Here is a 41293-nt window from a genome sequence, read left to right as displayed (position 1 = left end):
CGCCTCGATCAATAACACCACCTCCGGATTCGTGCCGTGGGCCAGGATGAAGACGGCCGCGTCTTGCAGGCGCATCTTAGCGTCGCTGTAGCGATGCACGGGTTGGGTCAACAGCCGAAGCTCGAAGCGCGAGTTGTCCGGATCCCAGAATTCGTGCGCCGTAAAGCGGCGCGCCTGCTGTTTGGCCTGCCGCAGCCGCGCTATTTCTTCTTTCGCGGGCGCGGGGCCATCGGCGATGAGCGGCGTTTCCAGCGGCGCTGGCGGAGGCGTCCAGCGTCCCGAAGGCCCGGCATTCAGCGATAATCGCTCAGCCGAGCTGAGCGTAACCGAGTGGCGCCAAAGTTCGGGCTGATCGGCGTCCTGCCACAGCTCCAGAAATACGGCGGGACGGCCGGTTCGCCCCCAGGCCCAGAACGAGCCGCGCTGGTGCATTCGCGCCGGATCGCCAAACGACGACAGCGGCCGGTCGATCAAGCCGATCGCATCGCGACGTCGCAGCTCCAGCCCACGCACGTGCTTCTCAGCCGCGCGGAGATGAGTTTTCTCCGCGTCGGTCGGCGGCGTCTCCGCCGGCTCCTCGCCGCGTGACGCCCCTCCGCAGATACCAAGGTAGGCCGACAGCAGCAGCACGCCTCTGACGGAAGTGGCCAAGCGCAGTCGATTCATGGCAACGGTCCCTGATGGTTGTGCAAAGGCGAAGCACAGGCGAAGCACGACACCGATACTCTACCCGCCTTACGCTGCGCGAAGCAACTCCGGGCGAATCACCGCTCGCCCGCCGTTGCTCGTGGGCATCCGCCGCTCGATGTGAAACGTCACGATTGAGCCGATCGTGAAGTTGCGGAGCCAACTCCTCCGACGGCCCGCCGGAACTGGCAATCCAAAATCCAAAATCGAAAATCCAAAATCACCCGACGTTGGCCGCCTCCACCAGTTCAGCGTCGTTTGCTTTCTCGATCACGCGCATGCCGCGCCACGGCCCATAGAGGAACCGCAACAAGAAGACAACGCCAAGCAGAAAGACCCACGCGCTGACCACACTCCAACACCAGTAGAGGCCCAAGTCGAACCACTTCACGCCGATCCAAGTGGCGGCGGCGACCACCAGCGAAATCGAGAGCGTCGTCACCAGCACAAAGCCCGTGTCGCCGGCCCCCTTCAACGCACCGGAGAAAATAATGTTCATGGCGTCGAACAGGCAATAGAACGCGACGAACCGCAGCAACACCTCCGCCAGGCTCTGTAGCTCGGCGAACTCGGCCGGGTCGCTGTTGATGCTGTAGGCGTACAGCAGCCAGTCAGGCGCGAACAGGTACAAGCTGGCGACCACCGCCATCAGGCCGCCTCCCAACGTGAAGGCCGACCAGGTAGAACGCTCGGCCAGCTTGGGGCGGTCTTCGCCCAGGTGCTGGCCGACGAGCGTGCTGGCCGCCAGCCCGATGCCCAGAATCGGCATGAAGGCGAAGGAATTCAGGTTGAACGACAGGTTGGAGGCGGCCAGTTCCCGTTTGCCCATTTGCCCGACCAGCACCAGAAACACACTGAACGCCCCCATCTCGAACAGATATTGCAGGCCGTTGGGGAAGCCGAACCAAATCAAGCGGCCGAACAGTTCGCGGTCGAAGCGCCAGCCCGATAAGGTATGGAATGTCCGTCGCAACGGCGGTCGCCACCACAGGACCAGATACGTGGCCAGCCGCAGCCAGGTGGCCACGGTCGTGGCCCAGGCGGCGCCGGCCGGTCCCAAGGCCGGAAAGCCGGCATGGCCGAAGATCCACAGATAATCGAGCAGGATGTTCAGTGCGGCGGCGCTGGAATCGACGACCATCACCGTGCGCATGCATCCACGGCCGGTGAAGAACGCCGATAGCGCGGCGACGAGCACCAGCGTCGATTCGCCCCAACAAAGGGCCTGGTAGTATTCGACCTCATAGCGGGCCACGTGCGGATCGTGCCCCATCGCCGCGAAAATCTTCGGCGCCAGCGGAATGGTGGCCATCGCCAGGGGCGCGGTGACCAGCCCGATGAACAGGGCCTGCCAGACGGCGGGGCCGATCCGCCGCGGCCGGCCGGCCCCATGGTATTGGGCCACGAAGGTATTCACGTAGGACGCGATGCCCAGTGGAAAACAGATCAGCGTGAAGGCGATGTTGCCGGCGGGCAGGGCCGCGGCCACCGCATCGTGCGAGTGCCAGGCCAGAAACACCCGGTCGGTGAAGATCATGATGGTCCAGGAAACGGTCGAGGCGATCAGCGGCAGCGCGACCGCCAGCGTTTCGCGAAATCCGCCCGGCCGTCGCCACCAATTGTCCACCCGTTTCAGCACCAGGTCACTCGTGAGACTGAGGGTTCATTCGCTTCTGGCGTTCTGGACGTTATCCCGGTTTTATGCCGCAGTCGTAAGGTGGGCCGCCGCTCGCAAGCTGGCTTGCCCCACCTTACGGGCAATCGGCCCGTATGACTAGCACTCTTGCCCCGATCGTTACTTTCGCCAACCTCGGCACGATTGGCCGCTACGCTCGATGTTCCAAGAATGTCGGCGCCGCTGGCCGATCGTTAGCATGCGGTCGCCATCGCACAACCCTTTGTGGAAGGTGAAAAACTTTGCCCACATCGCAACGCGGCAAACGGAGTTGCTTCGGCCAAAACGCGCGGCGGCCCCTGTGCGCGGGCCAACGCTTCGAAGCCCTGGAACCGCGCGAAGTCCTGTCCTCGCAGGCCCCCGTCGTTCTCGACGCCACGCCTTACAACGCCGCATTCGTCAATGCGGCTTATCAGGACGCCCTGGGACGGCCGGCCGACTCCGCGGCGCTGAACGGCGCCGTTCAGCAATTGAATGCCGGGCAGGCCCGCGACTGGCTTCCCGCGGTGGTTGTCGACAGTAACGAATACGCCTCCCATCTGGTGACCGCGGCCTACCAGCAGTATCTGGGCCGGACGGTGGACAGCGCCAGCCTCAATTTCTGGATCGACGAGCTGCACGCGGGGCTGCGTGATGAGGATTTGGCCGCTGCGCTGGTCGGCAGCGACGAGTTCTATGCTCGCGCCGGCGGCAACGACGCGGCCTGGATCGGCGCGGCCTATCAAGCGCTGCTGGGCCGGCCCGTCGATGCCGGCGGCCTGCAATGGGCGACAAACCAGCTCACCTCCGGCGTTTCGCGCAGTGCTCTGGCGCTCGAACTGGCCGACAGCACGGAGCGCGAAGACCAGGTCGTGCGAAACGACTACCTCCATTACTGGGGCGCGACGCCCGACGACGCCAGCGTGAGCTATTGGGCGGCGCAACTTGGCGCCGGACAGACGACCGACGAATCGCTGGTGATGCAATTGATGGACGCGAACCAGTACTACCAACAGAAAACCGGGGTGCCGCCCACGGTCGTGCCCGAACCGGTGCCCACTTCGTTGTGGCAGAGCGAAAACGCCAACATCGACGCCCATGCCGCAAAGGACAATTCGCAGGTCGTGTTCCTCGGCGACTCGATCACCGCCTATTGGCAGAACGCGGGCGCGACCGTCTGGGCGCAGAACTACGCCGGCCTGAACGCGCTTAACGCGGGCGTCGGCGGCGACCGAACGGAGAACGTGCTCTGGCGGATCGAGCACGGCAACTTGGGCGAGAACTCTCCCAAAGTCGTCGTCCTGATGATCGGCATCAACAATCTGGCGTTCGGCGACAGTCCGCAAGACGTGGCCACCGGCGTGGCGTCGATTGTCGCGACGCTGCGCGACATGCTGCCGGACACGATGATCCTGGTGCTGGGCATCTTGCCGGCCCTGGAAACGTCGCCCGACAGCTCGTTCCGCCAGGAAATCACTGCCACCAATCAGTTGATTCAGCAACTGGCCGACGGCCAGAACGTTTTCTATCTCGACATGGGTCCCGCCTTCACCCGCGCCGATGGGACCATCAACGCCGCGCTCTTCCAGCAGTACCTCGTGCATCCGAACGCGGCGGGCTACGAGGTCTGGGCGCAGACGATGAACCCCTATCTACAGGCCATCATGGCGGGTTCCTCCAGCCAGGCGGCAAGCCAAAGGAATCTGCTGTAATCCGTTGGGGCCGTAAGGTGGGGCAAGCGAGCTAGCGAGCGCAGGCCCACCGATTTGAGGCGTCAGGCGTCAGGCAAGGTCAATCCAAGTATTCCTGAACCCTGAACCCTGAACCCTGAACCCTTTGACTTGCAAAACCATCGAAAGCCGGGAAAATAGAGCCGTCGCACTGTCCGGCTCCCACCGGTCAGGCGATCCCACCGTCAGGCCAACCACCCCAACAGGCTCTACCCCGCTCTACGAGTACCCCTATGCGTGTCTTCCGCTTTCACGTGATCCTCTTCTTCTGCGTCTCGACTGCCTTGATTGGCACACTGACGGTCGCTCTTGCCCGCGACTGGCCGTCGTTTCGCGGCCCCGACCGCAGCGCCGTTTCGACCGAAACCGGGCTGTTGCAGAAGTGGCCCGACGGCGGGCCGCCGCTGGTCTGGGACGTGGCGGGAACCGGCCGCGGATACGCCAGTCTGGCCGTCGTGGGCGACCGCATCTACACGCTCGGCGATACGACTTCGATTGCCGCCGACGAGGACGAATACCTGCTGGCCTTCGACCGAGCCACGGGCAAGCCGCTCTGGCAACGGAAGACCGGCGCCCCCTGGGACAAGGGCCAGCCGAACTGGCAAAGCTCCCGATCGACTCCCACTGTCGACGGCAACCGCGTCTTTGCCCTGACCGCGCAAGGCGAATTGGTCTGTTGCGACGCCGCGTCGGGCAGCGAACATTGGCGGAAAAACATGCAGAAGGACTTCGGCGGCAAAAAGGGCGACGGTTGGGGCTACAGCGAGTCGGTGCTCATCGACGGCGACCGGCTGATCTGCACGCCCGGCGGCGAGACGGCGACGATGGTCGCGCTGAACAAGACCAACGGCGAGTTGATCTGGAAGACCTCGCGGCCCGGCGACCGCGGCGCGGGACACGCCTCGATCGTGCCCTCGAAAATCGGTTCCACGCCGGTCTACGTGCAGACGACGGCCAGCGGACCTTTGGGAGTTCGGGCCAACGACGGCAAGCTGCTTTGGACCTACGACATCGAAAAGACGACCGCGGTCATTCCCACGCCGATCGCGCGCGACGACCTGGTGTTCTTTACGGCCGGCTACGGCCGCGGCGGCGCGCTGTTGCGGCAGGTGCCGCAAGCGGATGAAGAGGTCAAAGTCGAAGAGGTCTATCCGCTCAAGAAGGACTTGGGCAGTAAGCACGGCGGCGTGGTGCTCGTGGGCGATTATCTCTACGGCGGCAAGGAAGATTCCAACGCTCTGTTCTGCGCCGAGTTGATGACCGGCGACAACAAGTGGCCGCAGCAGCGCGGATCGGGGCAAGGCTCGGCCGCCATCGCCGCCGCCGACGGTTGCCTCTACATTCACTTCGCCAACGGCCAGATGTCGCTGGTGAAAGCCGATTCGGAGCAGTACGAGGAAGTCGGCTCATTTACCGTGCCCGGCAGCGGCGAACGGCCGAGCTGGGCCCATCCGGTGATCGCCGGCGGCAAGCTCTTCCTACGCGAGCAAGACCACATTCTCTGCTACGACATCGCGGCCGGGCGGCAATAGCGCCATGTCGCAAGAGATTTACGTCAGCACCGATATCGAGGCCGATGGCCCGATTCCGGGCCCGCACTCCATGCTCAGCTTTGCCTCGGCCGCCTTTACCGCCGACAAGACGCTGGTGAGCACCTTCAGCCGCAATCTGGAGACGTTGCCCGACGCGAAGCCCGACCCGCGCACCGCCGCCTGGTGGCAGTCGCAGCCGGAGGCCTGGGCGGCGTGCCGGCGCGACGCCCAACCGCCCGAGCGGGCGATGCACGACTATTTGCAGTGGGTGCGTTCGTTGCCCGGCAAACCGGTATTCGTCGCCTATCCGGCTGCTTACGACTTCATGTTCGTCTATTGGTATTTGATCCGCTTTACCGGCGAGAGCCCCTTCTCGCACTCGGCTCTGGACATCAAAACCTTCGCCATGGCGCTGCTCGGCCGCGGCTATCGCAACTCGACGAAAAGGAACATGCCCAAGCGTTGGTTCGACGAGCTGCCCCACACGCACGTGGCCTTGGACGACGCCATCGGCCAGGGGGCTCTCTTTTGCAATATGCTGCAGGAAGCACGAAGGCTTGCACCGACTCCGCCGGCGCGGCAAACTGAGCGGCATGAATGACCATCATTCCGTGCTGCACGTAGACGCCAATGCGATTCCCTGGGAGGAGCGTTTTAACGAGCACGTGGGCGCCGCCATCTTCCGCAAGGAGCTGTTCAGCGACCCAGAGACGGGCATGCTGGTCCGCCTGGTGCGATATCCGGCCGGCACGATCAATCCCAGCCATACACACCCCTGCGGTCACGGCATGTATGTGCTCGAAGGGACGCTGGTCACGCACCAGGGAAGCTACGGCCCTGGAAGCTTCGTCTGGTTTCCTGAAGGCCAGATCATGGAACATGGGGCCAGTGCCGAGGGCGATGTCACGGTCGTGTTCATCACCAACAAGCCGTTTCGCATCGACTACGTCGAATCATAAACCGTACGCGGTGGTCGTTGAGAAGAATTCACGCAACCCGGTCCGCCCCGCTTCGATAATCAGCTTGCGCGGCCCGTGTTGACCCGCCGCGCCCACGAGGAGACATAATGTCCACCGTTACGTATAGCCAAGCGAACCGGCCCATGTCGGTCACCACCCCCCTGGGCAAAGACAAGCTGCTCTTGGTCGGATTGTCGGGCAGCGAGGCCCTCTCTCGCCTGTTCAGCTTTCACCTCGACCTGCTGGCTGAGAACAAGACCGAAGTCGAATTCGACAAGCTGCTGGGGCAGAAGACCTCGGTGCAGCTCGCGCTGCCCAGCGGCGAGTCGCGTTACTTTTCGGGCATCTGCAGCCGTCTCAGCCAGGCTGGCCGCGATGCCGTGTTCACCGCCTATCGCCTGGAAATGGTGCCGCAGTTCTGGCTGCTGACGCACAAGGCCCAAAGCCGCACTTTCCAGCAGAAATCGGTGCCCGACATCCTCAAGGCCGTGCTCACGGGACTCGACGTGAGCTACGAGCTCCAAGGCACCTTCCAGCCCCGCGACTATTGCGTGCAATACCGCGAGACCGATTTCAACTTCGCCAGCCGTTTGATGGAAGAAGAGGGCATCTACTATTTTTTCAAGCACACGTCCAACGGGCACACGATGGTCGTGGCCAACACGCCGCAAAGCCATCCGGATATGCCCGTCAAGAACAAGGTGATCTTTGACGTCGTCGACGCCGGCCATTTGCGGAAAGAAGACCGCGTTCACGAGTGGGAAAAGTCGCAGCAACTGCGGAGCGGCAAATACACGCTCTGGGACCATTGTTTTGAGTTGCCGCACAAACACGTGGAGGCCGATAAAACGATCCAGGAAAGCGTGGCGGTGGGCAAAACCACCCACAAGCTCAAAGTGGGCGGCAACGACAAGCTGGAGCTTTTTGACTATCCGGGCGAATATGCCCAGCGATTCGACGGCATCGACCCCGGCGGCGGCGACCGGGCCAGCGACGTGCAGAAGATTTTTCAAGACAACAAGCGGACCGTCGAGCTACGCATGCAGGAAGAAGCCTTGCAGAGCCTTTTGATCCACGCCGCCAGCGGTTGCCGGCAGTGGACCAGCGGTTATAAGTTCTCGCTCGAACGGCATTTTTCGGCCGACGGACAATACGTGGTCACCGGCGTGCAGCACTCGGCCCACTTGCCGGCCAACTACCGCAGCGGTTCCGGGGAGGGCTTCCGCTACCACAATTCGTTCACCTGCATCCCGTCGGCGTTGCCGTTTCGCCCGCGGCGCAGGACGCCCAAGCCGGTCATCAACGGCACACAAACCGCGGTCGTGGTCGGCCAGCCGGGCGACGAGATTTTCACCGACAAGTACGGCCGTGTGAAGGTGCAATTCCACTGGGACCGCGAGGGGAAGAACGACGCTCAAAGCTCGTGCTGGGTGCGGGTAGGCTCGATCTGGGCGGGCAAGCAATGGGGCGCGGTGCATATTCCCCGCGTCGGTCAGGAGGTGCTGGTCGCCTTTCAGGAGGGCGACCCCGACCAGCCGATCATTGTCGGCAGCGTCTACAACGCCGACATGATGCCGCCCTACACCTTGCCCGACAACAAGACGCAAAGTGGCATCCTGTCGCGCAGCACTCTCCAGGGCCAGAGCAACAACTTCAACGAGCTGCGATTCGAAGACAAAAAAGGCTCGGAGGAAGTCTACTTCCACGCCGAGAAAGACTTCAACTGCGTGGTCGAGAACAACGACACGCTCAAGGTCGGCACCAGCGATACGCAATACACCCAAGACGGCAGCCGCACGGTCGAAATCTGGAACAACCACTCGCTCAAAGTGGGCGCCGGCGCCGGAAACGCCAAGGACGGCAGCCAGACGATCGACGTCTATCACAACCGCACCGAGACGGTGCAGACCGGCAACGAGTTGGTGACGATCAAACAGGGAAACCGCACGATCAACGTCGATCAAGGAAACGACACCCACAACGTCAAGCAGGGGAACCGCTTAGTCAATGTCGATACCGGCAACGACACCCACAATATCAAGCAGGGGAACCGCGCGGTCGTGATCAGCATGGGCAACGACTCGTTGGCCATCAAGATGGGCAACCAAACGACCAAGCTCGATCTGGGCGCCAGCTCGACCGAGGCCATGCAGTCGATCACGCTCAAAGTGGGCCAGAACAGCATTACGATCGACCAGATGGGGGTGACCATCAAGGGGATGATGGTCAGCGTCGAAGGGCAGATCCAGACGGCGGTGAAAGGAATGATGACGCAGGTGCAGGGCAGCGCGATGACACAGATTCAGGGCGGGATTACGATGATCGGGTGAAAATAAACAGGAGGACGACAAACGAGTGACGACGGCGGCACGTATTCGGTCGATTTACGCCGATGGCACCAAAGTCTTCGAAGGCCAACAACCGCCGAGAATCTCCGGGCCGGATCCGCGCGCGACCGGGCCGCACTCACGATTGCGGATGGATTTGGTGAACCAACGAACCTACCAAGCACGTGAATTTGACGCTACGGGGAATCCGGTGCGCGATATCGACTTCACAAACCCGACTTATCCAACCGGGGTGCCCAGAGCTGGGCACCCCGGACCGCCGCATCAACATCGGTTTTTTGCAAACGATCCTCAGCTTGGGCCCAAATCCGGCCTTAAACGAGGAGGCCCTGAAAATCTTTCCCCGTGACGACATTGCCTGTATCATTCAATCAGAGAGTTTTTATGCGCGGCGTCTCCATTGCTGATTTCGATCAACGTCACGTACTGAGCTTCGACCTCGTCGACATTCTGGCCGCGTTGGGAGGCGCGGCGGATGAGAGCACTTGGAGCCTATCACACGTCGAAGCTTTGGGCGGCGGCGATGCTGAAAGGTTGCAGCAGCTTTCGGCGGAACGACGGACCATCGACGGCAAGATGTTATCAGCGCTCGCGGGAAACGTCTCGCAGGTAATCGAGGGAGAATTTCGAGCGTTTCGTGGGACGGCCAAAACGCCCTGGCTGGTCATCTATGCCGTTGACAGCTCGGGCTTCGATGTGTTGAGCGACGACGAAGACGCGCTGAAGAGAATCCGAGCAAGGTTTCAAATCGTTAACGAAATCCCGGAATCTGCTTATGGCCCCTCCACCGCTCAATAAAGTCGAAGCCAAGACGGCCGCGGAGATCTGCGCCCGGTTTGAACTGGGCGAGCAGGCCAAGCTGCTGCCGCGCGAGGGCATCGCGCCCGCGGCGTTCCTGGAACGGCTCATCGGCGAGCGGCAGTTCCTCGACGCGGTCCGCTTTTTAGCCTACGCGTTGCCCAAGCGCGAAGCGATCTGGTGGGCCGCCCGCTGCGCCCGCTTGGTGGCCGGCGCCGCATCGACGCCGGAGCAGCAATCGGCGCTGGAAGTGACTGAGCGTTGGTGTGCTCAGCCCAGCGAGGAGCTGCGCCGCGCGGCGATGGCCGCGTCGGAGAAGGCCCAGTTGAAAACCCCGGCGGGCTGCGTCGCGCTGGCGGTGTTCTTCAGCGGCGGCAGTTTGGCGCCGCCCGATGTGCCGGTCGTTCCGCCCGCCGACGACCTGACCGCCCGCACCGTGGCGGGCGCCGTGCTCATGGCGGCGGTCGTCAGCCAGCCCGAGAAGGCCGAAGAGAAGTACCCGCGTTTTTTGGAACAAGGCATCGCCGTGGCCAGCGGCCAAGACGTATGGAAATGATTTGAGAAGGCATAGTTCGATTCGCTCACCAGCGGGCGACGCGGCCAGTGCTTTTAAAGATGGATCCGTGATGCGGAAACCTGCGGATGGTAGATCAAAAGATCATTCAAGCGGCGCGGCGTAATGGGTCGCTTTACGGCAATTGCTTCGGCGATCGGCGTCCGAGCGTCGACGGCGTCGTCGACTTGTTGGTGGAGGGGAGCCGTTTTCACCGCCACGTTGCCGTCCGCGTCAACAGCAACAAGCTGCTGGCGATGATGGCCGACGAGGAGTGGGTCGTCCAGGCGGGTTCGCACACGAGTGAAAAAGATCAGACGAACCACTACACGATCAGGATTGGCAACCACGGCTACCATTTGAGGCATGACGCGCGCGGACACTTATTCGAGATCAGCGGCGCGGGACTGCCGGCAGTGGCGCCCTGGGCCGCGCCGGGTACGGACGTTGTGATGCCCGGCAAGAACGCTTGAAAGGAGCGGATTCACGATGGGACAACCTGCCGCACGACTGACGGACATGCACGTTTGCCCGATGGTGACGGGCATTGTGCCGCACGTGGGCGGCCCGATTGCCGCGCCGGGCGCACCGACGGTGTTGATCGGCGGACTACCGGCGGCCCGGGTGGGCGACATGGCCGTTTGCGTCGGTCCGCCCGACGTGATTGCCTTGGGAAGCTTCACCGTGCTGATCGGCGGCCAGCCCGCCGCGCGCTTGGGCGACATGACGGCACACGGGGGAGTGATTGTGCTTGGATGCCCAACGGTTCTGATAGGTTGATTGCACGGAGAAAAGGAATGGGCGTTTTCGATAATGCCGGTGTCTGTCATGAGGATCCGGTCTACGTTCTCGGCGTGACTCTTTACCGCATTCACGCTCATCGTACGTCTACCGATCCCAAGTGGACCGACTTTGTCATCAAGGAACTGAGGCGCGGCGGCGTTTCCGATGATTCGATCCCGGATCTGATAACCGTCGCCTGGGACGCGGGGTATGCACTCCCAATGACGCCCACGCTACAGGCGCTGTTTCACAAGTCCATCGCGGCACGCTACGCGAAGACTTTTGGCTTCGGGCCGCGCCTGCCTCCGCCAGATTCGCGATCGCGCCCGCCTGGTTTTGTGACCGGTTATTGGGGGGAACATTGGGGGGAAGGGCTCCTCCAGCAACAAACGACGGTGGGGCCTCCCTCCGACTCCTCCACGGACGAGTCAACGCTTGAGCGGCTCCGGGGGTTCGCAGAGAGTCTTGACGCAAACAAGGAGCTCGCTGGCACGGAGGTACAAGAGTTTGTGCGCGCCTTGCGAGAGTATTACCGCCGTCCCCGCGGTGAAACGGAACCCATCGAACCCATGATTGATGTGAGAAGTCCTTTAGATGGTCACACGATGCATGTGCCCCGAAGTATGGCTGAGGGCATCCCACCGGGTTTCGATCCTGACGGGAGGGACGGAGCCGGCATTACACCGGGTATTGACATGAACGCCGAGTAAGCGTGGTCATTAGGCGGTGACCCGTCATGTCGAAGCCATCTCTCAGACGGTTTATCGAAACGGCGTTGGCGGGCGTGGCCTTGTCGGGGCTTTCCGCGTTTGGCTTTCTGGCCCGGCCGCCGGCCCGCGCCGCAGGAACGGGCTCGCCGAAATGTTTGTGGCGCGGCGCGAATTTCGGGCAACTTTCTGCTGCCAGGAGTGATAATCACTGCGGCGGGCTGGCCCTAACTGGAGTTCTTGCAAATGGGAAACACATGCACCGATCTACCCGGTTCGGCAGTCGAAACGGTCGCGTTGGCGTTCGATCTGGTTGATTACGAGGCGAAAAACGGGCCGGCGCAAATCGTCAAGGTGCTCCAAAGCGATGACGTTCAAAAGGCGATCAAGGACGCCCTCGACAAGCAGGGTAAGGCGTTTCTGCAGGAGCAGCAGCAGGGGAAATTGCCCAGCGCCAACGATGCCGCCAACCAGTTGGGCTCCGCGCTGGGCAAAGCGGCGACCGATGCGGGAAGCAAGCAACTTGTCTCCCAGGTGAAGAACACCGGGCAGTACCAGCGCGTGCAAAACAGCCTCAATGACCTGAAATGCGCCTACGAAAAATCGGTCGTCGGCGTCTGGATCGACGAACACAAGGCGCTCTTGATCGTCGTCGCCTCCGGGCTGGCCGTGGGAGGCGCCACGGTGATGTATTTGACAAAGACGGGCGACACTCCGGCCGACTGGGCCACCTCGCTGGCCAAGGACGCCCTGCCCACCATCAGCCTCGGTCAGCTTAAGCTCGGCTCCGCCAACCCCGTCTTCAAGCCCTCGACGCGCGATCTGGGCCTGAAGACCTATGTCGATACCGGCAAATGGAAACCGCTCCCGAACACCGACTTTAGCGTCACCGTTCACGTGACCGACGGGAAGCTGACGACGTTGCAAGGCGCGTTGCAGACCAAGATACCAATCGGCCAATGGACGCTGCCCGCCACCGCCCATGCCGACCCGCTGGCCGACAAATATTCGCTCTCGCTGGGAATCCAACGCAATGCCGACGGGCTCAACGTTGGCCTTGTAGCCGATTTCGAAAAAGACCGGCAAAAGGAAACCAAGGGCGTCAGCGGCACGCTTGATTACAAGACCCGCATCGGCTCCGTTCCCCTCGACATCGCCGCGTCGGCGGGCATCAAGCAAACCACACAACCCAATCCCATGTTTTCGGGCCGCACGAATACGCAAACCGATGTCCGCGGTAACATCAGTCTTACGATACCGCTCAGCTTTTTGCCGTAATCGGTACCGCGCTCGGCGTCAAACACCAGCCGGCGCAGGCCACTGTCGATTAAGTTGGCTGTGTTCCTGTACGCGGCTCGGCCCGGATCGTCGCTCCGTCGCCTGCGGCGGAGGCCTGCCGTACAATAAAGCATCGGGCGCAGCGCACTCCCTCAAGCAAACTGGAGGTCCAGTCATGTCGAAGCAATCGCGCAGACGTTTTATCGAAGCGGCGTTGGCGGGCGGAGCTTTGTCGGAGCTTTCAGAATTCGGCTTTCTGGCCCGCCCGCCGGCCCGGGGCGCAGAAAATGTCTCGCCGAACTGTTTGGGGCGCGACGCGAATTTCGAGCAACTTTCTGCTGCCAGGGGTGATAATTACTGCGGTGGGCTGGCCCTAACTGGAGTTCTCTCGGCACGGCAATCCTGCCGTTCTCCTTGGAACTCGGAAATTTTCTGGTGGTGATCTCCACGGCCGGCACCGAGAAGGAAATCGACGAAGGCGCCGAGCATCTGGCGCGGGCCATCGCCATCGTCGGCGTGATCGCATTCTTCGAGCTGCTTCGAAGAGCGAGCCGCGTAAAGTTGAAGGGGAAACCACGGCCGAAAGGTGAAGAAGCGCCTCCACCGGAGCAGTCGGAACCGCCGCCCAAGAAGTCGGAACTACCGCCCAAGAAGAAACCGGCCGCCGACGCGAAGACGCCAAATCCGGCGATAGACCTTTCATTGCCGGAACATCCAGAGTTGCAAGGCACTCTGGAGCGGATCGCCAAGGGCGAAAAGTTCCCGCATCGCAATGACGGGTCGGTGTTCGGCAATCGCGAAGGACTGCTACCAGGCCAACCGCGTGGCTATGACCGAGAATATGTACATCTGACACCTGGCGCGAGCGGGCCCGGAGGTCAAAGGGTAGTCGTTGGGCAGGGTGGGGAAGTATATTGCACGAGTGACCATTACAAGACATTCATGCGGGTCAAATGAAGGAGATTTACAATGGAGTCCGTCCTCTCGGAGTTATCCTTTGACAGTCGCCCTTTACAGTTGAACGTGGGCGATGACCTGATCGCTCACGTCGGCTCAGGCATTCGTACGCGCGCGAAGTTGTTCAGTATCTTGCGCCACGAATTGCGATTGCCCGACTATTTCGGTGAGAACTGGGACGCACTTTTCGACTGCCTTCGAGACCTGTCTTGGATTAAGCAGCGTCGCGTGGTCATTCTGCACTCGGAATTGCCGCAACTCGGCGCAGATGACTTGTGGGTTTACTTGGATCTCCTTTCAGAATGCATCAAAGATTGGAAACCCGCGGACGATCATCCGTTGATCGTCGTATTCCCGGAGGCCGCGCGCCAGGTTGTTTCGGCCATGGTGCAGCAGCAATGATTACCTCGGAGAAGGCGGATGTTCCGGGATACGTTTGATGGCTCTATCGCCCGCGATGGAGGCCGATCGTACAATGAACCGTCGTGGGCAGCGCACTCCCTTAAGCAATCTGGAGGACCAGTCATGTCGAAGCAATCGCGCAGGCGGTTTATCGAAGCGGCGTTGGCGGGCGGGGCTTTGTCGGGGCTTTCCGAGTTCGGCTTTCTCGCCCGGCTGCCGGCGGTCTCGGCGGAAGAAGCCAAGTCCGAGCCGAGCGTGGTGCCGTTGTCGCCCGACATCGGGCCGCTGGTGAGGCTGCTGGAAGAGACGCCCCGCGAGCGGTTGCTCGAAGAGTTGGCCGGCCGCATTCGAGGCGGCACGAGCTACAAAGAGGTGCTCGCCGCGCTGCTGCTGGCCGGCGTGCGGAACGTCGAGCCGAGGCCCAGCGTGGGCTTTAAGTTCCATGCCGTGCTGGTCGTCAACTCGGCGCATCTGGCCAGCCTCTCGTCACCCCCGGAACACCGTTGGCTGCCGATCTTCTGGGCTCTCGATTATTTCAAAAGCGCCCAGGCCCAAGACCGCCGCGAAAACGAACAGCGCGGCAAGAAAGACTGGACCATGGGGCCCGTCGACGAAAGCGCCGTGCCCGATGCCGCGAAGGCCAAGGCGATGTTCATCGAGGCCATGAACGATTGGGACGAAGCCAAGGCCGACGCCGCCGCCGCGGGACTGGCGCGCACCGCCAAGCCGGCTGAGGTTTATGAGTTGTTTTCACGCCTTGGCTGCCGCGATTTCCGGGCCATCGGCCACAAGGCGATTTTCGTCGCCAATAGCTGGCGCACGCTCGATTCGATCGGCTGGCAGTACGCCGAACCCGTGCTGCGGTCGCTGGCTTACGCCCTGTTGCAACACGAAGACGGCAACCCGGCCCAGAACGATCTCGATGCCGACCGGCCGGGCCGCGAAAACCTCGAGCGGTCGCAGAAGCTTCGCGCGGACTGGCAACAAGGCAAACTCGACGGCCAGGCCACCGGCGAGCTTTTGACCACGCTGCACAACGGTTCGCCCGACGAGGCCTGCGAACAGGTGATCGAGATGCTCAACCGCGGCGTGGCGCCACAATCGGTTTGGGACGCCGTGCTGGTCGGATCGGGCGAGTTGTTGCCGCGGCAGCCGGGCATCGTTTCGCTGCACGCGGTCACCTCGGCCAACGCGCTGCACTATGCCTTCCAGGCCAACCCGGATGACGCCACGCGACGCATATTGCTATTGCAAGGCGCGGCGTTCGTGGCGCTGTTTCGTGGCGCGATGCAAGGCCGAGGCAAAGTGGCCGAGGTTGATCTGCGACAAATCGAGCCGCTTGCCGTGTCCGACGCCAACGATCCGCTGGGCGAGATTTTCGCCGATGTCAGCGGCGACCGCATGGCAGCCGCCCGAAAGACCCTGGCCTACTTGAAAGACCACGAAGACGCCAAGGCGTTCATCGACGCCGCGCGGCTGTTGGTGTTCTTCAAGGGCAACGATCCGCACGATTACAAGTTCAGCTCGGCTTTGTTGGAAGACTATGGCCACATCTCGCCGGGCTGGCGCGGACGCTACCTGGCGGCGGGCGCGTTCAGCCTTTGCGGATCGGGCGAGGCCGACAACCGGCTGGTCGAGCGGACGCGCGCCGCGTTCGGATAGCTCGCTTGATCGGCCGTGGCCGCCCCTGTCCGGCCCTACCGTCCGGCCCTACCGCAAATTGAAGGTCTCGATTTCCAGCGTCACGAGCCGGTCGATCACCTCGGTGGGCGTCTGCGGGCGGCGTAACGGCTGCTTCGACAGCATCTGATGCACGAAGCGGGCCACTGTGGCGGGCACGGTCGGCGTCAGCATCCGCAACGGCTCCGGCTCGCCCTGCCGGTGCAGGTCGGCGAGCTGCTCCAAGCTGCGGGCGACGAAGGGCGGCCGTCCGGTGAGCAGCTCGTAGAGCGTCGCTCCCAGGCTGTAAAGGTCGCTGCGAATGTCCGGACGCAAGGCCGAGGTGATCATTTCCGGCGCGATGTAGTGCATCGTGCCCGTTACGCAACGATTGATGATGCTCGTCGTGTCATCGGGCCGGCGAGCGAAGCCGAGATCGAGCAGCGTCACATGGCCGTCGGGCGAAAGGAACAGGTTGCTCGGCTTGACGTCGGCGTGCATCCAGCCGGCCTGGTGCAGAGCGTCGAGCGCTTCGGCCGTCTGCCGGGCAATCCAAAGGGCCATCGGCAAGCTCAGGCGGTCGCCGCCGGCCAGGCGTTGCGAGAGCGCGAGGCCTTCCAAAAGCGGCATCACCAGAAAATACGGCGGCGCGGCCACGTGCGCCGACAGCACCGACACCAGATGGGGATGCGAGAGCGTGCGGCCCACGATCGCTTCGCGCCGCAAGACTTCGATCGCCGCCGAATCTTCCGACCAGCGATCGGAAAGCACCTTGAGGGCATAGACCGCGGCCCGCTCGGCGGCCTGCGAAACCGGCCGGGCCGCATAGACGCGGCAGAGCTGCCCCTCGCCAATCATTCGCACGAGTTGCCACTGGCCAATGCGCGCCGCGGTTTCCGTCGGCGGAGCAATCGCGGAGGCCGGCTTGATCGCGGTCGCTGGCATTCAGGTGCTGCTCGATAGGCAAACTTTTCCCTATCGGTCAGATCGGCTATGAAAGGCCGCGAAGTTGAGTGCGGGATCAAGACCGCCACGAATTGGCCGTAGCGAGCTTGCGAGCGCCGGCCCACCGCGATGGCGCCGTCGATTACGGTGGGCCGGCGCTCGCAAGCTCGCTGGTCCCACCCTACGGGCAACCCACAAGGCTATCCTCCACGGTCTTGCAGGGCGACAAAACCCCGTCCGCCGGCTTCAACCCGGCTTTCGGCACAGGCCGCGTTCTTCATAAAGTCGGGCCGACCCGAAAAAGCTTCGGCGTGGTTGCGAACCGCCACTGGGGCGGTCGATAACTTTTGCGTAGCTACCCCACCTTAAAATATCGTGCTCGGTGGTGCGAAGCGGATTCGGGCAGCGTGAATCCATTTTGTGCGGGCCGACCGGGCACGGCATGCCTTTGATACTGCTGTAATGTTGTTTTCCACGTTCTGGGAACGCTGGTTCAGTCCAGCCTCGCGCGAGAAGCGCAAGGCTGCGCCGCGCCGCGCGCGGCGCAAGAAGAACAACCTCGGCTTCGAGTGGCTCGAAGATCGCCGGATGCTGAAGGCCATCACCGGCATTCAAGAAATCGGGTCTGTCACACAGTGGCAGTCGGGGCAAACCAGCCTGTCCATGACCGTGAGCACCGCGGTGGGGGCGGGCCACAGCGTGTTCATCCTCATGGCCATGTCCGGCGTCAGTGGCACCGTGACCGCCTCCGACAGCGCCGGCAATGCGTACACCAAGGACGTCGACGTCGACAACTCCGGAAATGTCCGGACACTGATCTTTTCGTCGAACGGCGTGGCGGAGATCCCGGTCGGTGGCACGATCACCGTTTCGTTTCCCAGCACCACGACCGCCAAGGCGTTGGTGGCCGGCGAATTTGATGGTTTGCTGGCCCCCACGGCGCTAGACAAGACAAGCACGAATACGGGGAGTAGCTCGAATCCCTCCTCCGGCAGCACGTCCACGACATCACAAGCCAGCGAGTTGCTGCAAGGCGCCGTTGGAAAAACCGGTACGACCAGCGATTCGTTTTCGGCGGGCAGCGGATGGTACGGAGCCGCAGGCGTCAGTACTTCGAACGGTTCGGGCGACGTAACCATCGAGCCGGAATTTGAGATTGTTTCCTCGACTGGTGGCTACAACGCCAACGGCACATTAAACTGGTCAGCTCCATACGCCGCGGGTATCGCCACCTATCGGGCCGACCCGACGACGCATCTCGTGTTCAGTTCCGTGCCAGCCAACGCCGCGGTCGGCACCGCGTTTAATGTTACGGTCACCGCCGAAACGGCCTCGAGCTCGACCGACGCCGGTTATACAGGCACCGTGCATTTCACCAGCTCCGACGGCGCCGCGGTGCTGCCCGGCAACTACACCTTCACGACCGCCGATGCCGGCGTACACACCTTTAGCGTCACGCTGAAAACCGTCGGCAACCAGACCGTGACCGCCAGCGATGTCTATGACAGCACCGTCACCGGCACTTCCAGCTCGATCGCGACAGCCGTCGTGGCCTCGAAGTACGTCGTCAGCGCGCCGGCCAGCGCGACGGCGGGCACGTCGTTCAATGTGACGGTCACGGCCGAAGACGCGTCTGGCGACACGGCGACGGGCTATACCGGCACCGTCCACTTCACAAGTACCGACGGCCAGGCCGTGTTGCCGAGCAATTACACGTATGTGAGCGGCGACAACGGCGTCCATAGTTTCACCGTCACGCTAAAGACCTCCGGCAACCAGACGGTCACCGCCACCGACACGGTCACCGGCAGCATCAGCGGCACGAGTGGCACGATCGTCACCTCGCCGGGGGCCGTGACGAACCTTTCGGTCAGCGCCCCGGCAAACGCCACGGCCGGCACCAGCTTCAACGTTACCGTCGCGGCCAAAGACGCCTACGGCAACACCAACGCCGGCTATACCGGTACGGTCCACTTCACGAGCAGCGACGGCCAGGCCGTGCTGCCAGCCGACTACACGTTCGTGGCCGGCGACAACGGCAGCAAAACCTTCAGCGTGACCCTGAAAACCGCCGGGAACCAGACGGTGACCGCGACCGACACCGTCACCGGCTCGATCAACGGTACCAGCGGCACCGTCGCCGTCGCCGCCGCCTCGGCGACGACATTGACGGTGAGCGCACCGGCCAGCGCGACGGCCGGCACGGCCTTCAACGTCACCGTCACGGCCTATGACGCCTACGGCAACGTCGCGACCGGTTATTCAGGGACCGTGCATTTCACCGGCACCGATGGCCAGGCCGTGTTTCCCGGCGACTACACGTTTGTCAGTGGCGACGCCGGCACCAAGACCGTCAGCGTGACGCTAAAGACGGCCGGCAACCGGACAGTCACGGCGACCGATACCGTGACCGGTTCGATCACCGGCACCAGCGGCGCCGTTTCGGTATCGACGGCGTCGATCTCGAAATTCGCGGTGAGCGCTCCCGCCACCGCGGCGGCCGGCACGGCCTTCAACAATCTCACCGTGACGGCCCAGGACGCCTACGGCAACACGATCGCGGACTATCTCGGCACCGTCACGTTCACCAGCAGCGACGGCGCCGCGGTGCTGCCGGGCAACTACACCTTCAGCGGCGGTAATGCCGGCACGCAAACGTTCAGTGTGACGCTGAAAACGGCCGGCAACCAGACCATCACGGCGACCGACACGGTCACGGGCACGATCACGGGCACCAGCGGCAACGTGACCGTCTCGGCCGCCGCGGCCACGACGTTATCGGTCACGGCCGGCGCCAGCCAGACGGCCGGCACGTCGTTCAATGTCACCGTCACCGCCCGGGACGCTTACGGAAATACGGCTACGGGCTACACCGGAACGGTCCAACTCACCAGCACCGATGGCGCGGCCGTGCTGCCCAGCAATTACACGTATGTCGGTGGAGATGCCGGGGCGCATGTTTTCAGCATGACGTTGAAAACGGCCGGCGACCAGACGGTCACGGCCACCGACACCGTGACCGGCACCATCACCGGAACGACCGGCGCGATTGCCGTTTCGGCCGCCTCGGCGACCACGCTGAGCGTCAGCGCGCCGGCCGCCGCCACCGCCGGCGCGTCGTTCAACGTCACGGTCACCGCCAAAGACGCTTACGGCAACATGGCCACCGCCTATACTGGCACGGTCACCTTCACCAGCACCGACGGCCAGGCCGTGTTGCCCGGCAACTACACCTTCGTCGGTGGCGACGCGGGCGCACACGTCTTCAGCGTGACGCTCAAGACGTCGGGCAATAAAACAGTGACGGCCACCGATACCGTGACGGGCACGATCACCGGAACCAGCGGCTCCGTCGCGGTCGCGGCCGCTTCGGCGACGCACTTGTCGGTCACCGCGCCGGCCAGCGCCACGGCGGGAACGAGCTTCAACGTCACCGTCACCGCGCTCGATGCCTACGGCAACACGGCCACCGCCTACGTCGGCACAGTCCACTTCACCAGCACCGACGGCGCCGCGACCTTGCCGGGCGACTACACCTTCGGCGCGGGTAACGCGGGCGTCGACACGTTCAGTGTGACACTCAAGACTTCCGGCAACCAGACCGTCACCGCCACCGACACGGTGACGGGCACGATCAGCGGCACCAGTGGCGACGTAAACGTATCGGCCGCCTCGGCCACAACCTTGACGGTCATCGCCGGCGCCAGTCAGACGGCCGGCACTTCGTTCAACGTCACGATTACCGCCAAGGACATTTACGGCAACACGGCCACCGGCTACACCGGAACGGTCCAACTCACCAGCACCGATGGCGCGGCCGTGCTGCCCAGCAATTACACGTTTGTCGGTGGAGATGCCGGCGTTCACACCCTCAGTGTTACGCTCAAGACGGCGGGCAACCAGACCGTCACGGCCACCGACACCGTGACCGTCACGATCACCGGAACGACCGGCGCGATTGCCCTTTCGGCTGCCTCGGCGACCACGCTGAGCGTCAGCGTGCCGGCCGCCGCCACGGCCGGCACGTCGTTCGACGTCACGGTCACCGCCAAGGACGCTTACGGCAACCTGGCCACCGGCTATACCGGCACGGTCACCTTCACCAGCACCGACGGCCAGGCGGTGCTGCCCGGCAACTACACCTTCGTGGGCGGCGACGCGAGCGCACACGTCTTCAGCGTGACGCTCAAGACGTCGGGCAATAAAACAGTGACGGCCACCGATACCGTGACGGGCACGATCACCGGAACCAGCGGCTCCGTCGCGGTGGCGGCCGCTTCGGCGACGCACTTGTCGGTCACCGCGCCGGCCAGCGCCACGGCGGGAACGAGCTTCAACGTCACCGTCACGGCGCTCGATGCCTACGGCAACACGGCCACCGCCTACGTCGGCACAGTCCACTTCACCAGCACCGACGGCGCCGCGATCTTGCCGGGCGACTACACCTTCGGCGCGGGTAACGCGGGCGTCGACACGTTCAGCGTGACACTCAAGACTTCCGGCAACCAGACCGTCACCGCCACCGACACGGTGACGGGCACGATCACGGGCACCAGCGGCGCCATAGCCACCGATGCCGCCGCGGCCACGCATTTCACCGTGGTCGCGCCGGCCACGGCCACCGCCGGCACGGCGTTCAACTTCACGGTGACCGCACTCGACCAGTTTGGCAACACGGCGACCGGCTATACCGGCACGGTCGCGTTTGCCAGCACCGACGCCGCGGCCGCCTTGCCCGGCAACTACGTGTTTGTCGCGGGCGATGCCGGAGTCAAGACGTTCAGCGCGACGCTCAAGACGAGCGGCAGCCAGACGATTGCCGCCACCGACACCCTGACCGGCTCGATCACCGGCACGAGTGCGAGCGTCGTCACCGGCAACGCCGCCGCCACGCACCTTGAGGTTGGCACGCCGTCCGGCGCCACCGCCGGCGTACCGTTCAGCGTCACGATCACGGCGCTCGACGCCTACGGCAACACGGCCGTCGATTATGCCGGCACAGTCCACTTCACCAGCAGCGATCCAAGCGCCGTCCTACCCGCCGACAGCACGCTGACCAATGGCGTCGGCACGTTCAGCGTAACGCTCAAGAAGTCGGGCACTCAGACGATCACCGCCACCGACACCGTGACCGGCTCGATCGCCGGCACCAGCGGCGGCATTTTGACCGTTACCAGCGCCACGCACTTGGGAGTCAGCGCGCCGGCCAACGTCACGGCGGGCACACCGTTCACCGTCACCATCACCGCGCTCGACCAGTATGGGAACACGGCCGCCAGCTATACGGGCGAAATCCACTTCACCAGCACCGACGGCTCGGCCGTGCTGCCGGCCGATTACACCTTCAGCGCGGGCAACGCGGGTGTGGCCACGTTCAGCGTCACGCTGAAGACGGCCGGCAACCAGACCATCGCCGCCACCGATACCGTTACCGGCTCGATCACCGGAAACAGCGGCACCATCGCCGCGGCCGCCGCGACGGCCACACACTTTACGGTGAGCGCGCCGGCCACCGCCACCGCCGGTTCGGCGTTCGACGTCACGGTCACCGCCTTCGATGCCTACGGCAACACCGCTGCCGGGTACACCGGCACGGTGCATTTCACCAGCAGCGACGGCCAGGCGGCACTGCCCGCCAACTACACCTTCGTCGCCGGCGACGCGGGAGTCCACCTATTCAGCGTCACGCTGAAGACGGCGGGCAATCAAACGGTCACCGCCACCGATACCGTCACTGCCACGATCGCAGGCACCAGCGGCAGCGTGGCCGTAGCCGCCGCGGCGGCCACGCACATCGCCGTCAGCGGGCCCGCCGCGGCCACCGCTGGAAACGCCTTCAACATCACGGCGACCGCACTTGACGGCTACGGCAACACCGTCACCGCTTACGCCGGCACCGCGCATTTCACCAGCAGCGACGGCAGCGCGGTGTTGCCGGCCAACAGCACACTGACCAGCGGCGTGGGCACGTTCGGCGTCACGCTCAAGACGGCCGGCAATCAGACGGTGACCGCCACCGACACCACTACGGGAACGATCGATGGCACGAGCGGAGCGATCGCCGTGGCGCCCAGCGCGGCGACGCACTTTGCCGTGGGGGCGTCGGCCACCGCAACTGCCGGCAGCGCCTTTAACGTGACGGTGACCGCACTGGACGCTTCCGGCAATGTGGCCACCGGCTACGTTGGCACGGTCCAGTTCACCAGCAGCGACGGCGCCGCCGTTTTGCCCGCAAACTATACGTTCTCAACGGCCAACGCCGGTGTGGCCACCTTCAGCATGATGCTGAAGACGGCGGGCAACCAAACGGTCACGGCCACCGACACGGCGACCGGCTCGATCACCGGCAACAGTGCCGCGATCGTCACGTCGCCCGCCGGAGCTTCGCACTTTACCGTCAGCGCGCCGGCCAATGCCACGGCCGGCACGGCATTCAACGTGACGGTGACCGCGTTCGACCCCTACGGCAACACGGCCACCGGTTATACCGGGACGGTGACCTTGACCAGCGGCGATGCTCAGGCGGTCCTGCCCGCCAACTACACGTTCGTGCCGGGCGATGCGGGCGCACATACCTTCAACGTGACGCTCAAGACCTCGGGCAACCAGACCGTGACGGCCACCGACACCAGCACCGGCTCGATCGCCGGCACCAGCGGCACCATTGCCACGTCGGCGGCATTGGCCGCACACTTTACCGTGAGCGCCCCGACCACTGCCACGGCGGGCACGGCGTTCAACGTGACGGTGACCGCCCTGGACCAGTTCGGCAACACGGCCACCGGCTACGGCGGCACGGTGCATTTCACCAGCAGCGACGCCGCCGCCGCCTTGCCCGCCAACGGCACACTGAGCAGCGGCGTGGGGACCTTCAGCGTCACCTTGAAGACCTCCGGAAGCCAGACCATCACGGCCACCGACACGGTCAGCGGCTCGATCGCCGGCAGCAGCAATACGATTGCCACCGCCGCGGCTGCCGCCACGCACATCTCCGTCAGTGCGCCGGCCAATGCCACGGCCGGCACGGCCTTCAACATTACGGTGACCGCGCTCGACCAATACGGCAATGTCGCCACCGGCTACGCCGGCACGGTCCATTTCACCAGCACCGATGCGGCGGCGACCCTGCCCGCCGACTACAGCTTCGGCTCCGGGAACGCCGGCGTGGAAACGCTGAGCGTGACGTTGAAGACGGCCGGCAACTTTACGGTCTCGGCCACCGATACCGTCACCGGCTCGATTGCCGGTGCCAGTGGCACGATCGCCACCGTGGCCGGCACGGCAACCCATTTTTCGCTGACCGCTCCGGCCAGCACCACGGCGGGCAGCTCATTCGACATTACGGTCACGGCGCTCGACGCCTACGGCAACACGGCCACCGCCTACGCCGGCACCGTGCAGTTTTCCAGCAGCGACGGCGCGGCCACCCTGCCCGCCAACAGCACGTTGACCAATGGCGCCGGCACCTTCAGCGTCACCTTGCTCACCTCCGGCAGCCAGACGGTCACGGCCACCGACACGGTGACGGGTTCGATCACCGGCAGCACCGCCGCCATCACCACGTCGGCGGCGGCCGCCACGCACCTGAGCGTATCGGCTCCCGTGAGCGCCGCGGCCGGGCTGGCCTTCGATGTGACCGTCGCCGCACGCGACGCTTACGGCAACGTGGCCACCGGCTATGCGGGCACGGTCGACTTCACCAGCAACGATGGTCAGGCGGTTTTGCCCGCGGACAGCACCTTGGTGAACGGCGTGCAAACGTTCGTCGTGACTCTGAAGACCCTGGGCAATCGCACGCTGACGGCCACCGACACGGTCACCGGCTCAATCACCGGCACCAGCGGAACGATCGACACCGTGGGCGCTCCGGCCACGCACTTTTCGGTCGTCGCGCCCGTCAGCACGTTCGCGGGCGCAGCGTTCACGGTCACCGTCACCGCGCTCGATCCCTACGGAAACGTCGACAGCCACTACGTCGGCACCGTCCACTTTACGAGCAGCGATGGATCGGCAGTGTTGCCCGGCGATTACACTTTCTTGGCCGCCAATGCGGGCACGCACACCTTCAGCGTCACGCTGACGACGGCCGGCAATCAGACCGTCACGGCCACCGACACCGTGAGCGGCGCCATCACCGGCACCAGCGGCACGATTGCGACGGCACCGGCCAGCAACACGCACTTTGTCTTCAGCGCCCCGGCGAACTCGACCGCCGGCACCGCGTTCAACATCACCGTGACCGTCGAGGACCAATACAACAATACCGTCACCGGATACTCGGGAACGCTGCACTTCACCAGCAGCGACACCGCCGCCGTGCTGCCGGCCGACAGCGGCCTGACCAACGGCGTCGGCACCTTCAGCGTCACCTTGGAGACGGCCGGATCGCAAACCATTACCGCGGTCGACACCAGCGACAACTCCATCAACGGCACCACCAGTACGATTGCGACGGTCGCCGCGCCGGCCAGCCAGTTCGTGTTTACCAGCCCCTCGACGGCGACGGCGGGCACGAGCTTCAATGTCACGCTCACTTCGGAAGACGCCTACGGCAATATCGACACGAACTATCTCGGCACCGTTCACTTTGCCAGCAGCGACGGCGCCGCGGTACTGCCAGGCAATTACACGTTTGCCGGCGCGAACATGGGTGTGGCGACCTTCAGCATGACATTGGAGACCGCGGGCAACCAAACGTTGACGGCCACCGATACCGTCACCAGTTCCATCACCGGCACCAGCGGCACGGTTGCCGATGCGGCAGCGGCCGCGACCCACCTGTCGGTCAGCGCCCCGGTCAACGCCACGGCCGGCACGGCGTTCAGCATCACGGTGACCGCGCTCGACCAATTCGGCAACACGGCCACCGGCTACACCGGCACGGTCCACTTCACCAGCAGCGACGGCCAGGCCGTGTTACCGGCCAATTACACGTTGACCTCCGGCGATGCGGGCACGAAAGCGTTCAGTGCGACGTTGAAAACTTCCGGCAATCAAACGCTGACGGCCACCGACAGCGTGACCGGCTCGATCGACGGAACGAGCGGCGCCGTGAGCACGTCGCCGGCCGCCGCCACGCACTACACTTTCAGCTCGCCGACGAGCGCCACGGCCGGCGCGGCGTTCAACATTACGGTCACGGCCCGCGACGCCTACGGCAACACCGCCACGGGTTACACCGGCACGGTCCACTTCACCAGCAGCGACGCGGCGGGCGCGCTGCCGGCCGACAGCACCTTGACGGCCGGCGTGGGCACGTTCAGCGTCGCGCTCAAGACGGCCGGCGACCAGACGGTCACCGCCACCGATACCGTCACTGGGTCGATCACCGGCACCACCGGCACGATCGCCACCGTGGCCGGCGCCGCCACGCACTACACGGTCACCGCCCCGGCGAACGCCACGGCCGGTGTGGCCTTCAGCGTTACGGTTGCGGCACTCGATCAGTATGGCAACACGGCCACCGGCTACAGCGGCACGGTACACCTTTCCAGCGGCGACGGGGCGGCGGTCTTGCCCGCCAATAGCGCCTTGACCAACGGCGTGGGCACGTTCAGCGTCACGCTCAAGACGGCCGGCGACCAGACGGTCACGGCCACCGACGTCGTGAACAATCTGATCGTCGGTACGAGCGGTCCGATTGCCAATGCGGCCGCGGCGGCCACGCAGCTCTCCGTGAGTGCCCCGGCCAACGCGACCGCTGGCTCGGCCTTCAACATTACGGTCACCGCGGTTGACGCCTACGGCAACACGGCCACCAGCTACTCCGGCACGGTCCACTTTACCAGCAGTGATCCCGGCGCGCCAGGACTGCCGGGCAACAGCACATTAACCAACGGCACGGGCACCTTCAGCGTGACGCTGAAGACGGCCGGCAGCCGCACCGTGGCGGCCACCGACACCGTCAGCGGCTCGATCAGCGGCGTGAGCGGCCCGATCGCCGTGGCGCCCGCGTTGGCGACGCATTTCACCGTCAGCGGCCCGGCCACCGCCGCATCGGGCCTCTCGTTCAATCTTACGGTCACGGCGCTGGACAACTACGGCAACGTTGCCGCAGGCTATACGGGCACCGTGCATTTCACCAGCACCGACGGCGCGGCTGCGCTGCCAGCCGACTATACGTTTTCCGGTGCCAATGCCGGCGTGGGCACTTTCAGCGTCACGTTGAAAACCGCCGGCAATCAGACCGTGACGGCCACCGACACGGTCACCGGCTCGATCGCCGGCACCACCGGCTCGATCGGCACCACCGCGGCGACGGCCACGCACTTCTCCGTCAGCGCGCCGGCCAGCGCCACCGCCGGCTCGGCATTCAACATCACGGTCACCGCGCTCGATCCCTATAACAACACGGCCACCGCCTACGCCGGCTCGATCGAATTCACCAGCAGCGACGGCGCCGCCCTGCTGCCGGCCAACAGCGCGTTGACCTCCGGCACGGGCACGTTTTCGATCACCCTGCGGACCAAAGGCAACCAGACCGTGAGCGTCAGCGACACGGTCAGCGGGTCCATCACGGGAACGAGCGGAACAATCACGACCACCGCCGCGACGGCCACGCACTTCTCCGTCAGCAGCTCGGCCACGGCCACGGCCGGTTCGGCGTTCAACGTGACCATCACCGCGTTGGATGCCTTTGGTAACACCGACGCCAGCTACGCGGGCACGGTCCACTTCACCAGCAGCGACGGCGCGGCGGTGTTGCCCGGCAACACCACCTTGACCAATGGCGCCGGCACGTTCAGCGTCACGCTGAAGACGGCCGGCAACCAGACCATCACGGCCGCCGACACGATAACGGGCTCGATCGCAGGCACCAGCGGAGCGATTGCGGTTTCTGCCGCCGCCGCCACGCACCTCGCGATCGCGGCGCCGGCCAATGTCACCGCCTCGAACACCTTCAGCGTGACCGTCACCGCGCTCGACGCTTACGGCAACACGGCCACCGGCTACACCGGCACCGTCCATTTCACCAGCAGCGACACCGCCGCGCTGTTGCCGAGCGACTACACGTTTGGCAGCGGCAACGCCGGCACCGCCACCTTCAGCGTCACCTTGAAGATGGCGGGCAACCAGACCCTCACCGCCACCGACACCGTTACGGGCTCGATCGCCGGTGGCAGCGGCGCCATCGACGTGGCCGCCGCCGCCGCCACGCACTTCACGATCACCGCTCCGGCCAACGCCACGGCGGGCATGTCGTTCAACATCACCGTCACGGCCATCGACGCCTTCGGCAACGTGGCCACCGGATATGCCGGCACCATTCACTTCACCAGCAGCGACGGCCAGGCCGTGCTGCCGGCCAATAGCACGCTGAGCGGTGGTACGGGTAGCTTTAGCGTCACGCTTAAGACCAGCGGCAATCAGACGATCACGGCCACCGACACCGTGAGCGGCTCGACCAACGGCACCAGCTCGGCCGTTGCCACGACCGCGGCCACGGCCAGCAGCCTCACAGTGACTGCGCCGGCCTCGGCCACGGCGGGCGTGGCCTTCAACATGACCGTCACGGCCCGCGACCAATACGGCAATGTGGCCACCGGCTATGCCGGCACCGTCGCCTTCACCAGCACCGACGCGGACGCGGTGCTGCCCGCCACTTCAACCTTGACCGCCGGCACCGGCGTCTTCAGCGTAACGTTCAAGACCGCGGGCAACCAGACCGTCACGGCTACGGACACCGTCACGCCGTCGATCGCGGGCACGAGCGGCACCGTGGCCACACGTGCCGCCGCCGCCACACATTACACGGTTTCGGCGCCCGCCACCGCCACGGCCGGCTCGCCGATCAGCGTCACCGTGACCGCGCTCGACCAGTATGGCAACATCGCCACGGCCTACTTGGGCACGGTCGAGTTCACCAGCAGCGACGCCGACGCACTCCTTCCCGCCAACAGCAGCTTGAACAGCGGCGTGGGCACGTTCAGCGTCACACTGAACTCCGCCGGCAACCAGACCGTCACGGCCACCGACGCGGTGAGCGGCTCGGTGACCGGCACCAGCGGCGCCGTCGACGTCACGGCGGCGGCGGCCACGCACTTTACGGTCACCGCGCCGGCCAACGCCACCGCGGGTTCGGCCTTCAATGTGACGGTCACCGCGCTCGACGCCTACGGCAACACGGCCACCGGCTACGCGGGCACCGTCCACATTACCAGCGGCGACGGGGCGGCCCTTCTGCCGGCCAACAACACCTTGACCAATGGCATGGGCACCTTCGGCGTCACGTTGAAGACCGCAGGCAATCAGACGGTCACGGCCACGGACACGGTCGCCGGCACGATCACCGGCACCAGCGGCCCGATCGACACCTCGGCCGCCGCCGCGACGTACTTTACGGTCACCGCGCCAACCAACGCCACGGCCGGCTCGGCGTTCAACGTCAGCGTCACGGCGCTGGACGCCTACGGCAACACGGCCACCGGTTACGCGGGAACCGTCCACATCACCAGCAGCGACGGCGCGGCCGCCCTGCCGGCAAACGGCACCCTGACTGGCGGCCTGGGCACGTTCAACGTCACACTCAAGACGGCCGGCAATCAGACGGTCTCCGCCACCGATACGGTCAGCGGCTCGATCGCGGGCACCAGCGGCATCATCGCCACGGCGGCGGCCGCGGCCACGCACTTTGCCATCAGTGCGCCGGCCAGCGTCACCGCGGGCTCGGCGTTCAATATCACCGTCACCGCGCTCGATGCTTTTGGGAACACGGCCGGCGGTTATGTCGGCGCCGTCCATTTCACCAGCACGGCGGCGGGGATTCTGCCGAATGATTACACGTTCGCCGGGACCAACGCGGGCGTCGGCGTCTTCAGCGTGACCTTGGACACCGTCGGCAGCCAGACGCTGTCGATCGCCGACACGGTCAGTGGTTCCATCAACGGCGCGAGTGGCATTGTGTCGGTGCAGGCGGCCCAGACGCATTTCATCGTGAGCAGTTCGACCGTCACCCGGTCGGGCGCGGCATTGAGCGTCACCGTGCAGGCCGTCGATCAAAACGGCAATTCAATCGGCAACTACAGCGGCACGGTTCACTTCACCAGCAGCGATCCGGCGGCGGTGCTGTCCGATGCGACGATCGACGGCGGTGTGGGCACCTTTACGGTCGTGCTCAAGACGGTCGGCCAGCAGACGGTCACCGCGACGGATATCAACGACGCGGCGATCGGCGGCGTCAGCGGTACGATCGACGTGGTGGCCGCGACCGTCGTCGTCAACGGCAGCTCGGCGACCGGCTACGAAGGCGCGAGCATCGACCATGCCGTTTTGGCCGGTTTCAGTTACGGCAACAACAGCCTCCCGGCCGGTAGCTTTGCCGCGGAAATCGACTGGGGCGACGGCACGACCACGACGGGCACCGTCGTCGCCACAGGCAACGGCTACCAGGTGACCGGCAGTCATGGTTACAGCCGGTTGGGCAACTACGCGGTGACGGTGACGGCGTCGGTCGCGGGCGCGGTCATTGGCCAGGTCAACGACACCGCCCACATTTACGCGCCGCTCTTGCCCGACGGCACCCGCGGGACCGCCGAGCAGCGATTGATCTCGGCGCTGTACTACGATTTGCTGGGGCGCGACGTCGATGCGGGGGCCGTCGCCTATTGGACCAATGCTTTGGTCCAGGGCATGTCGGTCGCGCAGCTCGTACAATCGCTGGAAAACTCCTACGAATATCGCGCGATCGAAGTGAACGAAGTGTTCCAGCGCTATCTGCACCGCGGCGCGGACGCAGGTGGACTCAACTACGGGATCCTGTTTTTGGAGTCGGGCGGCACCGTCGAACAGCTTGCCGCCATACTGATCGGCTCCAACGAATACGTTCAGGGCCGCAGCGGCGGCAAGAACGCCACTTTCTTGGAAAACCTTTTCCGCGACGCGCTCGGCCGCGATATCGACGCCGCCGCGCTGAGTTGGTTCCTCGAACTCATGGCTACCGGCGCCACGCCCACGCAGATTGCCGCCACCATTCTGTCGGGCGGAGAATACCACGCCGACGTGATCGAAAGCGACTTCAGTAAATTGCTCGGGCGCGCTGCCGATTCCGGTGCCCTGGCCGCATTTGGGTCTGCGATGAACAACGGCATGACCGATGAACAGCTCATCCTGATGATCGCCGGCCAACCGGCGGGCAGCGAGTATTACAGCCGCGCCACGGCGTGATTGGATTGTGGTTCTTGGATTCGACCGTAGGGCGGGACCAGCGAGCTTGCGAGCGCCGGCCCACCCGTGGGGAGGCTTTAGGCGATGGGCGTTAGGCGTTAGGAATGATGAACGCCAACGCCCAACGCCCAACGCCTATCGCCCAACGCCTATCGCCTAAAGCCTAAAGCCTAAAGCCTAAAGCCTGGCGCCTTTCCCACGGTGGGCCGGCGCTCGCAAGCTCGCTGGTCCCACCCTACGTCTCCCTCCTATAATGCCGGTCATGGTCTGACTTCCTCGCGACATGCCAGGTAAATCAACGATGGCGGAAAAGACGTATCTCGCGGTCGATCTCGGTGCTTCGGGCGGGCGCGTGCTGGCGGGATTCTTCGACGGCCAGCGCTTGCGCGTCGAGGAGCTGCACCGCTTCGAGAACCGGGCGGTGGAAGCGGCCGGCAGCCTGTATTGGGACGTGCTCGGGCTTTGGTCGCACGTGCGCGACGGCCTGCGGCTGGCCGGCTCGCGGCTGAAGGCCGTCGAAAGCGTGGGCGTCGATACCTGGGGCGTCGATTTTGCCCTGCTCGCGCGCGGCGACGCGCTGTTGGAAAACCCGCACTCCTATCGCGACCCGCGCACGGGCGGCATGATGGACCAGGCCATCGCCGGCGTCGGACGCAAAGAAATCTTCGCCCAGACCGGCCTGCAATTCATGCCGATCAATACGCTCTATCAATTCATGTCGCTGCGGGCACAGCGATCGCCGCTGCTCGACGTGGCCGAGTCGCTGCTGTTGATGCCCGACCTGTTTCATTGGCTGCTCACCGGCGCCAAGGGAAATGAGTTTACCAACGCCACCACCACGCAGTTTTTCAACCCGACGCGGCGGACCTGGGCCGCCGATTTGTTCGCACGGCTCGACCTGCCCGCGCGCCTTTTGGGCGAGGTGCTGGAACCGGGCACACGGCTCGGCCCGCTGCGGCCGCAGGTGGCCAAAGACACCGGCCTGGCCGGCGTCGACGTGGTCTTGCCCGGCACGCACGACACGGCCAGCGCCGTGCTGGCCGTGCCCGCTGAGGCAACCAGCGGCGATGCGCCGGACTGGTGTTACATCAGCTCCGGCACTTGGCTCTTGATGGGCGTCGAGCTGCCGCAACCGGTGATCAACGACGACTGCCTGGCGCTCAACTTCACGAATGAAGGCGGCGTCGGGCAAACCGTGCGGCTGTTGAAAAACATCACGGGACTGTGGCTGTTGCAGGAGTGTCGCCGCGTGTGGCGTGATTCGGGCAGCGACCAGACGTGGGAAGAAATCACCCGCCAGGCCGAAGAAAGCCGGCCGCTGGCGGCGCTGGTCGATCCCGATCACGAGTCGTTTCAGTCGCCGGGCGACATGCCGGCGGCCATCCGGGAGTTTTGCCGCCGCACGGGCCAACACGTCCCTGACTCGGTGGGCGAGATCGTCCGCTCGGCGATCGAAAGCGTGGCCATGAAATCGCGCTATGTGCTGTCGGGCCTGGAAAAGTTGGTGGGCAGCCGACTGGAGACCATCCACGTGGTGGGCGGTGGCACGCAAAACCGCGCCCTGTGTCAGGCCACTGCCGATGCTTGCGGTCGCCCGGTCGTCGCCGGCCCGGTGGAAGCCACGGCCATCGGCAACGTGCTGATGCAGGCGATTGCCTCGGGAGCGATCGGCTCGATCGGCGAGGCCCGCGAGATCGTCCGCCGCAGCTTTCCGATTGCTCGCTACGGGCCGCGGCAAGCGTCGCTATGGAATGAAGCCTACGAACGGTTCGTGGGGTTGCTCGACGATGTTGGGGGGCCATAAGACGGCCCAAGCGAGCTTGGGTGGCCGACGCCTCGGATCACGCTCGCGGAACTTTGCGCAGGTCCGCCTACCGCTTCGCGTCCGATTCAACTTGCAGCCGCTCAGCTTCCGCCACGCGTTCGGGCACGAGCTGTCGCAATCGCGCCACTTGCCGGCCGGCTTCCGGCAGGGGACAGGCCAGCAGATAACCGATCAACGCCCGCTCGGTGGCGGCGTCGGTATAGCCAGGCCGACCAAAAAGCAGCGTCACCCGCTCGAGCGATGCCCAGTCCTGCCACCGTGCCAAGTCGGCCAGGGCCGCGGCGGCCAATGCGGGTTGATCGAGAAAGCGACGGTAGACTTTCGTCAGCTCCGCGGCCGGAATGCCGTGGCCATGGTCGTGGTAGAAACGCAGCGCCGTCATCAAGTGTCGCAGGTCGCCCATGGCCGCCTGCTCGCGATCGAGATAACGCCGTTCCAGCCGCCGCAGGCCCGCCTCTTTGCCGACCCACAGGTAGCCGCCGAGGATGCCGTCGAAACCGCTGCGAAAATCGTTCGCCGGCGCGCTAATCCAGCGCCAGAAGTCGTCGGCGATCTCCGGGGATTCCCGTGCGGCCGCGGCCAGGCCCAAGAGTAGCCCATACAGACCCTTCCGCGGCGGCGGAACCGATTCATCGTCGATCCAGTCACGCAAGCGATCGATCGGCAGGCGGCCGGCAAGGCGAGCGATCTCGTCGAACGGGGCATGCCCGAATTCCAAATACGCGTCTTCGGCGATGAGAGGATCGGCGTGTTCCAGATAGCGAACGAAATAGCCCAATCGCTCCGCGACCGGCGTATCGAGCGGTGGCGATCGAGCCACATAGGCGTAGCTCGCTTCATTCAGCGCGATCGTCGTCCACGACGGTTTTGCCGGCGAAGTTGCGGACCGGCGTGCGCCAATGGCCAGCAGCAGCGTTCCCGACCGCGGCGCATGTTCACCGTTCCGCGCCGGCACGATGGTAATGGTTCGCTTGGTTTCGCCGCCAGCGAGACCCTTGATGGCACGGTACACCCGAAGCCTCCACGACGCACCCTCGGCCTCGACCAACTCGCCCAGAAAGACGAGTTCCGCCCGATCGCACTGCTGGGCGATCGTCGGTCGCAACGTCGTACAAAACGGGCAGGCCGCCGCGGGGCTACCGCTCAGCAGCAGGATGACGGCGACGAGTAAGGACAACCGGCGCATCAAACATTGCCCAGGTGATGTGGTGGCTCGTATTCGATCGATCCTGGCCCGTGCCGGGTGACTCGTCAAGTGCGTAGGGTGGGACCAGCGAGCTGGCAAGCGCGGGCCCACCCGTCCCGCCCTAGGTCCGCGGCCTACCCGAGGCCGCGGCTCGAACGGCCATTCGCTTATTGATAGGATGAAGGCGGAGTCGAACGACAATGGAACCATGCGAATCGAACAGGAAGCGCTCTCCGAGAAATATGACTTCAACGAGATGTATCGCACGGCCTCGTTGTTCGCGTCGAGCACCCAGGAAGCGCTCTCCGAGAAATATGACTTCAACGAGCCGTGGGATGGACCGCACAATCGATTGCTGGCGCCCAAGATGCCGGAGGTCTATCGCCGATGATGGATTGGGAAGTGACGGTCGTTGGGGCGGGAGCGGCGGGGCTGTTGGCGGCGGCGCGGGCGGCGGAACTGGGCCGACGCACCTTGCTGTTGGAAAAGAACCGGCGGCCGGGCATCAAAATCCTCATGTCGGGTGGAACGCGCTGCAATCTCACGCATGCCACCGATCGCCGTGGCATTGTCCGCGAGTATGGCCCGCCGGGCCGCTTTTTGCACTCCGCCCTGGCCGCTCTATCGCCGCAAGACCTGGTCGATCTGTTTGAGGCCGAAGGCGTGGCCACGAAGATCGAACAAGATACCGGCAAGATTTTCCCCGTCAGCGATCGGGCGTCCGACGTGCTCGACGCCCTGCTGGCCCGGCTGCGCCGCAGCGGCTGCACGCTGACGTTGGAAGAGCCGCTGATCGACCTGGAAGCGATGGAGTCAGGCGGGTTCGTGCTTACTACTGGAAAACGCAAATTGACAACCGAAAAAGTGCTCATCACCACCGGCGGACAATCGTATCCTGGATCGGGCACGACCGGCGACGGCTATGCCTGGGCCGCTAAGTTCGGTCATACGATCGTGCCGCCACGGCCCGCGCTCACGCCCATCACGACCGATGCCGAATGGGTGCGCTCTCTGCAGGGCGTCACGATTCCCGACGTGCTAGTGCGCGTCGTCGAGACCAACCCAAGTGACGCAGCGCCGTTCGCTGCCAAGAAGAACAAGACGTCGGATTGCTTGGCCGAGCGGCGCGGCTCGTTTCTGTTTACACACTTTGGTCTTTCCGGGCCGGTGGCACTCGATGTCAGCCGGGTCATCAGCGGGCATCCCCAACCGCGATCGCTAAGGCTCGTTTGCGACTTCTTGCCCGCCGTGAGCGAGGCCGAACTCGATGAACGGTTGAAAAGCGAAGCCGCGGCGGCCGGCAAAAAGCAAATTGGCGGACTGCTCGCCTCGCTCTTGCCGCGGAGATTAACCGATGCGCTTTTGACCAACGCCGGGCTTTCGGCGGACCGTAGAGCAGCGGAGCTGGGCCGCGAGGCACGGGCACGTTGCCTGGCGGCCGTCAAACGTTGCACGATTGCCGTGACTGGCACGCGAGGGTTCAAGAAAGCCGAGGTGACGGCCGGCGGCGTTTCGTTGGACGAGGTCGATTCGCGCACGATGCAGAGCCGCATTGTGCCGGGACTTTATTTCGCGGGCGAAGTGCTCGATCTCGACGGCCCCATCGGCGGCTACAATTTTCAGGCCGCGTTCAGCACCGGGTGGTTGGCGGCGGAGAAGATCAGTGACGAGACGTAGCGTGGGGCCATCGAGCTTGCGAGCGCCGGTCCACCCTACACGATTCACCACTTCAGCCCGAACTTGTCGCCGCCGGCGCCGCGGCCCAGACCGCCCTTGAGCGGACCCTTTTGCTTCGGCAAGGGCGGAGGAGGCGGCTCTTCTTCCTCGACGCCCTGTTCGGCCTTCTTTGTTTCGGGCCTGGCTTGCAGGGCCTTCATCGAAAGGCTGATCCGCTGTTGCTCGGGATCGATCGAAAGAACCTTCACTTCAACCTTTTGACCTTCGGAAACGACGTCGCCGACGCGGAACACACGCCCGTGCGAAAGCTCGGAGATGTGAACCAGCCCTTCCACGCCCGGCTCCAGCTCCACGAACGCTCCGAAATCCATGATCTTGCTGACCGTGCCTTCGTGCGTGCTGGTGGCAAAATACTTTTGCGGAGCGCTCGTCCAGGGGTTTTCGCTCAGGTCGCGGAAGGCGAGGCTGATCTTGCCGCTCTCGGCGTCGATCTTGCGAATCTTCACCTTGATCGGCTGGCCGATTTGCAGCACTTCGCTGGGATGCTTGACGCGCTGCCAGGAAAGCTGGCTGACGTGCAGCAGCCCGTCGACGCCGCCCAAGTCGATGAACGCGCCATAGTCTTGCAAGCTGCGGACCACGCCCTCGCGCACCTGGCCTTCGGCCAACTCGGCCATGAGCTTGGTCTTGGCCTCGGCCTTTTCGCGTTCGAGCACGGCGCGGCGGCTGAGCACCAGGTTGCGGCGTTCGGGGTTCGCCTCGGTCACCACGCAGGTCATCGACTCGCCGACGAACTGGGCCAGGTCCTCGACGCGGAACAACGAGATTTGCCCGGCCGGAATGAAGCCGCGAATGTGATTCACCTCGCACTCCAGTCCGCCCTTGTTGTGGCCGGTGATCTTGGCCTCCACCACCATGCCGGTGGCCAGGTCCGACCAGTCGGCCACGTCGACCGCGGCCCCCGGCAGCGACAAGTTGTAGAGACCTTCCTCCGCGTCGAAACGCGAGACGATCACTTCGACTACGGTGCCGACCTCGGGCGCGACGGGAAATTGCCGCAACGACAATACGCCCTGATTGCGGCCGCCCAGATCGACGAACACATTGTCGCGATGGATCGACGCGATGCGGCCGCGATGCTGGCTTTCGGGCGAAAGCTCCCCGGCCGACGTACCGGCGGTGGTCGGCTCGATCACTTCCTCCAGCGACATGCCGCCCAGCGCCTCTTCGACTTCCAGCTCCAGCTCGATCGGCAGCCGCTCGCGAATGTTCGGCACGGCGACCTTCGCGCCGGAAGGAGTTTCGACCGAGGGCACCTGCGGGCGGGCCTTCACTTTGGGGCTGCCCGGCCGTTGCGAGCCGATGCGGAGCTTCGAACCGCCGCGCGATCGCGATTCGTGCGTTTGGCCCGTATCCTCGGCGTTGCCGGGCGGCGAGTTGCCGGGCGACTCCGGGGTAGGGAAAACGCCGCCGGTTTCGACGTGCGGAGCAGAGGAGTCGGCGACGGGGTGCGTGGACGGCGACAACGGTTCAGAAGATTCGCTGGTCATTCTCAGCCAGGAGGATGGAGGTTGTGAAAAAGGCGGTGCAGTGGTGCTGAAAAGATGTTAGTTTATCAGCGGGTTCGCAACGTTGGTAGTGAAGAGGCCGATGCTGAATTCATTTATTCCGCCCTCGTTCGGCGAGAAGATCGACGGTTTGCTCTGGCCCTTGCGGTTGAACGAGCTTTGCTTTGTTGAACCGAATCTGCCGATGCGCGGCCGGCTGGCCGGGCTTTCGGTCGAGCAGCTCTTTGAAAACAAGATTGCCGACCGCGCAATGGCCTCGGCGTGTCTGGCGGGACTTTGGCTGTATCACGATTTTTTCGACGAATCACATTCAATCAGCCAGGAGATTTCCACCATCGAAGGAAGCTACTGGCATGCTATTCTACATCGCCGCGAGCCGGATTACGTCAACGCCAAATACTGGTTTCGCCGCGTGGGCGACCACACGATCGGGTCCGACCTGACTCGGGTGGCCAAAGAGCTGGCCCAAGGAACCAGCGACCCGGCTTCACAATTGTTACTCACCCAGTCAAGTTGGGACAGCTTCCGATTTGTTGATTTTTGCGAGGCGGCGGCGACGGGCCGGGCGAGTGGCGCTATGCTTTGCCGGCAAATCCAGCAGCGCGAGTGGTGGGGGTTGTTCGGATACTGCTTCCAGCGAGCTTGTTCGCCGGGCCGCCCACGATAAGTTGGAACTATGCCTTTTCAGTTTTACTGCCCCCAGGGACATCTGCTGGAGGGACACGAGTCGCAAATGGGGCAGCAAAGCCAATGCCCGATGTGCGGCAGCGTGTTCGTCGTGCCGATGATGCCTGGGGGCACGGTGCCGGGCGGCATGATGCCGCAGGGGCCGATGCCCGGCCAAATGCCTCCCGCGGGCTGGCCCGCATACGGACCGGCGGCCATGCCGGGCTATGGGCAAGCGATGCCGCCCGGCTACTCGCCGATGTATCCGCCCGCCTCCTACCCTGGGCCTGCGCCCGGCTATCCTGGCGCTGGACCCGTAATGCCGGCGTGGCCCGCGCCGGGCTACGGACCGCCGTCGCCGGAGCAACCGTTTGTGGCCGGACCATTTGCGCCGGCCGCGGGTCCCGCGGCGCCGGCCTTTCCCGCCGAGCCGGCTCACGACTTTCCCACGATTCAGACCGAGCCACCCGCGCAGTCCGCCGCGCCGGAACCTGCCCCCTCGCCGGCCGAGCAGCCTCCCGCGGCCGAAGAACCCAAAGAGCCGCGCATCGTGCGGATTCCTTGTCCGCAAGGTCACGAGCTGCAAACGCCGACCGATATGCTCGACCAGGAAGTGCTTTGCCCGATCTGCGGCACGCAGTTCCGTTTGCGCTATGAAGACAGCCTCGAATTCAAAGAGGAGCAGACGGAGCGGAGGCGGCACAGGGCCGAACAATTGAACCAGGCGGCGCTGAAATGGTCGATTACGGCGGCGGTGGTCGTCGTGCTCGGCATCTTGGGCATGATTCTTTATCACGTCGTAGGCGGGCCGAGTGAGCCGGACTTTCTGCCACCCGCGGAGCCGGCTACGGAAGTGCCCGCCGCACCGCGGGGCGACGCCGACGACAAAGCCGACGCCGCTGGGACTGAAGGCAATGCCGAGCAAGAACGGTAGCGTGTGCTTACTTCGAACCCCACTCGGCTGCGAGCGATCGCGGCCAGGTGTTGTCGGCCAAATGTCTCGTTTCTGCCCGCGTGTAGTATATCTCACCAGCATTGTACCGGACTGATTCTGCACGTATGCGCGAGCCCTTATTCATCCTTTGCTCCCAGCTCCCGCTCCAGCCAATCCAAGTACGCCGCGCTGCCGACTTCGATGCGTGTGGCGATGATCTCAGGCACTTCGTAAGGATGCTGGCCGCGAATCGCCTCTTCCAACCGGGCATACAGATCCAAACGGCTCTTGACGAGACATTGCCACTCCTCGGCGGCCTCAAGCTTCCCTTGCCACCAATAGCGGCTCTCGATTGGCCCGACAATCTGCACGCACGCGGCAAGCCGCGCCCGCAGCAGCGCGTCGGCGATGGACTGGGCCGCTTCCTTGCTGGGAGTCGTCGTCAGAACCTGGATGTAGTCGGTCATCGGTCACGTATTGTACTGTGAACCTAGCGGCTTGCCACGCTTCTCTTTACAATACTTGGCTTATCAAACGGGCGAGGTTTTACGGAGATTGGCGTTGATCCGAACTCATACATGCGGCGAGCTGCGGCCAAAGCACGTCGGCGAAGAAGCGACCCTCTGCGGATGGGTCGATTCCTATCGCGACCACGGCGCGGGACTGCTGTTCGTCGATCTGCGCGACCGCTACGGCCGGATACAGGTGGTCTTCGCGCCGGAATCGGGGGCCGACGTGCAGGAACTGGCCAAGTCGCTCCGTAGCGAGTTCGTGATCGCCGTGACCGGCGCCGTCGCCCGACGGCCCGAAGGTACGACCAACGCCGAATTGCCGACCGGCGAGATCGAGCTGCGGGCAAAACGCCTGCAGGTGCTCAACAAAAGCCTCACGCCACCCTTTCAGCCGGGCGCTCAGGAGCTGCCCGGCGAAGACCTGCGGCTCAAATATCGCTATCTCGATCTGCGCCGCCCCGTGCAGCAGCGGACGTTGTTGCTGCGACACCGCATTATCAAGACCATGCGCGACTACTTCGACGAGCATGGCTTTATCGACGTCGAGACACCCATGCTGGGCCGCAGCACGCCGGAAGGCGCTCGCGATTACCTCGTGCCCAGCCGCGTCCATCCCGGTTCGTTTTACGCCTTGCCCCAGTCGCCGCAGCTCTACAAGCAGATTCTGATGGTGGCCGGTTACGACCGCTATGTGCAGGTCGCCCGTTGCTTTCGCGACGAAGACTTGCGGGCCGACCGCCAGCCCGAATTCACGCAGCTCGACCTGGAGATGTCGTTCGTCAATGCCGACGACGTGATGGGCATCATCGACGGACTGGTCGAGCGGCTGGCCAAGCAGATTCTGGGCCTGGAGGTGAAACTGCCGCTGCCGCGCATGACCTACGACGAGGCGATGGAGCGTTTCGGCCACGACGCGCCCGATCTGCGGTTCGGCATGGAGTTGATCGACGTGACCGACCTGGCGGCCGAGGCCGAGTTTCGCGTATTTCGCGAAGCCGCAGATTCTGGCAAGCGCGTGCGGGGCATCAATGCCAGGCAGGCCGCGGCCAACTACTCTCGCAAGGGGATCGACGAGCTGACCGAGTTCGTCAAGCAGAACTTCGGGGCCAAGGGCCTCGTTTGGTTCAAGGTCGAAGAAGGCGGCGCGCTCGCTTCGCCGACGGCCAAGAACTTCGCCCCCGATCTGCTGAAACGGATCGGCGAACGGCTGGCAGCCGCACCGGGCGACTTGCTGCTGTTCGTGGCCGACACCTTCGAGGTGACGTGCAAGGCACTGTATGCCTTGCGGAAGCGGTTCGGCGAGGAGCTGAAGCTCTATAAGCCCGGCACGATGCACTTTTCGTGGGTCGTCGAGTTTCCCATGTTCGCCTGGGACGCCGAAGAAAACACATGGGCGGCCATGCACCATCCCTTCACGGCGCCGCGGCCGCAGGACCTGGCCATGCTGGCCGGCGAGCCTGGCAAGTGCCGGGCACAGGCCTACGACCTGGTGATCAACGGGTCGGAGGCCGGCGGCGGCACGGTCCGAATTCACGACAACCAGGTGCAGCAGCAGGCGTTTGGCTTGCTCGGTATCGATCCGGCGCATGCGCAGGAGCGGTTCGGCTTTTTGCTCGACGCGCTGCAATACGGCGCCCCGCCGCACGGCGGCATCGCCTTGGGCATCGACCGCTTTGTGATGCTGTTTGGCGGACTCGACAACATTCGCGATTGCATCGCCTTCCCCAAGACTCAGAAAGCGACCGACCTGATGACCGAGGCCCCCAGCCC

The 41293-nt window shown here is 64.3% G+C and carries 28 protein-coding genes; 22 read left to right on the top strand and 6 right to left on the bottom strand.

What is annotated here, in order from left to right; translation table 11 throughout:
- Positions 1-666 (bottom strand): hypothetical protein (locus VNH11_20780; protein HVA48814.1); only part of this gene is annotated, 666 nt, incomplete at its 3' end.
- A gap of 241 nt (positions 667-907) precedes the next feature.
- On the bottom strand, positions 908-2326 hold the full coding sequence (locus VNH11_20775) for an MATE family efflux transporter (protein ID HVA48813.1): 1419 nt from the start codon (positions 2324-2326) through the stop codon (positions 908-910).
- Between the two features lie 278 nt (positions 2327-2604).
- On the opposite strand from VNH11_20775, the gene VNH11_20770 reads away from it, so the two are divergent.
- The 15 genes from VNH11_20770 (at position 2605) to VNH11_20700 (ending at position 16050) form a co-directional block, all read left to right on the top strand.
- On the top strand, positions 2605-4053 hold the full coding sequence (locus VNH11_20770; protein HVA48812.1) for a GDSL-type esterase/lipase family protein: 1449 nt from the start codon (positions 2605-2607) through the stop codon (positions 4051-4053).
- A 251-nt stretch (positions 4054-4304) separates the two neighbouring features.
- Positions 4305-5603: a PQQ-binding-like beta-propeller repeat protein gene (locus VNH11_20765; protein HVA48811.1), complete on the top strand. Its 1299-nt coding sequence runs from the start codon at positions 4305-4307 to the stop codon at positions 5601-5603.
- A gap of 4 nt (positions 5604-5607) precedes the next feature.
- Positions 5608-6204, top strand: coding sequence for a hypothetical protein (locus tag VNH11_20760; GenBank protein HVA48810.1), 597 nt, complete (start codon positions 5608-5610; stop codon positions 6202-6204).
- Positions 6197-6562 (top strand): cupin domain-containing protein, encoded by a 366-nt coding sequence (locus VNH11_20755; protein ID HVA48809.1) that lies wholly within the window; start codon positions 6197-6199, stop codon positions 6560-6562. The genes VNH11_20760 and VNH11_20755 overlap by 8 nt, the downstream gene beginning before the upstream one ends.
- Positions 6563-6669: 107 nt before the next feature.
- Complete coding sequence (gene tssI, locus VNH11_20750; protein HVA48808.1) at positions 6670-8892, top strand: type VI secretion system tip protein TssI/VgrG; 2223 nt, start codon at positions 6670-6672, stop codon at positions 8890-8892.
- Between the two features lie 363 nt (positions 8893-9255).
- Entirely contained in the window at positions 9256-9708 is a 453-nt protein-coding gene (locus tag VNH11_20745) for a hypothetical protein (GenBank protein HVA48807.1), read from the top strand.
- The gene (locus VNH11_20740; protein ID HVA48806.1) at positions 9686-10264 is read left to right on the top strand and encodes a hypothetical protein; all 579 of its coding nucleotides are present in this window, start codon (positions 9686-9688) and stop codon (positions 10262-10264) included. The genes VNH11_20745 and VNH11_20740 overlap by 23 nt, the downstream gene beginning before the upstream one ends.
- Before the next feature lie 86 nt (positions 10265-10350).
- Positions 10351-10734 carry a hypothetical protein gene (locus VNH11_20735; GenBank protein HVA48805.1) on the top strand — a complete coding sequence of 128 codons (384 nt, stop codon included), beginning with the start codon at positions 10351-10353 and terminating at the stop codon, positions 10732-10734.
- Between the two features lie 16 nt (positions 10735-10750).
- A complete protein-coding gene (locus tag VNH11_20730) occupies positions 10751-11041 on the top strand; it encodes a PAAR domain-containing protein (protein ID HVA48804.1) in 291 nt (96 codons plus the stop codon).
- 17 nt (positions 11042-11058) lie between these two features.
- Positions 11059-11754, top strand: a complete 696-nt coding sequence (locus VNH11_20725) for a hypothetical protein (protein HVA48803.1) — start codon at positions 11059-11061, stop codon at positions 11752-11754.
- Positions 11755-11997: 243 nt separating this feature from the next.
- Positions 11998-13029: a hypothetical protein gene (locus tag VNH11_20720; protein HVA48802.1), complete on the top strand. Its 1032-nt coding sequence runs from the start codon at positions 11998-12000 to the stop codon at positions 13027-13029.
- A 175-nt stretch (positions 13030-13204) separates the two neighbouring features.
- Positions 13205-13471 carry a hypothetical protein gene (locus tag VNH11_20715; protein HVA48801.1) on the top strand — a complete coding sequence of 89 codons (267 nt, stop codon included), beginning with the start codon at positions 13205-13207 and terminating at the stop codon, positions 13469-13471.
- Positions 13444-13986 carry a ribonuclease domain-containing protein gene (locus VNH11_20710; protein ID HVA48800.1) on the top strand — a complete coding sequence of 181 codons (543 nt, stop codon included), beginning with the start codon at positions 13444-13446 and terminating at the stop codon, positions 13984-13986. Before VNH11_20715 ends, VNH11_20710 begins: the two co-directional genes overlap by 28 nt.
- Before the next feature lie 12 nt (positions 13987-13998).
- Positions 13999-14388, top strand: a complete 390-nt coding sequence (locus VNH11_20705) for a barstar family protein (GenBank protein ID HVA48799.1) — start codon at positions 13999-14001, stop codon at positions 14386-14388.
- A gap of 123 nt (positions 14389-14511) precedes the next feature.
- Positions 14512-16050, top strand: a complete 1539-nt coding sequence (locus tag VNH11_20700) for a hypothetical protein (GenBank protein ID HVA48798.1) — start codon at positions 14512-14514, stop codon at positions 16048-16050.
- Between the two features lie 48 nt (positions 16051-16098).
- Here VNH11_20700 and VNH11_20695 read toward each other — a convergent pair whose 3' ends face one another.
- The gene (locus tag VNH11_20695; protein HVA48797.1) at positions 16099-16992 is read right to left on the bottom strand and encodes a serine/threonine-protein kinase; all 894 of its coding nucleotides are present in this window, start codon (positions 16990-16992) and stop codon (positions 16099-16101) included.
- 462 nt (positions 16993-17454) lie between these two features.
- Between VNH11_20695 and VNH11_20690 the strand changes: the two genes are divergently transcribed.
- Together VNH11_20690 and VNH11_20685 are read left to right on the top strand one after the other, a co-directional pair.
- On the top strand, positions 17455-31155 hold the full coding sequence (locus VNH11_20690) for a hypothetical protein (GenBank protein HVA48796.1): 13701 nt from the start codon (positions 17455-17457) through the stop codon (positions 31153-31155).
- 301 nt (positions 31156-31456) lie between these two features.
- Complete coding sequence (locus VNH11_20685; GenBank protein ID HVA48795.1) at positions 31457-32959, top strand: rhamnulokinase family protein; 1503 nt, start codon at positions 31457-31459, stop codon at positions 32957-32959.
- Between the two features lie 67 nt (positions 32960-33026).
- Here the strand turns inward: VNH11_20685 and VNH11_20680 are convergent, their stop codons facing one another.
- On the bottom strand, positions 33027-34166 hold the full coding sequence (locus VNH11_20680; protein ID HVA48794.1) for a hypothetical protein: 1140 nt from the start codon (positions 34164-34166) through the stop codon (positions 33027-33029).
- A 208-nt stretch (positions 34167-34374) separates the two neighbouring features.
- Between VNH11_20680 and VNH11_20675 the strand changes: the two genes are divergently transcribed.
- The gene (locus VNH11_20675; protein HVA48793.1) at positions 34375-34557 is read left to right on the top strand and encodes a hypothetical protein; all 183 of its coding nucleotides are present in this window, start codon (positions 34375-34377) and stop codon (positions 34555-34557) included.
- A complete protein-coding gene (locus VNH11_20670) occupies positions 34554-35843 on the top strand; it encodes an NAD(P)/FAD-dependent oxidoreductase (protein ID HVA48792.1) in 1290 nt (429 codons plus the stop codon). The genes VNH11_20675 and VNH11_20670 overlap by 4 nt, the downstream gene beginning before the upstream one ends.
- Before the next feature lie 44 nt (positions 35844-35887).
- Here VNH11_20670 and VNH11_20665 read toward each other — a convergent pair whose 3' ends face one another.
- Positions 35888-37393, bottom strand: coding sequence for a S1 RNA-binding domain-containing protein (locus tag VNH11_20665; protein HVA48791.1), 1506 nt, complete (start codon positions 37391-37393; stop codon positions 35888-35890).
- 100 nt (positions 37394-37493) lie between these two features.
- Between VNH11_20665 and VNH11_20660 the strand changes: the two genes are divergently transcribed.
- Both VNH11_20660 and VNH11_20655 read left to right on the top strand, forming a co-directional pair.
- Positions 37494-38078: a hypothetical protein gene (locus VNH11_20660; GenBank protein HVA48790.1), complete on the top strand. Its 585-nt coding sequence runs from the start codon at positions 37494-37496 to the stop codon at positions 38076-38078.
- A gap of 9 nt (positions 38079-38087) precedes the next feature.
- Entirely contained in the window at positions 38088-39011 is a 924-nt protein-coding gene (locus tag VNH11_20655) for a hypothetical protein (GenBank protein HVA48789.1), read from the top strand.
- 137 nt (positions 39012-39148) lie between these two features.
- Here VNH11_20655 and cutA read toward each other — a convergent pair whose 3' ends face one another.
- Positions 39149-39478 (bottom strand): divalent-cation tolerance protein CutA, encoded by a 330-nt coding sequence (cutA, locus tag VNH11_20650; protein ID HVA48788.1) that lies wholly within the window; start codon positions 39476-39478, stop codon positions 39149-39151.
- A gap of 94 nt (positions 39479-39572) precedes the next feature.
- Here cutA and aspS point away from each other — a divergent pair.
- Positions 39573-41293: aspartate--tRNA ligase (gene aspS / locus VNH11_20645; protein HVA48787.1), on the top strand; the 1721-nt coding region annotated here is incomplete at its 3' end.

The organism is Pirellulales bacterium (assembly GCA_035533075.1).
GTDB lineage: Bacteria > Planctomycetota > Planctomycetia > Pirellulales > JAICIG01 > DASSFG01.
This window is presented reverse-complemented; position numbering and strand designations above follow the sequence as displayed.

Excerpts from the sequence above, each read along its gene's own strand:
- VNH11_20765 (HVA48811.1), top strand. The coding sequence starts at position 4,305 with ATGCGTGTCTTCCGCTTTCACGTGATCCTCTTCTTCTGCGTCTCGACT.
- VNH11_20760 (HVA48810.1), top strand. The coding sequence starts at position 5,608 with ATGTCGCAAGAGATTTACGTCAGCACCGATATCGAGGCCGATGGCCCG.
- VNH11_20755 (HVA48809.1), top strand. The coding sequence starts at position 6,197 with ATGAATGACCATCATTCCGTGCTGCACGTAGACGCCAATGCGATTCCC.
- tssI (HVA48808.1), top strand. The coding sequence starts at position 6,670 with ATGTCCACCGTTACGTATAGCCAAGCGAACCGGCCCATGTCGGTCACC.
- VNH11_20740 (HVA48806.1), top strand. The coding sequence starts at position 9,686 with ATGGCCCCTCCACCGCTCAATAAAGTCGAAGCCAAGACGGCCGCGGAG.
- VNH11_20735 (HVA48805.1), top strand. The coding sequence starts at position 10,351 with ATGGTAGATCAAAAGATCATTCAAGCGGCGCGGCGTAATGGGTCGCTT.
- VNH11_20730 (HVA48804.1), top strand. The coding sequence starts at position 10,751 with ATGGGACAACCTGCCGCACGACTGACGGACATGCACGTTTGCCCGATG.
- VNH11_20725 (HVA48803.1), top strand. The coding sequence starts at position 11,059 with ATGGGCGTTTTCGATAATGCCGGTGTCTGTCATGAGGATCCGGTCTAC.
- VNH11_20720 (HVA48802.1), top strand. The coding sequence starts at position 11,998 with ATGGGAAACACATGCACCGATCTACCCGGTTCGGCAGTCGAAACGGTC.
- VNH11_20715 (HVA48801.1), top strand. The coding sequence starts at position 13,205 with ATGTCGAAGCAATCGCGCAGACGTTTTATCGAAGCGGCGTTGGCGGGC.
- VNH11_20705 (HVA48799.1), top strand. The coding sequence starts at position 13,999 with ATGGAGTCCGTCCTCTCGGAGTTATCCTTTGACAGTCGCCCTTTACAG.
- VNH11_20700 (HVA48798.1), top strand. The coding sequence starts at position 14,512 with ATGTCGAAGCAATCGCGCAGGCGGTTTATCGAAGCGGCGTTGGCGGGC.
- VNH11_20695 (HVA48797.1), bottom strand. The coding sequence starts at position 16,992 with ATGCCAGCGACCGCGATCAAGCCGGCCTCCGCGATTGCTCCGCCGACG.
- VNH11_20690 (HVA48796.1), top strand. The coding sequence starts at position 17,455 with ATGTTGTTTTCCACGTTCTGGGAACGCTGGTTCAGTCCAGCCTCGCGC.
- VNH11_20685 (HVA48795.1), top strand. The coding sequence starts at position 31,457 with ATGGCGGAAAAGACGTATCTCGCGGTCGATCTCGGTGCTTCGGGCGGG.
- VNH11_20680 (HVA48794.1), bottom strand. The coding sequence starts at position 34,166 with ATGCGCCGGTTGTCCTTACTCGTCGCCGTCATCCTGCTGCTGAGCGGT.
- VNH11_20675 (HVA48793.1), top strand. The coding sequence starts at position 34,375 with ATGCGAATCGAACAGGAAGCGCTCTCCGAGAAATATGACTTCAACGAG.
- VNH11_20670 (HVA48792.1), top strand. The coding sequence starts at position 34,554 with ATGATGGATTGGGAAGTGACGGTCGTTGGGGCGGGAGCGGCGGGGCTG.
- VNH11_20665 (HVA48791.1), bottom strand. The coding sequence starts at position 37,393 with ATGACCAGCGAATCTTCTGAACCGTTGTCGCCGTCCACGCACCCCGTC.
- VNH11_20660 (HVA48790.1), top strand. The coding sequence starts at position 37,494 with ATGCTGAATTCATTTATTCCGCCCTCGTTCGGCGAGAAGATCGACGGT.
- VNH11_20655 (HVA48789.1), top strand. The coding sequence starts at position 38,088 with ATGCCTTTTCAGTTTTACTGCCCCCAGGGACATCTGCTGGAGGGACAC.
- cutA (HVA48788.1), bottom strand. The coding sequence starts at position 39,478 with ATGACCGACTACATCCAGGTTCTGACGACGACTCCCAGCAAGGAAGCG.